We start from the raw sequence: 45,914 nt of genomic DNA, 5'->3' as shown, positions 1-45,914 counted from the left end.
GGCGGCGGGCGCGGTCGGGACGGCGAGGGGAGGGGGTGGCACGGAAGCCATATTAGGTTAGCCTTCCCTCATGGCGAAGATCCCGAGGCTGATGCCCGAGAACCCGCGGCTGTTCCGGGCGAGTGTCGTCCGCACCGAACGGCACACCCCGTCGATCCACCGCGTCACCATCGCGAGCGACGAGATCCGCGACTTCCCGTTCCTCGGGTTCGACCACTGGTTCCGCCTGTTCCTGCAGCGCCCCGAGCAGGACGCCTTCGTGATGCCCGAGCTCGACGGTGCCAAGTGGTGGCCGCAGTACCTCCGCATCGCCGAGGACGCCCGACCGCACTGCGCGAACTACACGGTCGCCGGACACCGCCCCGAACTCGGCGAGATGGACATCGACTTCGTGGTGCACACCGGCGCCGACGGCCAGTTCGAGGGCCGGGCTGCGATCTGGGCCTGCGGTGCCCGCCCCGGCGACGAACTCGCGCTCCTCGACCAGGGCTGCATCTTCGACTGCCCGGAGGACGCCAGCGAGGTCGTCATCGCCGCCGAGGAGACCGGGCTGCCCGCCGTCGTCGGCATCGCCCGCTCCCTGCCGCGGGACACCGTCGGCCGCATCATCCAGGAGGTCCCGTCGGCGCTCGACATCCGCGACCTCGACGCCCCCGTCGGCGTCACCGTCACCTGGCTCGTCCGCGGTGACGTCCACGCGGTCCCCGGACGCGCGGCACTCGCCGAACTGCAGCGGCACGTGCCGTCCGACGACCGCGGCTACGCGTTCGTCGTGGGGGAGTCCCGCCTGGCCACCGAGGGGCGCCGCCACCTGCACCGCGCCGGACTGCCGAAGTCGCGCATCACCTTCTCGGGGTTCTGGAAGCACGAGGCCCGCCAGCCCGCGATGGCCTGACCGCACGGGGTTCGCCTGACTGCTCGGATCACCTGACTGCTCGGATCACCTGACTGCTCGGATCGCCTGGCCGCGCGGCGTCCGCCTGTGGCACGCTGTCCGCATGGGGGCACGACGGACGACCGACCCGCGCCGGGGGCGCACCCGACGAGTGAGCCTGGTGGGGGTGGTCCTCACCGCCGTCCTGCTGGTGACCGGCTGCTCCCTGATCCCCGGTGGTGGCTCGGGCAGCGCCGACACGGCGTCGAGCGGTCGTTCCTCCGCCCCCGCGACGACGACCCCGCGTGCGACGCCCACACCGACCCCCACCCCCACGCCGACGACACCGCCGGTCGCCGAGCTCACCGGTGTCACCCTCGACGCGGGGGACGTCGCCGAGGGTGCTCCCGCGACCGTCTCCGGCACCGGCCCCTCGGACATCGCGTTCCGGGTCCGCGGGGACTTCGGCGTCATCGCCGCCCTGGACTGTTCGGGGTGCACCGGTACCGCGACCATCACGGCACCCGGGCGGATGTCGCCGTTCGGCTCCGCTCGGGCACCCCTCAAGGCGTCGTTCGTGACCAGCGTCCTGAAGAACGATCCGGAGCAGCAGATGCTCATCATCGAGGCCGACGGCCCCTGGTCGCTCACGCTGCGCAGCTGGAACGACCTGGCCACCGTGTCCGGGCCGCAGTCCGGCACCGGGCCGGCCGTGCTGTTCTTCTCGGACGACGTCGGGCACGTGAAGGTCGACTACACGCCGGCCAGCGCGGACGACCGCTTCGGCCTCCGGGTGTTCACGACCTCGGACGCCACCCGGATCTACGGCAACACCGAGGCGTTCTCCGAGACCTTCGAGGCTGATCTGCCGGGCATCCTCGCGATCGCCACGAACGGCAAGTGGACCGTCACACCGACACCCTGACCGGTCGGCGGCTCCCCAGGACCCGGTCGGGTGCCCCGCGCGTAGCCTCGCGCCATGAGCTGCCGACTGAGTGAACTGGTCCTCAACTGCGACGACCCCGAGGCCCTGTCCCGCTTCTGGTGCGCCGTCCTCGACTACGTCGAACTCGGCAAGGACGAGGACGGCATCGAGATCGGCCCGGCCTCCGGCTTCGGCGGCGCGACCCCGACGATCATCCTGTCCCGGGTGCCGCACGCGAAGACGCAGCCGCTCCGCCTGCACCTCGACGTCAACCCGGTCGGCCGCGACCAGGACGCCGAGCTGGAGCGACTCCTCGCGCTCGGGGCGCGGCCGGCGGACGTCGGCCAGACCGGTGACGAGTCCTGGCACGTGCTCCAGGACCCGGAGGGCAACGAGTTCTGCCTCCTCCGGTCGCGGCTCGAGCCGCTCGCCGGCTGACGGGCGCTCCATGGGTGCGGACCGCACCCATGACGGACGGGAGGCTCCCCACCAGCTGGTGGGGAGCCTCCCGTCCGTCACGTGGTCCGGATGCGACGTCCGGACCGGGCGTCAGCCCTTGAGGCCGGAGCCGGTGACACCCTCGACGATCTGCCGCTGGAAGATCAGGTAGAGGATGATCAGCGGCAACGCCGCCAGGATCGCACCCGCCTGGATGTCCGCGTAGCGCTGACCGAAGCTGCCCTGGACCGTGGCGAGCCCGACCGGGATCGTCATGAGGTCCGGGTTCGACAGCACGAACAGCGGCAGCAGCAGGTTGTTCCAGACCCCGACGAACGTCAGGATCGTCACCGCGGCGATCACCGGACGCGACAGCGGCAGGATGACCGACCAGTAGATCTTCCAGATGCCGGCGCCGTCGATGCGCGCGGCCTCTTCCAGCTCCTTCGGGATGCCGTCGAAGAACTGCTTGAAGATGAAGACCGCGATCACGGCCGGCACCTGCGGGAAGATCACCGACCAGTAGGTGTTGAGCAGGTTGACCGCGTTGAGCTCCTGGAAGATCGGGATGATCAGGACCTGCGTCGGGATCATGATGCCCAGGATGATGAGCAGGAACGCGATGTTCCGGCCACGGAACACCAGCCGCGACAGTGCGAAGGCCGCCATCGACGCGAAGATCACCGTGAGCACCGCGGTGACGACGCTCGTGACACCGCTGGCCAGGTACCAGTTCCAGATGTCGCCGGACTGGAACAGCGACGCGTAGGAGTGCAGCGTCGGGTTCCAGTTCGACAGGATCGACTTCGCGCCGAGTGCGGCCACGCCGTTGTCGGACAGCGAGGTCTTCAGCGCGAACAGGCTCGGGATGAGCCAGATGATCGCGAACACCGTCAGGACGACGGCCGACGCGATCGTGAAGCCGCGGCCGCTGACGCCGATCTTCGCGGCACTCGTGGGAGCGGCCGACGAGACGCCGGTGCGGAGCTTGGTGCGGCCGGTGGTGATGCTCTCGGTGGCGGTCATGATCAGGCTCCGATCTCACGCTTGGCGGCAGCGCGCTCGACGAGCTGCCGGATGATCGCGATGGCGACGATCACGATGAACAGCAGGACGGACGCGGCCGAGGCGGCGCCGAGTCGGTTGTCGGTGAAGCCGACGCCGGTGATCAGCTGCAGCGAGACCTGGGTCGAGATGCCCGGGCCGCCGTTCGTCATCAGGTACACCTGGTCGAAGATCTTCAGGCTGGCGATGATCTGCAGCAGGATGACGAGCGTCGTCGTTCGGCCGAGCAGCGGCAGGGTGATCGACTTGATCTGCTGCCAGTTCGAGGCCCCGTCGACCGCGGCTGCTTCGTACAGCTCGCGGGGGATCTCCTGCAGGCCGGCCAGGTACAGCACGAAGTTGAAGCCGAGCGTCCACCAGACGGTGGCGATGGCGACACCGATCATCGCCGTGTTCGGGCTGGACAGCATGCCGGAGCCGGGGGTAAGGCCGATCGCCGACTGGATCGTGGCGAACAGGCCGGTGGCCGGCGTGAAGATGAACACCCAGATCAGCGAGATCGTCGCCGACGGCAGGATGAACGGCAGGAAGAACGCCAGGCGGAAGAACCACTGGCCCTTGTTCATGCGGTTCGTCAGCACGGCGAACACGAACGCCAGGACCACCAGCGGCGGGGTCGTGTAGAGCGTGAACTGCAGGGTGTGCCAGAGCGACGACCAGAAGTCGGAGCGCCCGAGCATCTCGGCGTAGTTCGCGAACCCGGCGAAGCTGCCGAGGCCGGTGCGGACGGTCGAGGTGTTGAAGAAGCTCGTGACGATCATCCAGACCGTCGGGCCGAGCAGGAAGGCCACGTAGAACAGGCCGAAGGGGGCGAGGAACAGCCACCCGCTGCGGCCCTGGCCGCGGGTGAGGCTGCTCTTGTAGGTGCGGAGTCGTCGGGGCGCGGTGGCTGCGTCCGTGGGGCGGTCGAGGACAGGTGCTGTGGTCACGTCATCGTGCCTTTCGCGCGGTGTTCACGGTGTTCACGGTGGTCGCGTGCCTGGTCGTGTGCCCGGTCTTCTGCCCGGTCGTGTGCCCGTTCACAGGGGGCTCGGGGTGTTGAGGTAGGTCGCCAGCTGGCTCTTGATCGCGCTGAGCGCCTGCGCGGGACTCGAACTGCCCTGCTGCACGAGCGCCAGCTGCGCGCCGACCGTGCCCTCGAAGGTCGAACCCGATCCGCCGTACCAGGCGGCGTCGTCGAAGACCGCGGTCTCGGCGGCGGCGGCGTAGTTCGACTGCGGCTTGAGCTCCTTGTACTTCGTGCTGTCGAACGTCGGCATGTAGGCCGGGACGTGCCCGCCCTCGGCCCAGGTCAGGCTCTGCTCGAGCATCTGCTTGATGAAGAGCATCGCCGCCTTCTTCTGCTCCGGCGTGCGGTCCTTCTTCGGCAGGATGAAGGTGTGCGAGTCGGCCTGGGTAGCGGGCTTGTCGTAGAGCGTCGGGATCGGCGCCATGCCGAACTTCAGCCCCTTGATGGACTGGGCGGTGCTGATCTCCCATTCGCCCTGCATGAAGAAGCCGGCCTTGCCGTCGAACATCAGCGACTGTGCGGTGGCGTAGTCCAGGGCCTTGTTCATCCAGCCCTGCTTCACCCACTTCTGGGTGCGGTTGGTGACCTCGTTGTAGGCGTCCTCGTTGACGGTGAGCTTCGCGCCGCCGTCGCTGATGAACGGCGTCGCACCGTTGATCTGGTTGTACATCGTCCAGAAGAAGCGCCACGGGGTCGCGGTCTCCGGCACGACGTTCGCGACGTTGAGTGCGGTCCCGCCGGTGACCTTCGACACGGCGGCCAGGGCACTCTCGAACGCGTCCATGCCGTCCAGGTTCTTGAGTTCGCCGTTGCTGTCGAGCAGCCCCGCCTTCCCACACACGTCGACGTTGTAGAACAGCACGAACGGGTGGGTGTCGAGCGGGATCGCGATGTTGGCGCCGTCGGTCTTCTGCGCAGCCCACGCCTTCTGGTTGAAGTCGCTGGCCTTGAGTCCGACGCCGGCCAGGTCGTCCGCCGTGATCGGGTCCAGCAGGTCGCCGTCCCAGAGCGGCTTCGCCCGGGTCAGGTGGGCGATCGCGACGTCCGGCGGCTTGTTCCCGACGGTCGCCAGTGTCAGCTTGGAGTAGTACGGGTTGCCCCAGGCGAAGGTCGTCGCCTGCAGGGACGACGAGCCGCCGTGCTGCTTGGCGTAGCCGTCCTCCATCGTCTGCATGCGGACACCGTCGCCGCCGCCGAAGAGGTTCCAGAAGACGAGCGTCTCGGGGTTGAGGGCACTGCCGGCGAGCCCGGCGGAGAGCGGGCTGGAGCAGGCGGCGAGTGGCAGGACCGTGGCGGCCGCGGCTCCGGCGGCGAGCAGGCTCCTCCGGGTGAAGGTGGACCCGCGGAGGGGTGGGACGGATCGGTTCGGCATGGCATCACTCCATCGGGACGGGCCGAAGCGGGACGGTCATCCGGGGAGGAACGACGTCCCGATCGCGGGGCGTCGGTGCCCCGTGAGCGCTCACATTAGCGCCGCGCCGACGTGCGCACCAGCCCTTCCGTCCCGTGTCGACACCCGATAGCGTTTCCTGCAGGTGAGCGCTCACTTCCGTGACCCTGCGGAACACTCGTGCTCGACGCACAGCCTGATCGAAGGAGATCCATGCCCCGCACACACCTCGTCCTCGACTCCGCGTTCACGGTGGGCCCGGTGCGGCGCCGACTGTTCGGCGGTTTCGTCGAGCACCTCGGCCGCCACGTCTACGACGGCATCCACGAACCCGCCCACGAGTCGGCCGACGAGCACGGCTTCCGCAAGGACGTCATCGAACTCGTCAAGGAGCTCGGCGTCACGACCATCCGCTACCCCGGCGGCAACTTCGTCTCCGGCTACAAGTGGGAGGACGGCGTCGGCCCGGTCGAGCAGCGTCCCCGCCGGCTCGACCTGGCGTGGCACTCGACCGAGACCAACGAGGTCGGCCTGCACGAGTTCCAGCAGTGGCTCGACTCCGTCGGCTCGGAGCTCATGCTCGCCGTGAACCTCGGCACACGTGGGGCCGCCGAGGCCATCGAGCTGCTCGAGTACGCCAACATCCCGGGTGGCACCGCCCGCTCCGAGGAACGCAAGGCGAACGGCCGCGAGGAGCCCTTCGGCATCACCATGTGGTGCCTCGGCAACGAGATGGACGGCCCGTGGCAGCTCGGCCACAAGAACGCCGAGGACTACGGCAAGCTCGCCGCCATGACCGCGAAGGCCATGCGGCAGATCCAGCCCGACCTCGAACTGGTCGCGTGCGGTTCGTCAGGTGCGTCGATGCCGACCTTCGGCGAGTGGGAGCGCACCGTCCTCGAGCACGCCTACGAGGACGTCGACTACATCTCGGCGCACGCCTACTACGAGGAGGACCAGGACCTCACCTCGTTCCTGGCCTCCGGCGCCAACATGGACCACTTCATCAAGACGGTGACGACCGCCGCGGACCACGTGCAGGCGCACAAGGGCTCGGACAAGCGGATCGACATCTCGTTCGACGAGTGGAACGTCTGGTCGATCACGAAGTGGGAAGCCCAGCAGAAGACGTTCACGCTCGACGAGTGGCCGGTCGCCCCGCGCCTCCTGGAGGACGTCTACACCGTCGCCGACGCCGTCGTCCTGGGCGGTCTGCTCATCTCGCTCCTGCGCCACGCGGACCGCGTCGCGTCGGCGTCGATCGCGCAGCTCGTCAACGTGATCGGCCCGATCATGACCGAGCCCGGTGGCGAGGCCTGGCGCCAGACCACGTTCTTCCCGTTCTCGGTCACCTCGCGCCTGGCGCACGGCACGTCGCTCAACGTCGTCGCCTCGGGTGACACGATCGACGGCGGGAAGCACGGCACCGTGCCGGTCGTCGACTCGGCGGCCACGGTCGAGGACGGCCGCGCCGCGGTGTTCCTCGTCAACCGCCACCAGTCCGAGAGCACGACGGTCACGATCGACCTGTCCGGGCTCGACGTCGACGGGGAAGTACACGCGGAGGGCATCTGGGACGATGACCTGCACGCCGTGAACGACCTGTCGAACACCTCCCGCGTCGGCCTGCGGACCAACGAGTCCGTGCGCCGCGAGGGTGACACGATCACGATCGAGCTGCCGCCCGTCTCCTGGACGGCGCTCTCGATCGGGTAGTCGCCTCGGCGCACGCTGCTTGCGGCGAGCGTCGAGTGAGCAGAGGACGCCGGGTCCCTTCGGGGGCTCGGCGTCCTTCTCGTGGTGGCGGGCTGGCCGGCCGCGGGCCGAGCCTCGGCGCGTTTCGCGCTGGGCGACACGGCTCGTGCTGGCTGCCCCGCGGCCTGTCGCTCAGCGCGAGTCTCGTGCGGCCGGGAGGCGCGTGGCGGGCCGGCACCGTGCCTCCCGTCTGCCGAGTCTCGGCTGGGCGGGCACGTTGCGGCCTGCGTGCGGCGCGTTCTGTCCGCGGGGCCGAGCCTCGGCGCGGTTCGCGCTGGGCGACACCGCTCGCGGCCGCTGCCGCGCGGGCTGTCGCCGGGCGCGAGTCTCGTGCGGCCGGGAGGCGCGTGGCGGGCCGGCACCGTGTCTCCCGGGGCCGAGCCTCGGCTGGGCGGGCATGTTGCGGTGTGCGTGCGGCGCGTTCTGTCCGCGGGGCCGAGCCTCGGCGCGGTTCGCGCTGGGCGACACCGCTCGGGGCGGCCGCCCCGCGGCCTGTCGCCGGGGGCGAGTCTCGTGCGGCCGGGAGGCGCGTGGCGGGCCGGCACCGTGCCTCCCGGGGCCGAGCCTCGGCTGGGCGGACATGGTGCGGCGTGCGCGCGGCGAGTTCTGTCCGCGGGGCCGAGCCTCGGCACGGTTCGCGCTGGGCGACACCGCTCGCGGCCGCTGCCGCGCGGCCTGTCGCCGGGGGCGAGTCTCGTGCGGCCGGGAGGCGCGTGGCGTGTTGGCACCGTGCCTCCCGTCTGCCGAGCCTCGGCTGGCGTGCGTGCGGCGCGTCGGGCCGAGCCTCGGCGCGTTTCGCGCTGGGCGGCACCGCTCGTGGCACCCGCCCCGCGGCCTGTCGCTCAGCGCGAATCTCGCGCAGCGCAGCGCAGCCGCGCCGCCCCCGCCCGCCGCTACCGCGCCGGCGGCGCCGCCGTGCTCGCGCGCACGACGAGCCGCACCGGCACGAGGTCCGTCGCCGCCGTGGCGGCACCGCCCTCGATCTGCGTCAGGAGAGTGGCGACCGCGCGGCGCCCGACCTCGTCGAAGGACTGGTGCACCGTGGTCAGCGGCGGCCAGAACGAGTCGGACTCGGGGGAGTCGTCGAAGCCCACGACACTGAGCGAGGACGGCACGGCGCGACCGAGTTCGTGGCAGGCGCGGAGGACACCGAGCGCGGTCTGGTCGTTCGCGGCGAACACCGCGGTGATCTCGGGGCGCCGGGCGATCTCGAGGCCGGCCTGGTAGCCGGACTCGGTGCTCCACTCGCCGCCGAGCACCGGCGGGACCGGGCGTCCGGCGGCGGTGAGGGTCGCGCTCCAGGCTGCCTGCCGCCGGGCCGCCGAGTACGAGGACGCCGGTCCGGCCACGTGCCAGACGGTGTCGTGACCGAGGTCGAGCAGGTGCTGGGTCGCCAGGCGGGCGCCGTCGGCCTGGTCGGTGTCGATCGCCGGGTGCTCGGTGGTGCCGGTGGAGTCGACGACGACCATCGGGACGCCGTCGGGCAGTTCGACCTCGGCGGTGTCGATGACGTGCGACTCGATGATGATGACGACACCGTCGACGGCCTGTTCGTGCAGGCGGGAGAACGCGGACCGGACGCCCTCCTCGGTGCGGGAGGCCATCGGCAGCAGCGTGATGGTGAAGTCGGCGACCCCCGCTGCGTCGGCGATCGCCTCGAGCGTGCGCATGTTGCCGTACGAGGCGAGCGTGAACATGATCACGCCGATGGTGCGGAAGCGTCCGGAGCGCAGCGCCCGGGCGGCGCGGTTCGGCCGGTAGCCGAGGTCGGCCATCGCCTGCTGGACGCGGGTGCGGGTCTCGGGGCTGACGTTGTCGAACCCGCGGGCCACGCGGGAGACGGTCTGCATCGAGACCCCGGCGGCGTCGGCCACGGCAGCGAGCGACGGCGCGCGGCGGGGGACTGCGGTGGCGTCGGTGGTCGTCGAGATGGTCACACGCCCCCTTCCATGCGGACGATGTGGGGCCGGGACGGGTGCGCAGCCGGGGCAGGGCACCGGTTCGCGGCCGGTGGACCGGCGTCGGTGCGCGGCCACTCCTGCTGACGCTAGCGCATGTTGACGTTGCCATGCTATGGTCACCACCGTTCGATGTTGACGTCAACATCAGCGCCGGTCGCAGCACGACCACCAGCGCTGAGAGTCCCGTCGACGTCAGCCCGGAACACGACGAAGGAGTCACATGAGCACGCTCACCGCGCGGAGCCCCGAGGCCGCGCCGCGACGCACGGGCACCACGCCCGCACCGCGTCGCCGTGGGAAGCCGCGGGGTCGCATGACCGGCTGGCTGTTCGTCGGCCCGTTCGTCGCCGTCCTCGTGCTGATGCTCATCGTGCCGATCGGGTACGCGCTCTGGCTCAGCCTGTTCCGCGACCAGCTCATCGGTGGCAACCAGTTCGTCTGGTTCGCCAACTACGTGCAGCTCTTCCAGGACGCCAAGTTCTGGTCCGGCTTCGGCCGCGTCGCGATCTTCCTGGTCGTCCAGGTGCCGATCATGCTCGGCCTGGCCCTCGTCGCCGCCCTGGCCCTCGACAGCGCCCGCCTCTGGGGCACCGGGTTCTTCCGCATCGCGGTGTTCCTGCCCTACGCGGTCCCCGGTGTCGTCGCCGCCCTGATCTGGGGCTTCATCTACGGCAACCAGTTCGGCCTGACCGGAGCCGCGAACGACGCCATGGGCATCGACCTGCTCCAGCCGTTCAGCCCGAGCTGGGTCCTGACGAGCATCGGCAACGTGGTCACGTGGGAGTTCCTCGGCTACAACATGCTGATCTTCTACGCCGCCCTCCGCACCGTGCCGGGTGACCTGTACGAAGCAGCCGAGCTCGACGGCGCCGGCCCGATGCGCACCGTCTTCTCGATCAAGCTCCCGGCCCTCCGCGGCCCGATGGTCATCGCCACGATCTTCTCGATCATCGGCAGCTTCCAGCTCTTCAACGAGCCGAACCTGCTGAAGACCCTCGCCCCGAACGTCATCGGCAGTGCCTTCACGCCGAACATGTACGCCTACTCGCTGTCCTTCAGCGGCCAGCAGTTCAACTACTCCGCCACCGTCGCGATCGTGATGGGCGTCATCACCGCCGTCATCGCCTACGTCGTGCAGGTCCGCGGCACCCGACAGGAGAACCGATGAGCACCCTGCAGGGTCCCGCCCCCCTCACCGTCACCGAGGCGACCACGACGCAGGGTGACCCGCGCGACCGCCGCACCCGCGCCTCCCGGAAGGCGGCCAAGCCCGTCGACGGACGCAAGGTGAAGCGCTCCGGTCTCCTGACCGCGGTCATGGTCGTCTTCGTCGTCTACTCGTTCGCACCGCTCTTCTACCTGCTGGTCAACAGCACGAAGACGCAGTCGTCGCTGCTGTCGACGTTCGGCCTCTGGTTCGGCGGGAAGTTCAACCTCTGGCAGAACATCGTCGACACGCTGACCTACAACGACGGCATCTTCGTCCAGTGGCTCGGCAACACGCTGCTCTACGTCGTCGTCGGTGCGGGTGGCGCGACGCTGCTCGCGACCGTCGCCGGCTACGGCATGGCGAAGTTCCAGTTCCCCGGCCGCCGCGCCGTGTTCGCCATCGTCCTCGGTGCGATCGCCGTTCCCGGCACCGCTCTGGCGGTCCCGACGTTCCTGCTCTTCTCGCAGGTCGGCCTGACGAACACCCCGTGGTCGATCATCCTGCCGTCCCTGATCAGCCCGTTCGGCATGTACCTCATCTGGACCTACGCGGTCGAGGCGATCCCCACCGAACTCATCGAGGCCGCCCGCATGGACGGCGCCGGCGAGTTCCGGATCTTCTTCACCATCGCGCTGAAGCTCCTGGCGCCCGGTGTCGTCACGGTCCTGCTGTTCGCGGTCGTCGCCACCTGGAACAACTACTTCCTGCCGCTCATCATGCTGAGCGACCCGAAGTGGTACCCGCTGACCGTCGGCCTGAACCAGTGGAACGCGCAGGCCACCGGCTCCGGTGCGCAGCCGATCTACAACCTCGTCGTCACCGGCTCGCTCCTCACGATCATCCCGATCGTGGTCGCGTTCCTCTTCCTCCAGCGCTTCTGGCAGTCCGGCCTCGCGGCCGGCTCCGTCAAGGCCTGATCCCGCCCTCCGGCCCCGGTCAGCAGCACCGGACCCCGGCCGGGAGGCACGGAGCGGCCCCGCAACGGACCGCACCGACCAGTCCCACCACCAGCAACCAGCAGTCCCTCCACGAAGAAGCACCTTCTTCACGATGAAGTGAAAGGCACCACCATGCAGAAGCGTCTCCGGCGCGGGCTCAGCGCCCTCGCCATCGGCGTCACCGCCGCGATGGCCCTCGCCGCCTGCGCGTCCGGCGGCTCCGGCTCCGGCGGCTCGGCCTCCGACATCGACAAGGCCCTCGACCAGGGCGGCACGCTGACCTACTGGTCGTGGACCCCCTCCGCGAAGGACCAGGTCGCCGCGTTCGAGAAGGCCTACCCCAAGGTGAAGGTCAAGCTCGTCAACGCCGGCACCGGCGCCGACCAGTACACCAAGCTGCAGAACACCGTGAAGGCCGGCTCGGGCGCTCCCGACGTCGCCCAGGTCGAGTACTACGCGCTGCCGCAGTTCGCCCTGTCCGAGTCGCTGCTCAACCTGTCCGACTACGGCTTCGGCGACCTGAAGAGCAAGTTCGCCGCGAGCACCTGGAAGTCGGTCTCGATGGACGGCAAGGTCTACGGCCTGCCGCAGGACTCCGGCCCCATGGCCATGTTCTACAACGAGAAGGTCTTCAACCAGTACGACATCGCCGTGCCGAAGACCTGGGACGAGTACGTCGCAGCCGCCAAGAAGCTGCACGAAGCGGACCCCGAGAAGTACCTGGCCGCCGACTCCGGCGACGCGGGCTTCACCACCAGCATGATCGCCCAGGCCGGCGGCACCCCGTTCACCACCGACGGTGACAAGGTGACCATCAACCTGCAGGACGCCGGCACGAAGAAGTGGACCAAGACCTGGAACGAGCTCGTCGAGCAGGGTCTGCTGGCGAAGACCGTCGGCTGGACCGACGACTGGTACAAGCAGCTCGGCAACGGCCAGATCGCCACGCTGATCACCGGCGCCTGGATGCCCGGCAACCTCGAGGCCAGCGTCGCCGACGCCAAGGGTGACTGGCGCGTCGCCCCGATGCCGACCTACGACGGCCAGACCGCGGCCACCGCGAACAACGGCGGCAGCGCCGAGGTCGTCATGAAGCAGTCGAAGAACCCGGCCCTCGCCGCTGGCTTCCTCAAGTGGCTGAACTCGTCGAAGGCCTCCACCAAGGTCTTCATGGAGTCCGGCGGGTTCCCGTCGACCACCGCCGACCTCGAGTCGTCCGCGTTCCTCGACGAGAAGCCGGACTACTTCGGTGGCCAGCAGATCAACAAGGTGCTCGTCGACGCGTCCAAGGCGTCGGACAACGACTTCACCTACCTGCCGTACCAGGTGTACGCCAACAGCGTCTACGCCGACACCGTCGGGCAGTCGTACGAGAAGGGCACGTCGCTCGAGTCGGGTCTGTCGGCCTGGCAGGACGCCCTGGCGAAGTACGGCAAGCAGCAGGGCTTCACGGTCTCGACCAAGTAGTCCCACCACATCGACGCGGCCGTGCGGGTTCTCCGCACGGCCGCGTTCCCACGAGACGCGTCGGCACCGACGTGCTCCCACAGAAAGCAACGACATGCGCTTCGCCATCGGCGACACCGACTTCCTGCTCGACGGGCAGCCGCACCGGGTGCTCTCCGGTGCGATCCACTACTTCCGCGTCCACCCCGACCTGTGGGCCGACCGGATCCGCAAGGCCAAGCTCATGGGCCTGAACACCGTCGAGACCTACGTCGCCTGGAACGCACACGAGGCCACCCCCGGCACCTTCGACTTCACCGGCGGGCTGGACCTCGGCCGGTTCCTGGACCTGGTCGCCGCCGAGGGGATGCACGCCATCGTCCGCCCCGGCCCCTACATCTGCGCCGAGTGGACCAACGGCGGGTTGCCGTTCTGGCTGTTCACCGACGGCACGGTCGGCATCCGCCGCGACGAACCGCAGTTCCTCGCCGCCGTCGGCCGCTACCTCGACGCCCTCGCCCCGATCCTGGTGCCCCGGCAGATCGACGCCGGTGGCCCGATCGTGCTCGTGCAGGTCGAGAACGAGTACGGCGCCTACGGCTCCGACCCGGTGTACCTCGAGAAGCTCGAGCGGATGCACCGCGACATCGGGCTCACCGTCCCCTTCACGAGCGTCGACCAGCCGATGGACTCGATGCTCGAGGACGGCTCGCTGCCGTCGCTGCACAAGACCGGTTCGTTCGGGTCCCGCTCCACGGAGCGCCTCGCACGGCTGCGGCAGGCGCAGCCGACCGGGCCGCTGATGTGCTCGGAGTTCTGGGACGGCTGGTTCGACAGCTGGGGCGAGCACCACCACACCACCTCCGCCGCGGCCTCGGCCTCGGACCTGGACGACCTGCTCGCCGCCGGCGGCTCGGTCAACGTCTACATGTTCCACGGCGGCACGAACTTCGGCTTCACGAACGGCGCGAACGACAAGGGCGTCTACCGGCCGATCGCGACGTCGTACGACTACGACGCCCCGCTCGACGAGGCCGGCCGCCCCACCGAGAAGTTCCACGCCTTCCGAGACGTCATCGCCCGGTACGCGCCCGTCCCGGAGCTGCCGGCGTCGATGCAGCCCGGCGGGTCCGGTCGGCTCGCGTCCGGTGCCGGGCTCGCGTCCTCGTCGGCTGACGGCCTGGAGGCACGTCCCACCCCCGCCGCGGACGTCGCCGTCCGCCTCGACCACGTCCTGCCGCTCGTCGACCTGCTGCCGACGATGACCAGCTGGACCACCCACGAGACGCCACCGACCTTCGACCAGTTGGGCGCGGCCTCCGGGTTCGTCCTGTACCGGACGGAGGTCGACCTGCCCACCGGTGGCGTGCTGACCGTCGCCGAGGAGGTCCGCGACCGCGTGCTCGTCCGCGTCGACGGACAGACCGTCGGTGTCCTGGAGCGGGAGCACCACGACCGTGCGATCGCGCTGCCACCGGTGACGGGCCTCCTGGAACTGCTCGTCGAGGACCAGGGCCGCGTCGACTACGGTCCCCGGATCGGTGAGCCGAAGGGGCTGATCGGCGCCGTCCGGATCGGCGGCGACGTGCTGTCGCGCTGGACCGTGTCGCCCCTGGCGCTCGACCCGGTGCCGGCGGCGGCGCTCGACATGCTGCGGACCGCACCGGTGTCGAGTGTGGCGAGTGTGTCGGCTGTGTCGGCTGTGTCGGCTGTGTCGACTGGGTCGACGGGGGAGACCCTCGCCGGTCCGGTGTTCGCGATGGGCTCGTTCGAGCTGCCGGAGCGCGGCGCGGACCTCGACCGCTACCTGGCGCTCGACGGGTTCCGGAAGGGCGTCGCCTGGGTCAACGGCTTCTGCCTGGGCCGGTACTGGTCGCGTGGGCCACAGCACACGCTGGCCGTGCCGGGGCCGGTGCTCCGGGCGGGTCGGAACGAGGTCGTCGTGTTCGAGGTGCACGCCTCGGCGGCACGCACCGTGTGCCTGTGCGTCGAACCGTCACTCGGGCACACCGAGGGCTGAGCGGTCTGAACCGCTCGCACGACGAACGGCCCCGGGATGTCCGGGGCCGTTCGTCGTGTGGTGGTCGCTCGCTCGTCGTCAGCAGGTCGGCTCCGGCACGAGCACCGCGATCCGGCGGACCCGCACCACCGGGACACCGCCGCGGTCGCCGAGACGCTCACCGGCGAAGCGGACGAGCACCCCGGGCTCGGTCCGCTCGGCTTCGACGAGTGCGGCGGCCTGGGCCGGCGTCACCAGGAGCTCCCACGGTCGGCGGACGCCCGCGGCGTCCTCGGAGCAGAGTTCGAGCAGCACGCCGACCCGGGCGCCGGCCGGTCCCTCGGCCGTCGTCGTGCCGGTGCGCAGCCCCACCAGTGCGCCCGTGTGCGTGATGTCGTTCATGGTCCCCCTCGGTCCTCGGCGTCCTCGCCGCGACGAGCCTACGGCGGCGAGGATCGCTCGCACCTCATCCGGAAGGTGGGGAATCGCCGGAGCCGCGTCCATCGGACGGGTGAGCGGCGGGCGCGGTGCGCTGTCGGCTGCCGCCCGGGGCGCCGAGGTCGCACGACGCGCCGTCGCCCGGTCGCCGACGTTGCACGACGCGCCGTCGCCTGGTCGCCGAAGTCGCACGACCTGCCGGCTCGTCGGGCACCGGGCGGCAGAACGTGCGACTTCGGCTGACGGGTACTGCGTCAGAACGCCCGGGCACCGGCCCATTCCCGGACGCGGAGGAGGCCCTCCCGGCGCCAGATCCAGTACGGCGCGAACTTCGTGCCGTCGTCCTCGTAGGCCTTCGTCAGGAGCCCGATCTGTCGGCGGCGCTGGTGCCCGGTCTCGTCCACCCATTCGACGCACCCGTCGTCGAGCACGGTCGTGATCTGCGCGCGCGGCACCGACCAGCTCAGGACGTACCCGTCGTAGCGCAGCTCCTGGTCGCCCAAGCGGACCGCGACCCGCCGAGCACGAGCGGTCGTCCACGCGCCGAAGCCCACCATGAAAACGCCGATGGCCACGATGAACACGCGAGCCGACGTTTCCTGGACGAAGGCGACCGCGATGAGGACAGCGCCGACCACGATCTGCAGGGGACCGAGTGCGGCGGTGTTCGCACCCCGCTCCCACGCGGGGGCACGGATGACCTCGTCGTCGGTCACGGCGACTCGTCGAGCCGGTCGAGCTCCGCGAGGGCCTGTTCTGCCTGGGTCAGCCGCTCGGGCTCGGGCCGGGTCCACCACTCGGGCCCCCGCTCGCCGAGCCCGTGCTTGGCGAGGCCGTTCCGGTGTCGGGCCCGCGCGACGGCGTCCTCGTCCCCGGCCCGGTTCGCCAGCTTCACCCCGTTCCGCCCGCGGCCGAGGTGGGACCGGAGCCGAGCAGCGACGTCTTCGGGGAGTGTCGGGTCCGTCCGCCGCCACCGTCGTCCGTTCACGACGAAGAAGTGGTCGTCCTCCACGCCAGCGGTCATGCCCCGAGTCTGCCCGAGCGACGTCCGAGCTGTCGGTGGTGGCGGGTACAACGGACTGCGATGACCGACTCCCGCGCGCGCCCGCTGCTCGACGTCACACGCATCTACGCCGAGGACGCCGCCCTCGAACTCCCGCGGGGCCAGGAGATCGTCGGGCGGTGGCCGGAGGCCGAGATCGTCCCGGTCGCGTCGCACTGGCAGATCCCCGAGGTGCACGGCGACGAGCGCAACGTCGCGCGGTGGGTCCGGATCAAGACCGAGGCGCTCGTGCTCGGCGTGAAGAAGTCGATCGTCACCCGGCCCAACGGTCGGTCCGCCGACTTCATCGCGCCCTCGACCGCGAACGGCTGCGCGATGGCGTGCGCGTACTGCTACGTCCCCCGACGCAAGGGCTACAGCAACCCGATCACCGTCTTCGCGAACATCGAGCAGATCACGAAGCACCTGGCCCGGAACATCCACAAGCAGGGTCCGAAGACCGAACCGAACCAGTGCGATCCCGACGCGTGGGTGTTCGACATCGGCGAGAACAGCGACTGCTCGGTCGACGCGATGCTCAGCGACAACGTCCGCGACCTCTGCGACCTGTTCCGGATGACCCCGACCGCGAAGGCCTCGTTCGCGACGAAGTACGTCAACCGGGACCTGCTCGACTGGGACCCGATGGGACGCACCCGGATCCGGTTCTCGCTCATGCCCCACGAGACCGCGAAGGTGACGGACATCCGCACCTCGCCGATCGCCGAACGGATCGCTGCCGTCAACGACTTCGTCGATGCCGGGTACGAGGTCCACCTGAACTTCTCGCCCGTGATCCTCACCCCGACGTGGGAAGCCGACTGGGCCGCGATGCTGCGGGAGGTCGACGACGTCCTGTCGCCCGCAGCGAAGGCCCAGCTGGCGGCCGAGGTGATCTTCCTCACCCACAACGAGCAGCTGCACGAGGTGAACCTGGGCTGGCACCCGAAGGCCGAGGACCTGCTCTGGCGTCCGGAGTTGCAGGAGCAGAAGCTGTCCCAGAACGGTGCGGTCAACATCCGGTACCGCGCGGCGATGAAGGCGCGGCACATCGAACGCTTCCGGCAGCTCGTCGCCGAGAACCTGCCGTCCTGCCGGATCCGGTACGCCTTCTGACGGTGTACACAATCCGTGTACACATGTACCGATCAGCGGTACACTCGCGGGATGCAACGCGCCGCTCCACTCGCCACCCTCGTCGGCCCCACGCAGGCCGACGCCCTCCGCGTCCTCGCCCGGACCGACACCGCCATGACCGGGCGGCAGGTGGCTCGCGTCGCCGGCGCCGCCCAGCACACGGGGATCAAGCGGGCTCTCGACAAACTCGAGCACTCCGGCTTGGTGCACGTCGAGCGTGGTCTGCAGCACTCCGCCTACCAGGTCAACCGGGAGCACCTGCTGTGGCCGGCGGTCGAGCTCGTGCTCGGGGCTCGTGCGGAGCTCGAGCGGCGCATCCACGACTTCATCGCTGCTGCCGAAGCCGACGTGCTGTCGGTCTCGCTCTTCGGATCGCTCGCCCGGGGCACGGCCACCGACGAGTCTGACGTCGACCTGCTCGTGGTGTTCGCGGCGGAGACGGACGTCGACGTGGTCGTTCGCCTCGGTGATCTCGTGCAGCGCTGGACGGGCAACGAGTGTCAGGTCTTCGACGTGACGCGTGCTGACCTGGAGCGGTTCGCCGCCGAGGGTGACCCGCTCGTGGGCTCGTGGCGAGCCGACGCGCACACCGTCTACGGCTCCGACATCCGTTCACTCGTCTGATGCCGCCTCGGACACGCGCGATGGACGCGTGTGCAGTCCGGATGCGGCGCGACGAGGAGCGCCTGGTCGTCACGATGCGGCAGAAGACCGACACGACTCGCTGACCAAGTCGGTGGACAAGCCCGGGAACGACGAACGCCCGCACCGCGAGCGGTACGGGCGTCACGTGGTGGTGCCGGCGGTCACTTGCCGTCGACGGCGTCCTTGGCCTTCTCGGTCTCCATACGAGCCTCGCCCATGCCCTGGTCCTTGTGACCCTGGGCGGTGAGCTCGGCGTCGTCGGTGTGCTTGCCGACGGCCTCTTCGGCCTTGCCGACGATCTTCTGGGTGGCGTCCTTGGCCTTGTCTGCGAGCGACATGGTGTTCCTTCCTGCGGGGATCCGCCGAGGGTCCCCGGCGCGTGCTGCTGACGGTAATCCGTCCGATCCCGCCGCTCACGGCCGGGGCCGAGGGTGGTGTACCCCGACGGCGCTGACGCTGTGCGCAGGATGGTCGTTCAGCGCGGACGGCGGATGCGGATCGGCCCCTTGGCGGTGGACGGGTCGATGACGTTCCCGCCCTGGGTGATCTCGACCTCGCCGCGGGCGACCATGCGTCGGGCGGCGCGGCGGGCGGGTTCCATCAGGTCCCGCCAGTCGTCACCGCCGATCGCACGGGCGGCGTCGGAGGGGCAGATGCTCGAGGTCGCGGCACGGGCGTCGAGCAGCTCGTCGATGGTGCGCTCGAGGGTCCGGTCGGTGTCGTCGAGCTTGTGCCGACGGCAGGCGTCGGAGCACCACTTCGCGTCCGGGCTCGCCGAGTCCGGCATCCGGCGGCCGCACGAGGCGCAGGTGCGCTCGGCATGTGCCGCGTCGAGTCGGCGTGCGTCGTCCTCGGTGCGGATGGCTCGTCCCATGCGCCCATGATCGTCCTCGCCACCGACGCGCTTCCAGGCTGGTGGTACCCCGATCCGCGGTTCCGGCCAGGCCCGGCTGGCAGCATGCAGGGATGGACCACGACGTCGACCGCACTCCCGAGCCCGCCTGGGTCGAGCACGTGATGTGGTGGCACGTCTACCCGCTCGGCTTCGTCGGAGCGGAGATCCGCCCGAGCAGCAGCACCGACAGCAGCACCGACAGCGGCGCGGACAGCGGCACCGACCGCCCCGTGGAGCACCGCCTCGGACATCTGGAGGGGTGGCTCGACCACGTCGTCGACCTCGGCCTCAACGGCCTGCTGCTCGGTCCGGTCTTCGCCAGCTCGACGCACGGCTACGACACGGTCGACCACTTCCGGATCGACCCGCGGCTGGGCGACGACGACGACTTCGACCGACTCGTCACCGCCGCGCACGACCGGGGCATCCGGGTCCTGCTCGACGGCGTCTTCAACCACGTCGGCCGCGAGCACCCTGGCTTCCGGGCCCTCGCCGAGCACGGACCCGATGCCGAGACCGCACCGCTCTTCGCCGTCGACTGGTCCGGGTGGCAGGCCGGGCAGCCGGTCCCCGTCGGTTCGTTCGAGGGGCACGACATCCTGGTGGCGCTCGACCACGCCTCGCCCGCAACGGAGGACCTGGTTGTCCAGATCATGACGCACTGGCTCGAACGCGGCATCGACGGCTGGCGGCTGGACGCGGCCTACGCGGTGCCGCCGGCGTTCTGGGCGACGGTGCTGCCCCGCGTCCGCGAACGGTTCCCGGACGCCTGGTTCTCGGGCGAGGTCATCCACGGCGACACCGCGAGCATCGTCCGCGAGTCGACGATGGACTCCACCACCCAGTACGAACTGTGGCAGGGCATCTGGCACGGCATCGCGGACCGCAACTGCTACGAGCTCGCGCACGCGATCGAGCGCCACGACGAACTGCTCGCCACCTTCGCCCCGACCACCTTCGTCGGCAACCACGACGTCACGCGGATCGCCTCGGCGGTGGGGGAGGGCTTCGTCGGCCACGCCATCGCGGTGCTGTTCACGGTCGCCGGCACCCCGTCGGTCTACGCCGGCGACGAGTTCGCCTGGACCGGTGTGAAGGAGGACCGCGAGGGCGGCGACGACGCGGTCCGCCCGACCTTCCCGCCCGGCCCGCCGCAGGTCAGCGGCACGGCCGCTGCGGTCCTGCACGCCCACCAGGCGCTCGTCGCGCTCCGCCGCCGGCACCCGTGGCTGCACCGCGCCCACACCGACGTGGTGCACCTGGACAACACGGCCCTCGTCCTCCGCACCGCCACCGACCGGGAGGCCGTGGTCACCGCCCTGAACCTCTCGCCTGATCCGGTGGTGCTGCCCGCCGCCGACGCGACGCGGGTGGAGGCGGGCGCGGGCGACCTGCGCGACGGGACCGTGCGCCTCCCGGCCGCCGGCTGGGCCGTCCTGACCCGCTGACTGGAGACGCAAACGAGACTCGGGCTGAGCGACGTTCCGCGCATCAGATGATGCGCGTCCTGTCGCTCAGCCCGAGTCTCGGCTGCGGTACTGCTACTTGCGGCTGCTGGCCGCGCGACGCTTGTTGAAGACGTCGAACGCGACGGCGGCGAGGAGCACCAGGCCCTTGATGAGCTGCTGGTACTCGGTGCCGACACCGAGGATCGACATGCCGTTGTTCAGGATGCCGATGATCAGACCACCGACGATCGCGCCCGGCACGGTACCGATGCCACCGGTGACGGCAGCGCCACCGATGAAGACGGCCGCGATGGCGTCGAGCTCGAACCCGTTGCCTGCGCTCGGCGAGGCGAGGTTGAGCTGACCGGTGAAGACCACGCCGGCGATGGCTGCGATGACGCCCATGTTCACGAAGAGCAGGAACGTGACGCGCTTGGTCTTGACGCCGGACAGCTGCGCGGCGAGCGCATTGCCGCCGATCGCGTAGATGTGCCGACCGAACACCGAGCTGCGCATGACCATCGAGTAGACGATCACCAGCACACCCAGGATGACCAGGACGATCGGGGTGCCGTTGTAGCTGGCGAGCAGCACCGCGACGAACATGACGAGCGCGACGGTGAAGACGAGCTTGGTGATGAACCAGGCGAACGGCTCGTCCTCGAGCTGGTACTTGCGACGGATGGCACGACCGCGGAACGCCGTGATGACCAGGATCGCCGAGGCGACCACGCCGAGGACCATCGTGAGCGGCTCGTAGCCCGACGTGCCGAAGGCCGGCAGGAAGCCCGAGCCCAGCGAGCGGAAGCCGTCCGGGAACGGCGAGATCTGCTGGGTGTGCAGGGCGATCTGCGCGGCACCGCGGAACGCGAGCATGCCCGCGAGCGTCACGATGAACGCCGGGATCCCGAAGTAGGCGATCCAGAAGCCCTGCCAGGCGCCGACCAGGCCGCCGATCACCAGGCAGAGGACGACCGCGATCGGCCACGGGATGTGCCACTGGGTGATCATGACGCCGGCCATCGCACCGGTGAAGGCGACGACGGACCCGACGGACAGGTCGATGTGGCCGGCGATGATGACCATCACCATGCCGATGGCGAGGATGAGGATGTAGCTGTTCTGCACCACCAGGTTCGAGACGTTGATCGGCGCGAGGGTGATCCCGCCGGTCGTCGCCTGGAAGAAGATCACGATGACGATCAGCGCGATGAACAGGCCGATCTGACGGAGCTGCCCGGTGAGGTAGCTGGCGGCGGACTTAAGCGCGTTCATTGACTGGGGTCTCCCGTTCCTGGGTCATGTACTGCATGAGGGTCTCGGGCGTCGCCTCGGAGCGGGGGACGTCCGCCGTGATGCGACCCTCGGAGAGCGTGTAGATGCGGTCACAGATGCCGAGCAGTTCGGGGAGTTCGGAGGAGATCACGATGATCCCCTTCCCCTGGTCGGCGAGCGCGTTGATGATCGTGTAGATCTCGTACTTCGCGCCGACGTCGATGCCGCGGGTGGGCTCGTCGAGGATCAGCACGTCCGGGTCGGCGTACATCCACTTCGACAGGACGACCTTCTGCTGGTTGCCGCCCGAGAGCTTGCCCGTGACGGCGTTCACCGTCGGGGCCTTGATGTTCATGTTCTTGAGGAAGCCACGTGCGACGGTGGTCTCCTCGGAGCTGTTGACGAAGCCCCAGTTGGCGAGCTTGCCGAGGGCTGAACCCGACACGTTGCGCTTGATGTCGTCGATCAGGTTGAGGCCGTAGCGCTTGCGGTCCTCGGTGGCGTAGGCGATGCCGTTGTCGATCGCCGCCGACACGGTGTTCGTCTTGATCGGGACGCCGCGCTTGTAGACGGTGCCGCTGATGCCGGTGCCGTACGAGTGCCCGAAGACGCTCATCGCGAGTTCGGTGCGTCCGGCGCCCATCAGCCCGGCGATGCCGACGATCTCACCGGCGCGGACCATGAGGTTCGCGTCGTGGATGATCTGGCGCGAGGCGTCGAGCGGGTGGTGGACGTTCCAGTCCTCGATGCGGAGGAGCTCTTCGCCCACGTTCGACTCGTGCTCCGGGTAGCGGCTGGACAGGTCGCGACCCACCATGCCGCGGATGATGCGGTCCTCGGAGATCTCGTCGGCGTGCATGTCGAGCGTCTCGATCGTCTGCCCGTCGCGGATGATCGTGACCTTGTCCGCGATCGCCTTGATCTCGTTCAGCTTGTGGCTGATGATGATCGCCGTCATGCCCTCGGCCTGCAGCGACTTGATCAGCTCGAGCAGGTGCGCGGAGTCGTCGTCGTTGAGAGCGGCGGTCGGCTCGTCGAGGATGAGGAGCTTCACCTTCTTCGACAGCGCCTTCGCGATCTCGACGAGCTGCTGCTTGCCGACACCGATGTCCACGATCTTGGTGATCGGGTTGTCCTTGAGACCGACCCGCTTGAGCAGTTCGGCCGCGGCGAGGTTCGTCTTGTTCCAGTCGATGAAGCCGCCCTTGGACCGCTCGTTGCCGAGGAAGATGTTCTCGGCGATCGACAGGAACGGGCTCAGGGCGAGCTCCTGGTGGATGATGACGACGCCGGCTTCCTCGGAGTCGTTGATGTTCGAGAACCGGACCTGCTGGCCCTCGAAGAGGATCTCGCCGTCGAACGTGCCGGCCGGGTAGACGCCCGACAGCACCTTCATCAGCGTCGACTTGCCGGCGCCGTTCTCGCCGCAGATCGCGTGGACCTGGCCGCGTTCGACCTCGATGGAGACGCCCTGCAGCGCCTTCACACCGGGGAACGTCTTGGTGATGTCGCGCATCTCGAGGATGGTGTCCGCCACGTCGACCGCCTTCCGTTCCGCGCGCTGGTGCGCGCTCGAAGAAATAGGGGGAGGACAGACCGGAGGCGCGGTGCGGGACCGCGCCGCGCCTCCGGTCCGTCAGAGGGGTGCGACCTACTGGAGGTCGGATTCCTTGTAGTAACCGGAGTCGACGAGGACCTTCTTGTAGTTGTCCTTCGTGACGACCGTCGGCTGGAACAGGTAGGTCGGGACGACCTTGACCTTGTTGTCGTAGCTCTTGGTGTCGTTGACCTCGGGCTTCTTGCCCGTCAGCAGGTCGTCAGCCATCGTCACGGACTGGGTCGCCAGCTTGCGCGTGTCCTTGTAGATGGTCGAGTACTGCTGGTCGTTGATGATCGACTTGACCGACGCGGCTTCGGCGTCCTGACCCGTGATGGTCGGGAGTGGACGGCTGCTGGTGCCGTAGCCGGCGCCCTGCAGTGCCGAGATGATGCCGATCGACATGCCGTCGTAGGGGGAGAGCACGCCGTTCAGCACGGTGCCGCCCGAGTAGGACTTGGCGATCAGGTTCTGCATGCGGGCCTTGGCGGTCGCCGGGTCCCACTGCTGCGTGGCGGCCTGCGTGAAGCCGTCCTGGCCGGAGCCGATCTTGATCGTGCCGTCCTCGATGTACGGCTTGAGGGTCTTCATCGCGCCGTTGAAGAAGAACGTGGCGTTGTTGTCGTCGGGCGAGCCGGCGAACACCTCGATGTTGAACGGACCCTTCTTGCCGGTCTTCTTGCCGTCCGCGTCGAGCACACCCAGCCCGGTGAGGAGCGAGGTGGCCTGGTCGACGCCGACCTTCTCGTTGTCGAACGAGACGTAGTAGTCGACGTTCTTCGAGCCGGTGAGCAGGCGGTCGTAGGAGATCACCTTGATGCCGGCCTTGGCGGCGTCGTCGAGCTGGTCGGACAGCGAACCACCGTCGATGGACGCGACGATGAGGACCTTCGCGCCCTTCGTGATCATGTTGCTGACCTGCTGGACCTGCTGCGGGATCTTGTTGTCTGCGTACTCGAGGTCGACCTTGTAGCCCTTCTTCTCGAGGTCGCTCTTGACGGCGTTGCCGTCCTTGATCCAGCGCTCCGACACCTTCGTGGGCATCGCGACGCCGACGAGGGCGCCCTTGTTGTCGGTGCTGCTGCCACCGTCGCCGGTCGCGGAACGACCACCGCCGGCGGAGCAAGCGGCCAGGGAGAGAGCGAGGCCGAGGGCTGCGACGCCCGCGACGATCCTGCGCTTCTTCATCGAAGTACCTCTGTTCCTCTCGCGTCGACATCGACGCGTTCAGGTGCGGGGCTGCTGTGTCCCGCTGGGGATGTGATGCTCCAAGTGAGCGCTCACATCATGTGGTCTCCGCCGAGCGGTGTCAACTCGTCGAGACCGGATCGGGATGTCGTGTCCCCGAACTGGTGTCGCGGTACGGTGACCGGATGACGACGACCGCGACGCCGAACGGCAGGGGACGCAAGGCCCCGACGATCTTCGACGTCGCCGAACGGGCCGGCGTCTCCCACCAGACCGTCTCCCGCGTGATCAACGGGGACCCGACCGTCCGGGAGCAGTTCCGGACCAAGGTCACCGACGCCGTCACCGCCCTCGGCTACCGACCCCGGGCAGCGGCCCGGGCCCTCGCCGGCGGCCGCAGCCGGGCTCTCGGACTGGTCAGCGCGGGCGATGCGCTCTACGGACCGTCGAGCACCGCGATCGGCTTCGAACGCGCCGCCCGGACAGCCGGGTACCACGTGCTCCTCTCGACCCTGCCGGACGACCCGAAGCCCGCTGACCTCTCCGAAGCGCTGTCGACCCTGCTGGCGCAGGACGTCGCCGCGGTCGTCCTCGTCGCCGCCGACAACCGGGTGCTCGACGCCCTCGCGTCGCTGACGCTGCCGGTGACGGTGCCCGTCGTCGTCGCGAACGCCGTCCAGCGCGACGCCCTGCCGACCGACCTGGTCGTGCCGGGCAGCGGTGGAGCGACGATCTCCGCGGTCGCCATCGACCAGGCCGCGGGTGCGACCCTGGCGCTGGAGCACCTGTTCGCCCTGGGGCACCGCCGGATCGTGCACATCGCCGGACCGACCGTCTCGCAGGAGGCCGAGGTGCGTCGTGCGACCTACGACCGGACCATGCGTGCCCGTGGCCTGACCCCGGTCGTGTTCGAGGGCGACTGGACCCCGGCGAGTGGCTTCGCGGCCGGCCGGGCGATGGACGTCGCCGCGGTCGACGCGGTGTTCGCCGGGAACGACCAGATGGCGCTCGGCGTCCTGCACGCCTTCGCCGAAGAAGGACTGCGGGTGCCGGACGACGTCGCGGTGATCGGCTTCGACGACGTGCCGGAGGCGGCGCACTTCACCCCGCCGCTGACGACCGTCCGCCAGGACTTCCAGGCGATGGGGGAGCGGGTGCTCGCCTCGGCGCGGGCGCTGCTCGAGGGCGGTCAGCACGACGACGCCCTGTTGCAGCCCGAGCTGGTGGTCCGGCGCAGCACGTGAGCGCACGCAGCGGGGGCGGACACCGACCGGTGCCCGCCCCTGCTGCTCGTCCGACCGGTCTCGCCGGCCCGGTCGTCAGCCCTTCAACGCGCCCGACGACAACCCGGCGACGTAGAACCGCTGCAGTCCGACGTAGAGCGCGATGCACGGGATCATCGCCACGACCGACCCGGCGACGAGGTTGCCGTAGGACACCTGCCCGTACGCCCCGGTCTGCAGGTTGAGCAGCGCCACCGGCAGCGTGTACAGCGAGTCCTTCGTCAGGAACGTCAGGGCTCCGAGGAACTCCGTCCACGACGCCAGGAACGCGTAGAGCGCCGCGGTCGCCGCCCCAGGCAGGAGCAGCGGACGGAGCACGGAGACGACCACCCGGAAGCGCGAGGCCCCGTCGACGAAGGCCGAGTCCTCGAGCTCGGTCGGGATCGACTGGAAGGCGTTCCGCATCACGAACACCCCGAACGGCAGGTTCACCGTCGTGTAGAAGAGCACGAGCCCGAGCAGCGAGTTCGTGAGCTTCATCGCGTTCAGCTCGAGGTACAGCGGCGTCAGGATGGCCTGGAACGGCACCATCATCGTCAGCAGTACCAGCCCGAACACGACACCGGACCCGCGGAACCGGAAGCGCGCGAACCCGTACCCGGCCATCGTCGCGATCACCGCGGTGAGCACCGCCGTGGCGATCGACACGACGAGCGAGTTGACGACACCGGTCAGCAGGTGTGACGACGACGAGAACACGGCGGCGAAGTTCTGCCACCCGAGCTGGAAGAACGTCGCCGGGTCGGGTGCCTGGGTGATGACGGCCTCGGACTGGAACGCCCGCAGGATCGACCAGAGCAGCGGGACGCCGAACACCAGCGCGGACCCGACGCCGGCGATCGCGTAGAGGGTGCGCTTGACCGCGGTGTCGCGCGGGTGCTGGACGCTGCCCTGCTGGTGGCGGCGACGACGCCCGTCGCCGGTGGTGGTCAGGGTGCGCGTGGACAGGTCCGGCGCCCCGAGGGCGGCACGGGAGGTCGTGGTGCTCATGGCGTCAGTCCTTCTCTCGCAGTGCCCAGAACTGGACCACCGTGACGGCGGCGATCACCACGACCAGAGCGATCGACTGGGCGGTCGCGGCCCCGAGCTGCAGGTTCACGAACCCGCGGTTGTAGATCGCGTTGACGATGGTCGTGGTCTCGGTCCCCGGCCCGCCCTGGGTCAGGATGTAGAACTGGTTGAAGGCCAGCAGCGACCCGATGACCGAGATGATGACGCTCAGCGCGATGGTCGAGCGGATCATCGGGATGGTGATGAGCCGCTCGGTCTGCCACCACGACGCGCCCTCGAGCTGCGCGGACTCGTAGACCTCGTCGGGGACGCCCTGCATCGCCGACATGAGCAGCACCATCGTCAGCCCGGACACCGCCCAGACCACGAGCACGCAGATGAGCACCGTCGCCAGCGGGCCGTTCACGAGCCACGCGGTGCTGCCGTCGGTGATCCCGAGCCAGCGGAGCACCAGGTTCACGGCGCCCGAGTTCGGCTGCGCCTCGAGCACGAGCATGAACGACAGCGTCGTCAGCCCGACCACGTAGGGCAGGAAGAACACCGTCCGCAGCACGGTGCTGCCACGGCGGCGGGCCCGGACGAGCACGGCGAGGAAGTACCCGAGCGCCAGGATCGGCAGGGTCACGATCGCCGTGTAGAGCAGCGTGTACAGGATCGCGTGCACGAACGTCGGGTCCTGGAACAGCGTCAGGTAGTTCTGCAACCCGATGAACCGGTACGACCCGATCAGCGGCCAGTTCGTGAACGAGATGTACAGCGCGAACACGAGCGGCGCGAGCACGAATACGGCGACGAACAGGATCGCCGGCGCGACGAGCACCGCGCCGGTCCGGGGCGGGTGGGTGAGTGAGTTGCGGGGCCGAGCCGGGCCGCCGCCGGGGCCGCGGCCCACGGTGGGACGGCCGACACCGGTCCGGCCGGCGGGGCGCCGGGTGGAGATGGTCGACATGCGTGCACCTCTCTGTGCATCAACGAGAGCGAGACGAGCGAGACGAGCGGGAGCGGGACGAGGAGGCTCAGGCCTGGACCTGGTCGAGGATCCGCTGGTAGTCGGACTGCGCCGTCCGCATGGCGGCAGCGCTCCCCGAGCCGAACACGGCCTCGCGGAACATCGCGAAGTACGGCGACGACGGCTGGTTGTTGAGCAGGTTGTACGCCAGCGTCCGCGGCGCGTAGCCCTTCTCGAAGGAGTCCAGCGGCCCGGAGGCCAGCGGGAACCGCTTCCGGTACTCCGGCGTGGCGGCGTCGGACCGGGTCGGGAAGTACCCGCCGTCCGGCAGCGCCTGCTGCTGCCGGAGCCCGTTCGCGTACTGCATGAACGCCCAACCCCCGGACGGGTTCGCCGCCCCGTTCGGGATGCACATGTTGTCGCCGCCGTCGAAGAACGACCGCTTGCCGTCCCACGACGGGATGAGCACGGTCTGCATCTTCGCCCGCATCGCCTTCGTCGCCGCGGGCACGGTGGCCCCGTACGAGGTCGGGAAGATGCCGACCTTGCCGGCCCGGAAGTCCGCTCCCCACGTGGTGCCGGCGTCGGAGTACGTCGCCTTCGACAGCACCCCGTCCCTCCAGAGCTGCCGGTAGAACTCGAGCATCCGTTCCAGGGCCTCGTTGCCGACGATGTTCGCCCGCTGCGAGCCGACCTCGCCGGACATCATGTCGACGCCGGTCGCCCACACGTGCGGCTGGGTGACGAAGCCGATGATGCCGGCGGCGTTGCCGGAGATCGACCAGCCGTACACGTCGTCGCCGGTCTTCCGGATCGCCTTCGCCGCGTCGAGCAGCGTGGACAGGTCCTTCGTCGACTCCTGGACGTCGAGGCCCGCACGCTCGAACAGCTCGGTGTTCACGAACAGCTGCGAGTTGTCCGCCAGGTACGGCAGCCCGTAGTACCGGCCGCGGTACTCGAGCAGGCGCAGGTGGCCGGGGGAGATCGCATCGACGTAGTCGAGGTCCTGCACCACGTCGGTCAGGTCGGCGAACGCGTCGCGGAAGATGAACAGCTGCGAGTTGATGTCGTCGATGTCGACGACGTCCGGCGGCGTCCCGCCACGGATCGCGGTCGCGAGCTTCGTCACGTACTGCGCGTCCGGCACCGGGGTGAGCTGGACCTGCAACTCCGGATTCGCGCGGTTGAAGCCGGCGACGGCCGAGGTCAAACCGGCCTGGGTCGCGGACCGGCACCAGACCTGCACGGTGCCGGTCGCGCCCTTGCCGAAGACGGCCGGCTTCGCGACGACCTTCGGCAGGCTGCCGGAGCACCCGGCCAGGGTGAGGGCTGCCGCACCGGCGACCCCGCCGACGAGGAACGACCTGCGGTCCACGACGTCACCGTGCCAGCGGGAGCCAGACGCGCATCGGCGCGGCCCCTCGGTTCGCCCACGCGTAGTACGGGACGGCGGTCGCGGTGACCTCGCGAGCTGCCGGGAGGCCCGTGGTCGCGTCCGCGGACCCGGCCACGTCGTCGACGCTGGTCGCCTCGCCCGCGCGATCCGTCCCTCCCGGCCCGTCCAGCCGCCGGTACGGCCACGCCGGCTGCACGTGCTCGGCCGGTGCGTGCCCCGGGACCCGCAGCGTGACGACCCCGTCGAGCAGCTCGTCCCGGTGCTCTTCGGTGATCGGCGCCGCCGCGTCCACCGTCAGGTCGTCGACCGTGAAGCCCTGCTGGTCCGCCTGCTCGACCGCGTAGACGAGCGGGCCGCGCTCGATGGCGACCTGCCCGCGGGCGGCGTCGATGCGCGCGTCGGCGACGTACCGGTGCGGCGTCGTGTCGAAGGTGAGCTCGACGGTGTCGCCGGCCGACCACTCGCGGTCGATGACGTGCAGGGTGCCGGCCGACGGACTCGCCTGACTCGCCGAGCCGTCCGGGCCGGTGACGGTCGTGGTGTCCGACCAGGCGGGGATCCGGAGTCCGAGGGCGAGGGGTCCGTCCTCGGTGACGGTGATGCGCACCCGGCCGTCGTGCGGGTACCCGGTCTCGACCTCGACGACGCCGAGCGAGGCGGTCGCGTACTGGTGGACCTGCAGCCCGCCGTCGGTCGCTGTCGCCAGGTAGCCGTCGAGGCTGGCGAAGGTGCGCATGATGTTCGGCGGGCAGCAGGCGCAGTCGAACCAGCCCCGACGGCCGTGGGCGGGGGAGCGGTTCTCGTCCTGGTGTGCGTGGTCGCGCTGCTGCAGCGGGTTGACGTAGAAGTACTCGGTGCCGCCGAGGCTGACGCCCGCCAGGAACGCGTTGTACAGCAGGCGCTCGATCGCGTCGGCGTAGACCGGCTTGCCGGTCGCGAGCAGCAGGCGCCAGGCCCACTGCACCCCGCCGATGGCCGCGCAGGTCTCGGCGTAGCCGCGGTCGGTCGGCAGCTCGTACGGATCGCCGAACGCCTCCCAGTCCCACCGGGCACCGAGGCCGCCGGTGATGAACGCCTTCGTCGCCATCATGTCCGCGAACTGCCGCTCGCTCGCCGCGAGGAGCTCGGTGTCCCCGGTCTCGATCGCGACGTCGACCGCGCCGGCCGCCAGGTACACGGCACGGACCGCGTGGCCCTCCACCGTCGTGGCCTCGCGGCTGGGCACCCGGTCGGAGAAGTACGTCGGCTCGCCGCCGGCCCGCTCGATGATGCCGTGCCCGCGGGCGTCGACGAACCAGTGCGCCAGGTCGAGGTAGGCGCGGGTGCCGGTCTCGCGGTACAGCTCGACCAGGCCCATCTCGACGACGGGGTGACCGTCGACGTCCACGGTCTGGCCGGGGCCGTCGCCGAACGTGCGGACCAGGTGGTCGGCGTTCCGGATCGCGACCTGGAGCAGCGCGTCGTCCCCGGTGGCACGGTGCTGGGCCACGGCCGCCTGGTACAGGTGCCCGGCGCAGTACATCTCGTGGCTCCACTTGAGGTCCGTGTACCGCTCGCCCTTCCCCCGGATCTGCTGCACGGAGTCGAGGTAGCCGTCGTCGGCCTGTGCCTGCGCGTACAGGCTGGTGACCTCGCGCTGCAGCTCCAGCAGGTCGTCCGACGGGGCGCGGCCGTACTCCCACGCCACTGCCTCGAGCCACTTCGTCACGTCGGAGTCCATGAAGACCGGGCCGACCGCCTCGCCCTCCTCGAGCCCGGCGGCGATCCGGAGGTTCCGGAAGTTCCCGGCGGCCTCGAGCAGGGCGTGGGCGCCGCGGATCGCGTCGCGGCCGTTGCGCTGCTGCCGGAGCGCCCAGAAGCCCCTGGTGATCCGGGCGTCACCGGTGGGCAGCGGCCGGAGCGTCAGGCGCGCCTGGGCGGTCGGGAGGACCGGGGTCGCGGTGTGCGCGCCGCGGTCGGTCGCGAGCGTGGTGGTCATGTCGCCTCCTTGCGATGTGACTGGTGCCGTCCGGACTGCATCGTCGCGGGACGGAAAACGCTTTCTGCGGTGGACGTTACGACACGGACGGGAGGCGCGCAAGGGCTTCTTGCATCGGCTTGCGTATGATCATGCGAACGTCCAGAACCTCGGAAAGGTGGTTGCCGTGACGCTCGAACGCACCGGTCAGCCGATCCGGATCACCGACGTCGCCGCGCTCGCCGGGGTGTCGATCGGCACCGCGTCGAAGGCGCTCAACGGCACCGGGCAGCTCCGTGACACCACCCGGCAGCGCGTGAAGGACGCCGCCGAGAAGCTCGGGTTCGTCGGCGACGCCCGGGCCCGCGCGCTGTCCTCGGGGCGGACCTACACGGTCGGCATGATCACCACCGACTCGTTCGGTCGGTTCTCGATCCCGGTGCTGCTCGGTGCCGAGGACGCCCTGTCCGCCGGGCGGATGGCCGTGCTGCTCTGCGACACCCGCGACGACCACGTGCGCGAGGCCCACTACCTGCGCTCCCTGGCGGCCCGCGGCGTCGACGGCGTCATCGTGACCGGCCGCTCCGCCGACGCCCGGCCCCCGATCGACGTGTCGATGCCGGTCGTCTACGCCTTCACCCCCTCCACCGACGACGCCGACGTCTCGATCACCCTCGACGACGCGGCCGGTTCGGCGCTCGTCGCCGCACACGTCCGCTCGCTCGGCCGCCAGCGGGTCGCCGTCGTCACCGGACCCGGACGGCACCGGTCCGCGGTGCGCCGGACGGACGGCGCGTCGACGGAGCTCGGGGCGCACCTGGTGACACCGCCGCTGTTCGGCGAGTGGTCCGAGCGCTGGGGGCGACAGGCCGTGGACGTGCTCGCGCGCCAGGCGCCCGACGTCGACGCGATCGTCTGCGGCAGCGACCAGATCGCCCGTGGCGTGTGCGACCGACTGCGGGAGACCGGACGGTCCGTACCCGGCGACGTCGCGGTGACCGGCTTCGACGACTGGGACGTGATGGCCCTGGCGAGTCGTCCGCCGCTGACCACGGTGGACCTGCGGCTGGAGGAGCTCGGCCGGGTCGCCGGGCAGGCGCTCCTGGCGCTGATCGACGGCGGGACGGCCGCCTCGGCATCGGTCACGCCCTCGCTCGTGATCCGCGAGAGCACCGTCGGCGCCTGACGCCGGCACCCTCCGGTGCACTCGGCGGCGACACGGCCGGGCGAGTTGTCCACGTGAGCGCTCACGCGCTACGGTGTGAGCGCTCACTCGACGGCGAGAGCAGGAGGCCCACCATGAGCGACGACCGGACCCGCGAGATCGCGGACGGCCGCACGACCCTCGGCATCGAACTCGGGTCGACCCGCATCAAGGCGTGTCTGGTGGGCGAGGACCTGACCGTCATCGCCTCCGGCAGCCACGAGTGGGAGAACGAGTTCGTCGACGGTCGCTGGACCTATCCGCTGGCAGCGGTCGAGACCGGTGTCCGCGCCGCGTACGCCGCACTGGTCGCCGACCTGCAGGCGCAGCACGGCACGGTGCCGACGACGTTCCGCGCCGTCGGGGTCTCGGCGATGATGCACGGCTACCTGCCCTTCGACGCTGACGGCGAGCTGCTCGTGCCCTTCCGCACCTGGCGCAACACCTCGACCGGCCCGGCAGCCGCGGCCCTGAGCGATGCGCTCGGCTTCAACATCCCGCTCCGCTGGTCGATCGCGCACCTGTACCAGGCCGTCCTCGACGACGAGCAGCACGTCGCGCAGACCACGGGCATCACGACGCTCGCCGGGTACGTGCACCGGGAGCTCACCGGGCAGGACGTCCTCGGTGTGGGGGACGCCTCGGGTGTGTTCCCGATCGACCCGGCCACCGGCGACTACGACGCCCGGATGCTCGACACCGCACAGGACCTCATCGGGGTCCCCGACCTCCGCGCACTCCTGCCCGAGGTCCGCGTCGCCGGCCAGGACGCCGGCCACCTGACCCCCGCGGGCGCCGCCTGGCTCGACCCCACCGGCACCCTGCAGCCCGGCGCCCCGCTCTGCCCGCCCGAGGGTGACGCCGGCACCGGCATGGTCGCCACGAACGCGGTCGCGCAGCGCACCGGCAACGTCAGCGTCGGCACGAGCATCTTCGCGATGGTCGTCCTCGAGCGCGCGCTGTCCACCCCGCACGAGGAACTCGACGTCGTCACCACCCCCGCCGGTGACGCCGTCGCGATGGTGCACTGCAACAACGGCGCCAGCGAGATCGGCAGCTGGGCGCGGGTCTTCGGCCGCTTCGCCGAGGCCGCCGGCACCCCGACCGACGCCGACACCGTGTTCCGCACCCTGCTCGACGAGGCCGCCACCGCCGACCCCGACGCCGGCGGACTGCTCGCCGTCAACTACCTGGCCGGCGAACCCGTCACCGGCGTCGAGGACGGCCGACCGCTGCTCCTCCGCGCCCCCGACGCCCGGTTCACGCTCGGCAACCTGGTCCGCGCCGAACTCATGGGCGCGTTCGCGACGCTCGCCATCGGCATGGAGGTCCTGCACGCCGAGGGCGTCGCCGTCGACCGGATGACCGCACACGGCGGACTCTTCCGGACGCCCGGCCTGCCGCAGCGCCAGCTCGCCGCCGCACTCCGCGTGCCCGTCGCGCTCGAGGCCACCGCCAGCGAGGGCGGGGCGTGGGGCATCGCCGTCCTCGCCGCCTACCTGGAGCACGCGGCCGACACCTCGCTCGCCGAGTACCTCGGCACGACCGTGTTCGGTTCGGCGGCGTCCGACGTCGTCGACCCGGACCAGCGCGACGTCGACGGCTTCACGACGTACCTCGACCGGTTCCGGGCAGCGCTGCCGATCCAGGCGATCGCGGCGGGCGCGACCACGACGCCGGGCGCGACCATGACGCCGGGCGCGACCTCGGCGGCCGGCGAGCCGACGACGGCAGCCGAGCCGGGCCTCCAGGCCGAACACGACAGCAGCGCCGACGCGCACCAGCAGGAACAGGACGTGAACTGATGACCGACGACACCACCAAGGCGGCCGTCGCCGCAGCGCGGGAGCGCGTGGCCCGACTGCACGGCGAACTCGTCCGCTACGGGCTGGTCATCTGGACCGGCGGCAACGTCTCTGAGCGCGTGCCCGGCACCGACCTGTTCGTCATCAAGCCGAGCGGTGTCGTCAGCGAGGACCTGACCCCCGAGAACCAGGTCGTCTGCACCCTCGACGGTGTGCCGGCCGAGGGCTGGGGCAACGCGCACGGTCCGTCCTCCGACACCGCCGCACACGCCTTCGTGTACCGGAACATGCCCGAGGTGAACGGTGTCGTGCACACCCACTCGACCTACGCCACCGCCTGGGCCGCCCGCGCCGAGGAGATCCCCTGCGTGATCACCGCGATGGCCGACGAGTTCGGCGGCCCGATCCCGGTCGGCCCGTTCGCGATCATCGGCGACGACTCGATCGGCCAGGGCATCGTCGCGACGCTCAAGGACCACCGGTCCCGCGCCGTGCTCATGCAGAACCACGGCGTCTTCACCATCGGCAAGGACGCGAAGGACGCCGTCAAGGCCGCCGTGATGTGCGAAGACGTCGCCCGCACGGTCCACATCGCGAAGCAGGGCGGTGACCTCGTGCCGATCGCGCCCGAGGACGTCGACCGCCTCTTCGACCGTTACCAGAACGTCTACGGACAGAACCCCGAAGGAGCCATGCGATGACGCAGGACACCCCCACCACGACGGACGCCGTCGACCCCCAGGCCACGCTCGAGCGCTACGAGGTCTGGTTCCTCACCGGCTCACAGGGCCTCTACGGCGAGGAGACCCTCCGCCAGGTCGAGGAGCAGAGCCGCGCGGTGCACGAGTCGCTCGCCGGAGCACTGCCGGTCAAGCTCGTGTGGAAGCCCGTGCTCAAGGACGCAGACGGCATCCGCCGCGCCCTCATCGAGGCCAGCGCGGACGACAACGTCATCGGTGTCACGACGTGGATGCACACGTTCAGCCCCGCCAAGATGTGGATCGGCGGTCTCAACGCGCTGACCAAGCCGCTGCTGCACCTGCACACGCAGGCGAACGTCACGCTGCCCTGGGCGGACATCGACTTCGACTTCATGAACCTCAACCAGGCCGCGCACGGCGACCGCGAGTTCGGCTACGCCCTCGCCCGCATGGGCGTCCGGCACGCCACCGCCGTCGGCCACGTGAGCGACCCGCGCGTGCAGCAGCGCGTCGCCGACTGGACCCGCGCCGCCGCCGGTGCCGCCGCGATCCGCGAGCTCAAGCTCACCCGCTTCGGCGACAACATGCGCTACGTCGCCGTCACCGAGGGCGACAAGACCGAGGCCGAGATCGAGCTCGGCGTGCAGGTCAACACCTGGGCCGTCAACGAGCTCGCCGCCGCCGTGGACGCCGCGACGGCCGACACTGCCGCCGTCGACGAGCTCGTCGCCGCGTACGAAGCGGAGTACGACGTCGACCCGTCGCTCCGTCGCGACGGTGACCGGCACGGCGCGCTCCGCGACGGTGCCGCGATCGAACTCGGACTCCGCGCCCTGCTCGCCGAGAACGGGTCCGCCGCGTTCACCACGAACTTCGAGGACCTCGGCACGCTCAAGCAGCTGCCCGGCCTGGCCGTCCAGCGACTGATGGCCGACGGGTACGGCTTCGGCGCCGAGGGCGACTGGAAGACGGCCGTCCTGGTCCGCGCGATGAACGTCGCCGGCGCCGGACTGCCCGGTGGCGCCTCCCTGATGGAGGACTACACGTACGACCTCACCCCGGGTGCCGAGAAGATCCTCGGCGCGCACATGCTCGAGGTGTCGCCGACCCTGACCTCGTCGACCCCGACGCTCGAGATCCACCCGCTCGGCATCGGCGGCAAGGACGACCCGGTGCGCCTGGTCTTCACCGCCGACGCCGGCCCCGCGGTCGTCGCCGCCCTGAGCGACACCCGCGACGGCTTCCGCCTCACCGCGAACGTCGTCGAGGTCGTCCCGCCGACCGAGGCACTGCCCAACCTGCCCGTCGGCCGTGCCGTCTGGGAGCCGCAGCCGTCGTTCCCCGTCTCGGCCGAGGCCTGGCTCAGCGCCGGCGCCGCCCACCACACCGTGATGACGACCGCCGTCGGCATCCAGGTGCTCGAGGACCTCGCCACCATGATCGGCACCGAGTTCCTGGTCATCGACGAGCACACCACGCTGCGCGGCTTCCGCGACGAGGTCCGCACGCAGCAGACCTGGCACCGGCTCGACCGGGGCTTCTGAGTCGGTCGGGAGGCCTACGATGAGCGACGTGATCGACGACGACACCACCACCGCAGCCCACACCCGCACCAACTGGGCGGGGAACGTCACCTACTCGGCGAGCCGCCTGGCGGAACCGACGAGTGTGGACGACCTCCAGCGGCTGGTCGCCTCGACCCCGCGCCTGACGGCGCTCGGGTCACGGCACTCGTTCAACACCATCGCCGACACCGACGCGGTGCAGGTGACGCTCACGGGCCTCCCGCCCGAACTCGACGTGGACTCAGACCGGCGCGTGGCACGTGTCGCCGCCGGCCTCACGCACGCCCAGGTCGCCGTCGGCCTGGAGGCCCGTGGCTGGGCCCTCGCGAACCTCGCGTCCCTGCCGCACATCTCCGTCGCCGGCGCCGTTGCGACCGGCACCCACGGTTCCGGTGTCGGCAACGCGTCGCTCGCCCAGTCGGTCGTCGGACTCGAGATCGTCCGGGCCTCCGGCGACGTCGAGGTCGTCGGCGTGGACGACCCCCGGCTCGACGCGCACCGGGTCGCCCTCGGCGCGCTCGGGGTCGTCGTCGCGGTGCACCTGGCGGTCGAACCGACCTACCGGGTCGCGCAGACCGTGCACACCGGGCTCGGCTGGGACGTCGTCGACGCGCAGTTCGAGTCGATCATGTCCGCCGGCTACAGCGTCAGCATGTTCACCGGCTACACCGACGACGGCATCCGGCAGATCTGGACCAAGCGGCGCGAGGACCGCGACGACGCCGTGATCGAACTCGCCGCCCTCGGTGCCGTGGCCGGTGCCGAACCGATCCACCCGGTGCCCGGAAGCGAGACCGCCGGTGTCACCGAACAGGGCGGCGTGCCCGGCCCCTGGCACGAGCGACTGCCGCACTTCCGGTCGTCGTTCACGCCCTCGGCGGGCGAGGAGATCCAGGCCGAGTACATGATCGACGCGAGCAACGCCGTGTCCGCGATCCAGGCGCTCCGGGGGATCGGGGACGCCATCGCCCCGGTGCTCTTCGTGTCCGAGATCCGTCGCATCGCCGCCGACGACGCCTGGCTCGCGCCGAGCTCCGGCCGTGACTCGGTCGCGTTCCACTTCACGTTCCGCCGTCAGACCGAGGACGTGGCGGTCGCGCTGCCCCTCATCGAGAACGCCCTCGCGCCGTTCGGTCCCCGCCCGCACTGGGGCAAGGTCGCGGCGGCGAGCCCGGAGCGGCTACACCAGGTCTACCCGCAGCTCGGGGCGTTCTCGGCGCTGGCGCGGGACCTCGACCCGGAGGGGCGCTTCCGCAACCCGTTCCTGGACCGCGTGCTCGGCTGAACCCGCAGTAAGCAGCCGAAGGGGGGTCCTCGGTAACCGTCACCGGCACGCTGAGGACCCCCTTTTTCGTGCCGTCAGTAGGTGTTCCAGAAGGCGGTGTTCCCGCCACCGAGATTACGCGGGAGTGAGGCGCTCGCCCACTTGTTCTTCGCTGCCACCGACTTCGCACACTGGTTGAGGAGCCCACCGTTGCACGCAGTGGCGGAGTGGTACTTCGAGGCGTGATGGTACTTGGAGTACACCTTGCTGTTGACGCCGTGATCCCACAGGCCACCCCCGACAGCAGAGGTCGCTGCTGACGCCGCGGTCGCGGGGATACCAACGATGAGAACGGCGCTCGCGGCCGCGATCGTCGCGAGTTTTGTGAATCGCACGTGATGTCCTTTCTCCAGATGTTTTCGAGGCAGTCGCCCACTGGCACTTTGACTGATTCCGCAGAGACGCGCAAGTTCGTTCTTCCGAGCTGTAACGCAAGCACCCGCGATGGTGAGAAACTATTCGCGGCATCCGCGCGTCGATTTCGTTAGAGTGCTCGTCTACGGGCTCGTGGAAGAGAGCCTGGAAGACGGGAGATCGACTGGTGCGAGGCCTTTGTGTAGGAGCGGTGCTCGTCGCGTTGCTGTCGTGCGTCGGCTGCTCAGCGACGAAAGACAGCAACAAGGTGCCGGCGGTGGTTCGCGTCGACGACGTGACTTTCAAGGGGCCCTGGGCGGCGGATTTCGCGGAGCTGTACCAGCATGCGGAGGGTGATGAAGTCCGACGCGCTCTTCAAGACGGAGTCATCTCCGCAGGTGAGTATAGGCACTTCGAGCACTCCATCGAAGAGTGCTTAGACGGTCGCGGTGTCCGCGCTCGTTTCACGCAAGGCCAGTGGCTTTACGAACGTCCTGCCGATGTACCGGACGATGATGTTGACCGGTGTCTCGAAGCCAACGGGGCAACCGTTATGACCTTACGTGATTCCATGCTGCAGAACCCTGAACACATCGATGAGAGTGAATCAATGGCGCGCTGTCTTGTTCGAGAGGGAGCGGTTGTTCCCATGTACGACGCACAAGATTACGCGAGAGAGCTGGAGAGCGGCAAATACTCATTCGACGTTGAATCAGAGGCTTTCTCAAAGTGTCTTGAGGCTCCCGTCGGCGGGTGGCAGAAGTAGTGTGTTCGTAATGGATTTCATCTTCACGTACTTGGTGCCGTTCTTGGGGATCGTCCTGATCTGCATTCTGCTCTTCGCGGGAGCGCTCGTCTGGCAGCTCCTTCTAACAGCACGGTTGCTCCGTGATCACTCGACGATCAGACTCCCGGCTAGTGACGGGTGCCCCGTCGAGCCCGAGCCTGAGCCCAGGCTCGGGTCGGGACCAGATGGGCCAGCAAGGTGACGACTTTCCGGGCTGCTCGGTGTCTGAATCTGCGGAACGACTCCGTACGGCTGCTCGGCTGAGGAGGGTCCACCGGGCTCCCGGATCGCACTTCATCACCATCCACGTCGAAGTCCATTTGTAGGACACGAGGAGCGTCAGGCCAGGGGTGTGTCGCCGAGCGGGCTCGGCTACACTGCTTCCCGAGTGCTGAACTCGGGGAACGGTGTCTTCCCCTGGCCCTCCACTCGGAGAGCGAACCGAAGCCCGGGACTGTTCGTGCAGTCCCGGGCTTCACTCGTTCGCTCCGAGCGCGGTCCGGCGGTTCCGCGCTCGACGGCCAGCCTACCGGCGTGATACACGTATTCCAGAAGGTCACCGGGGGCCCGCGGGCTGCACTTCACAGGGGATGTCAGGGCACTGCACCGCCGTTCCACCGGGTCGTCGCCGGGGCTGTCCATGTGTGGACGCAAAGGTGAAGCATGGCGAACCTGAACCGCATCCTCGACATGGCCTCGAAGGTCATCGACAAGCAACTGCAGAAGCGCTCCGGCCGGCAGCCCGTCAGTGGGCAGTGGTCCGCGCCGGCGCCGGATCGACGCCAGCAGCAGCCCCCGGTCGGTAACCACCAGGCCCGTCCCGGCGCACCGAGCGAGGCCGACCGCGTCGCGATCGCGAAGTACGACTACCTGCTGAAGACCGCCGATCCCGAGCGGCTCGAGCAGGCCCACCACGACGCGTTCGCCCGACTCACGCCGGAGCAGCGCCAGCAGGTCCTGCAGCGGCTCAACGCGGAACTTCCGCAGCACGACCGGGGGACCGATGCCTCCGCGGCAGGTCTCGCCCGGACCTCGACACGGGGCGAGACGAGCCGTCCCGGGACCATGCGCAAGGTGCTCGGCGGTGCCGCGCTCGGTGGCGGTGCCCTGGCGGTCGGCGGCCTCGCGGTCGCGGTCGCCGGCGGTGCGGTCCTGAGCGCGGCCGCGGGACCGGTGCTCGCGCAGGCGGCGGACCTCGGCGTGGACTTCGAGGGTGTCGCGGCCGGCCTCGGCGACACGGTGGGCGGCGGTCTCGGTGACCTCGGCGGCAGTGTCGAGGGCGTGGCAGCGCAGGGGGAGCAGGCGCTCGGCGGACTCGGCGAACAGGTCGGGAACCTCGGCGAGGGCTTCCAGTGGCCGGGGATCAGCGACTTCTTCGACCGCTAGGCCGTGTCCGCAAGACCCGACGGTCTCCAGATCGCGACCGCCGTTCGGGAATGGCGGGCGACGCCGACGACTTGGAGTGTTTCGTTGTGCGTCGTCCCGCACGCGCGGGATTCGGAACGGATCCGGGCGCGGTGTCAGGATGGACGCCGCCCACCCGGCACCCCCGAACAAGGAGACCCGTCGTCATGAGACGTCCGAAGCGCCTGACCATCACCGCGGCCGTCGCCGCCGCAGCGGCCCTGGTCCTCGCGGGCTGCTCGGGCGGCAACGCCTCCGACGACGCCAGTGGCGGGACGGACAAGGGCGGCACGCTCAACATCCTCACGTCGCAGACCACGTTCCACCTCGACCCCGCGACGAGCCAGAGCCTCGGCATCACCTCGATGGGCCTCGTCGCCCGTCGCCTCACCACGTGGGACGTCGAGCCGGGCAAGACCGCGAAGGTCGTCCCGGACCTCGCCACGAACACCGGTGTCGCGAGCGACGACGGCAAGACCTGGACCTACACGCTGAAGGACGGCGTCGAGTTCCAGGACGGCACGCCGATCACCACGAAGGACATCAAGTGGGGGATCGAGCGCTCGTTCGCGCCGACCCTCTCCGGTGGTCTCAGCTACCACAAGTCCCTCCTGGTGGGCGGCAGCGACTACAAGGGGCCGTTCGAGGGCAAGAGCCTCGACAGCATCGAGACCCCGAACGACAAGACCATCGTCTTCAAGCTCAACGACGCGTACGGCGACTGGCCGTGGCTCGCGTCGATGCCGGCGTTCACCCCGGTCCCCGAGGGCCAGGGCACCGACACCGGTGCGTACGACCTCAAGCCGGTGGCGTCCGGCCCGTACCAGGTGCAGTCGAACCAGCAGGGCTCGCAGGTCACCCTGGTCCGCAACAAGGCCTGGTCCGCGAAGACGGACGAGGTACGCACCGCCGGCCCCTCGAAGATCGTCTTCAAGGAGAGCCAGGACCCGTCCACGGTGACGCAGACGCTGATCGCGGACAACGGTGACGCGAAGAGCTCCTTCGGCGCGATCTACCTCGGCGCCGCCGAGCTCAACCAGGTCCGGAGCAACCCGTCCGCGCAGGACCGCCTCGCCACGTCGAAGGCCGGCCCGATCAGCTACATGGCGATCAACACGCAGCGTGGCGAACTGAAGGACCTCAAGGTCCGCCAGGCCCTGCAGTACGCGGTCGACCGCAAGTCGTTCCGCATCGCCGCGGGTGGAGCCCTCGCCGGCACCTACGCCTCGACGCTCATCACGCCGGGCATCGCCGGTCGGCAGGACTACGACCTGTACAAGACGAGCGCTACGGGTGACGTCGACAAGGCGAAGTCGCTGCTGAAGCAGGCCGGGGTCTCGAACCTCAAGCTGACGCTCGTCACGCAGAACGACCCGACGTACCTCGCGCAGGCGCAGGCACTGCAGGCCGGTCTCAAGCGCGCCGGCATCACGGTCACGCTGAAGCCCCTCGACTACGACTCGTTCACGCAGGCCACCACGAACGGCACCGACTTCGACCTGTCGCTGTCGAGCTGGCAGCCGGACTTCCCGAGCGCGAACGCCAACCTGCAGCCGCTCTACGACTCGTCGCAGATCGGTGGCGGTGGCTACAACGTCTCGAAGTACAGCAACCCGGAGGTGGACGCCCTCATCGCGAAGGCCAGCGCCACGGTCGACCAGTCCGAGGCGCAGAAGACCTGGGCGCAGGCGGACAAGACGATCATGGCCGACGCTCCGGTCGTCCCGCTGATGTACGCCAAGCAGTCGTTCCTGGCCGGGTCCGACGTCGACAACTTCCAGATCGCCGACTTCCCGGCGTACCCGAACTACCTCAAGGTCTCGCTCAAGCAGTGACCGATCCCATCCTGCAGGTCCGGGGGCTCCGCGTCGCGTTCGGCGACGCGGAGCCCGTCGTCCGTGACGTCTCCTTCGAGCTGACGCCCGGTCGTGTCCTGGCGCTCGTCGGCGAGTCCGGCTCCGGCAAGTCCGTCAGCGCGATGAGCGTGCTCGGACTCCTGCCGCCGCAGGCGCGCGTCGAGGGCAGCGCCCGGTTCCGCGGCGAGGAGCTCGTCGGCGCACCCGTCGAGGAACTGCGCCAGGTGCGCGGCGCCGGCATCGGTGTGGTGTTCCAGGAGCCGATGAACTCGTTCACGCCGGTGCTGTCGATCGGGACGCAGATCGCCGAGGCGGTCCGCGCGCACCCGACCACGCTCGACCGCGCCGGGGTGTCCGCCCGGGTCGACGAGCTGCTCCGGTCCGCCGGCATCGCCGAGCCGGCGCGGATCCGGAAGGCCTTCCCGCACGAGCTCTCGGGCGGACAGCTGCAGCGCGCGATGATCGCGATGGCCCTGGCCGGTGACCCGGTCGCGCTCATCGCGGACGAGCCGACGACGGCGCTCGACGTCACCGTGCAGGCGGGGATCCTCGACCTGCTCCGGAACCTGTGCCGCGACCGAGGGCTCGCGGTGCTGCTCATCACGCACGACATGGGCGTGGTGGCGGACGTCGCCGACGAGGTGCTCGTGATGCGTCGCGGTGACCCCGTCGAGCACGGCCAGGTCGTCGACCTGTTCGCGCGCCCGCAGACCGAGTACACGCGAGCGCTCCTCGCCGCCGTGCCCGCTCTGGAGGCGCGGCCCGCCTCCGCCTCGGACGGCGCCTCTGCCGAGACTCGCGCTGAGCGACCGGACTCGCGTCCGACGGTCCGAGCCACGTCGCCCAGCGCGAGCGGTGCGGACGACGCGGGGCGCGCCTCCCGGCCGGTGGTCGCGCGCCTGCGCGACGTCGGCGTGCGGTACTCGCGCCGCGGCGAACCGACCGTGTCGGGCATCGACCTCGAGCTGCACGCCGGCGAGACCCTGGGCCTCGTGGGGGAGTCCGGTTCGGGCAAGACCACGATCGGCCGCGCCCTGGCCGGCCTCGTCCCGGTGGTCGAGGGCACCGTGGACGTCGACGGGCAGGACCTCCGCACCGCCCGAGGCCGGCGTCTCCGTGACATCCGCAAGCGTGTCGGGATCGTGTTCCAGGACCCGGCCTCGTCGCTGAACCCGCGGCAGAGCATCGGCTGGAGCATCGCCGAGCCGCTGCTGGTGCACGAACCGAGCGCCGACCGACCGGCACGCGTCCGCGAGCTGCTCGAGGCCGTGCAGCTCGACCCGTCGTGGGCCGAGCGGTTCCCGCACCAGCTCTCTGGCGGCCAGCGGCAGCGTGTCGCCGTGGCCCGGGCGCTGGCGCTCCGGCCGGCACTGCTCATCGCCGACGAACCGACCTCGGCGCTCGACGTCACCGTGCAGGCCGCGGTGCTCGACCTGCTCCGTGACCTGCAGGACGAGTTCGGGTTCGGGTGTCTGCTCGTCAGCCACGACCTGGCCGTCGTCCGGCAGCTCGCCGACCGGGTCGCCGTGCTGCACCACGGCCGGATCGTCGAACACGGCACGACGCAGGCCGTCCTCGACGACCCGCAGGAGGACTACACACGCATGCTGCTCGCCGCCGCACCGGTCGCCGACCCGGCCCGACAGGCCGAACGCCGCCGTGCCTGGCGCGAGTGGGAAGGGGTGGTCGCATGACCGCGAACGTCGTCGACCGTCCGGTCCGTCCGACTCCGGGCTCCGGCACCGGCTTCCGCGCCGTCGTCGGACGCATCCGACGTGACCGGTGGGCCGTGACCGCCGCGGTGGTCATCGCCGTGTTCGTCGTGGTCGCCCTCGCGGCGCCGCTCATCGCGCGGATCAGCGGGCAGGACCCCTACGGGTACAACGTGGGGGCGCTCAACGACTTCGGCGCACCCCGCGGTCCCCTGGGCGGGATGAGCGCCGAGCACTGGTTCGGTGTGGAGCCCCTGACCGGGCGCGACCTCTTCGCGATCGTCACCTACGGAGCACGGACCTCGCTCGGCATCGGGCTCGCCGCGACCGTGTTCTCGCTGGTCATCGGCGTGCTCGTCGGCGTCACGACCGGCTTCTTCGGTGGCTGGTACGACCGCGTGCTCAGCCGGGTCGTCGACGTCATGTTCGGGTTCCCGTCGCTGGTGTTCATGATCGCCCTGACCGCGATCGTGCCGACGTCGTTCCCGAAGCCCGTCCTGGTCGTCCTGGTCATCGGGTTCTTCGGGTGGCCGGCGGTCGCGCGTGTGATCCGCGGCCAGACGCTGTCGCTGCGCGAGCGGAACTACGTCGTGGCCTCGACCGCGATGGGTGCCGGACGCTGGCACGTCATCCGGACCCAGCTCCTGCCGAACCTCGCCGCGACGATCACCGTCTACGCCACCATCTCGATCCCGTCGATGATCGGCGCCGAGGCCGCGCTGTCCTTCCTGGCCGTCGGCGTCACCCCGCCGACCCCCTCGTGGGGCCGCAGCATCGGCGACGCCGTCGGCTGGGTGCAGACCGACCCGATGTACCTCGTCTTCCCGGGAGCCGCCCTGTTCCTCGTCACCCTGGCGTTCAACGTGCTCGGCGACGCCCTCCGCGACGCCCTCGACCCGAGAGGAGGCAGCCGATGACCGCGCTCCGCTTCGTGCTGTTCCGGGTGCTCGGCGCCGTCGTCGTGCTGCTCGTCGTCGCCGCGATCACCTACGCCCTGTTCATGCTCCTGCCGACGAACCCGGCGCGGGCGATCTGCGACAAGCCCTGCACCCCGGACCGACTGGCGCAGGTGCAGGCGTTCCTCGGTACCGACAAGCCGTGGATCCTGCAGTTCACGGCGTACCTGGGCGGGATCTTCACCGGCCGCTCGTTCGGCAGCGGTGTCTCGGCCGTGCAGTGCGCCGCACCCTGCTTCGGCTACTCGTTCCAGCTGCACGAGAGCGTCACCACGCTCATCGTCGACCGCCTGCCCGTCACGGCGTCGATCGCGATCGGTGCGGCGCTCCTCTGGCTCGTCGCCGGTGTGCTGGGCGGGACCGCCTCGGCGCTCCGCCCGGGTTCGGCGCTCGACCGCACCGTGATGACCGTCGCGGTGGCGGGGGTGTCCTCACCCGCGTACCTGATCGGGCTGCTGTCGATCCTGCTGTTCGGCTTCGTGCTCGGGATCCTGCCCACCAGTGGGTACGTGCCGCTGACCGAGGACCCGGTCGGCTGGCTGACGCACCTGGTGCTGCCGTGGTGCGTGCTCGCGTTCATCAGCGCGGCGATCTACGCCCGACTGACCCGTGGCGAGATGCTCGAGGCGATGGGGCAGGACTTCGTCCGGACCGCCCGCGCGAAGGGCCTCCGCGAGCGCCAGGTCGTCGTGCGGCACGGGCTGCGGACGGCGATCCTGCCCGTGGTGACGCTGTTCGGGCTCGACCTCGGCACGCTGCTCGGCGGTGCGGTCATCACCGAGAAGGTGTTCTCGATGCAGGGGCTCGGCGCGCTGCTCATCGACGCGGTGCACACGCTGGACCTGCAGGTCGTCGTCGGGTTCACGGTGTTCTCGGCGTTCCTGGTCGTCACGGCGAACGTCGTCGTCGACCTGGTCTACGCCGTGGTCGACCCGCGGGTGCGCCGCCGGGCGTAGGGCGGGCCTCCCGTCCTTC

40 protein-coding genes are annotated in these 45,914 nt (G+C 70.0%); 23 read left to right on the top strand and 17 right to left on the bottom strand.

The annotated features are described in order from the left end of the window. Window positions 1-70: 70 nt before the first annotated feature. The 3 genes from QL987_RS09330 (at window position 71) to QL987_RS09320 (ending at window position 2,237) form a co-directional block, all read left to right on the top strand. The gene (locus QL987_RS09330) at window positions 71-895 is read left to right on the top strand and encodes a siderophore-interacting protein (RefSeq protein ID WP_290157350.1); all 825 of its coding nucleotides are present in this window, start codon (window positions 71-73) and stop codon (window positions 893-895) included. 103 nt (window positions 896-998) lie between these two features. Further along, on the top strand, window positions 999-1,799 hold the full coding sequence (locus QL987_RS09325) for a hypothetical protein (RefSeq protein ID WP_290157349.1): 801 nt from the start codon (window positions 999-1,001) through the stop codon (window positions 1,797-1,799). A gap of 54 nt (window positions 1,800-1,853) precedes the next feature. Further along, the gene (locus QL987_RS09320; protein ID WP_290157348.1) at window positions 1,854-2,237 is read left to right on the top strand and encodes a VOC family protein; all 384 of its coding nucleotides are present in this window, start codon (window positions 1,854-1,856) and stop codon (window positions 2,235-2,237) included. 111 nt (window positions 2,238-2,348) lie between these two features. Here QL987_RS09320 and QL987_RS09315 read toward each other — a convergent pair whose 3' ends face one another. From QL987_RS09315 to QL987_RS09305, 3 genes are all read right to left on the bottom strand, one after another. Next, on the bottom strand, window positions 2,349-3,263 hold the full coding sequence (locus QL987_RS09315; protein ID WP_111074787.1) for a carbohydrate ABC transporter permease: 915 nt from the start codon (window positions 3,261-3,263) through the stop codon (window positions 2,349-2,351). 2 nt (window positions 3,264-3,265) lie between these two features. After that, window positions 3,266-4,231 (bottom strand): sugar ABC transporter permease, encoded by a 966-nt coding sequence (locus QL987_RS09310; protein ID WP_253464116.1) that lies wholly within the window; start codon window positions 4,229-4,231, stop codon window positions 3,266-3,268. Window positions 4,232-4,321: 90 nt separating this feature from the next. Continuing rightward, window positions 4,322-5,683, bottom strand: a complete 1,362-nt coding sequence (locus tag QL987_RS09305) for an extracellular solute-binding protein (protein WP_290157345.1) — start codon at window positions 5,681-5,683, stop codon at window positions 4,322-4,324. Window positions 5,684-5,914: 231 nt separating this feature from the next. On the opposite strand from QL987_RS09305, the gene QL987_RS09300 reads away from it, so the two are divergent. Next, the gene (locus QL987_RS09300; protein WP_290157344.1) at window positions 5,915-7,417 is read left to right on the top strand and encodes an alpha-L-arabinofuranosidase C-terminal domain-containing protein; all 1,503 of its coding nucleotides are present in this window, start codon (window positions 5,915-5,917) and stop codon (window positions 7,415-7,417) included. A gap of 932 nt (window positions 7,418-8,349) precedes the next feature. Here QL987_RS09300 and QL987_RS09295 read toward each other — a convergent pair. Next, window positions 8,350-9,393 carry a LacI family DNA-binding transcriptional regulator gene (locus QL987_RS09295; protein ID WP_290157343.1) on the bottom strand — a complete coding sequence of 348 codons (1,044 nt, stop codon included), beginning with the start codon at window positions 9,391-9,393 and terminating at the stop codon, window positions 8,350-8,352. 244 nt (window positions 9,394-9,637) lie between these two features. Between QL987_RS09295 and QL987_RS09290 the strand changes: the two genes are divergently transcribed. The 4 genes from QL987_RS09290 to QL987_RS09275 all read left to right on the top strand — a co-directional run bounded on the left by QL987_RS09290 (window position 9,638) and on the right by QL987_RS09275 (window position 15,031). Further along, the gene (locus tag QL987_RS09290) at window positions 9,638-10,585 is read left to right on the top strand and encodes a sugar ABC transporter permease (RefSeq protein ID WP_111074782.1); all 948 of its coding nucleotides are present in this window, start codon (window positions 9,638-9,640) and stop codon (window positions 10,583-10,585) included. Further along, a complete protein-coding gene (locus QL987_RS09285; RefSeq protein ID WP_111074781.1) occupies window positions 10,582-11,544 on the top strand; it encodes a carbohydrate ABC transporter permease in 963 nt (320 codons plus the stop codon). Before QL987_RS09290 ends, QL987_RS09285 begins: the two co-directional genes overlap by 4 nt. A 153-nt stretch (window positions 11,545-11,697) precedes the next feature. Next, window positions 11,698-13,032 (top strand): sugar ABC transporter substrate-binding protein, encoded by a 1,335-nt coding sequence (locus tag QL987_RS09280; RefSeq protein WP_221852282.1) that lies wholly within the window; start codon window positions 11,698-11,700, stop codon window positions 13,030-13,032. Between the two features lie 94 nt (window positions 13,033-13,126). Further along, window positions 13,127-15,031: a beta-galactosidase family protein gene (locus QL987_RS09275; protein WP_290157342.1), complete on the top strand. Its 1,905-nt coding sequence runs from the start codon at window positions 13,127-13,129 to the stop codon at window positions 15,029-15,031. 78 nt (window positions 15,032-15,109) lie between these two features. Here QL987_RS09275 and QL987_RS09270 read toward each other — a convergent pair whose 3' ends face one another. The 3 genes from QL987_RS09270 to QL987_RS09260 all read right to left on the bottom strand — a co-directional run bounded on the left by QL987_RS09270 (window position 15,110) and on the right by QL987_RS09260 (window position 16,472). Further along, complete coding sequence (locus tag QL987_RS09270; RefSeq protein ID WP_111074778.1) at window positions 15,110-15,412, bottom strand: hypothetical protein; 303 nt, start codon at window positions 15,410-15,412, stop codon at window positions 15,110-15,112. 290 nt (window positions 15,413-15,702) lie between these two features. Continuing rightward, window positions 15,703-16,164 (bottom strand): hypothetical protein, encoded by a 462-nt coding sequence (locus QL987_RS09265; protein WP_290157341.1) that lies wholly within the window; start codon window positions 16,162-16,164, stop codon window positions 15,703-15,705. Further along, window positions 16,161-16,472, bottom strand: coding sequence for a biopolymer transporter Tol (locus tag QL987_RS09260; protein WP_290157340.1), 312 nt, complete (start codon window positions 16,470-16,472; stop codon window positions 16,161-16,163). The genes QL987_RS09265 and QL987_RS09260 overlap by 4 nt, the downstream gene beginning before the upstream one ends. Window positions 16,473-16,532: 60 nt before the next feature. On the opposite strand from QL987_RS09260, the gene QL987_RS09255 reads away from it, so the two are divergent. Both QL987_RS09255 and QL987_RS09250 read left to right on the top strand, forming a co-directional pair. Continuing rightward, the gene (locus QL987_RS09255; protein ID WP_290157339.1) at window positions 16,533-17,606 is read left to right on the top strand and encodes a spore photoproduct lyase family protein; all 1,074 of its coding nucleotides are present in this window, start codon (window positions 16,533-16,535) and stop codon (window positions 17,604-17,606) included. 51 nt (window positions 17,607-17,657) lie between these two features. Then, window positions 17,658-18,251 (top strand): nucleotidyltransferase domain-containing protein, encoded by a 594-nt coding sequence (locus QL987_RS09250; RefSeq protein ID WP_290157338.1) that lies wholly within the window; start codon window positions 17,658-17,660, stop codon window positions 18,249-18,251. 182 nt (window positions 18,252-18,433) lie between these two features. Here QL987_RS09250 and QL987_RS09245 read toward each other — a convergent pair whose 3' ends face one another. Next, complete coding sequence (locus tag QL987_RS09245) at window positions 18,434-18,610, bottom strand: CsbD family protein (protein ID WP_221852292.1); 177 nt, start codon at window positions 18,608-18,610, stop codon at window positions 18,434-18,436. A gap of 137 nt (window positions 18,611-18,747) precedes the next feature. Continuing rightward, complete coding sequence (locus tag QL987_RS09240) at window positions 18,748-19,146, bottom strand: DUF3253 domain-containing protein (protein WP_221852294.1); 399 nt, start codon at window positions 19,144-19,146, stop codon at window positions 18,748-18,750. Between the two features lie 92 nt (window positions 19,147-19,238). Between QL987_RS09240 and QL987_RS09235 the strand changes: the two genes are divergently transcribed. Next, a complete protein-coding gene (locus QL987_RS09235; protein ID WP_290157337.1) occupies window positions 19,239-20,615 on the top strand; it encodes an alpha-amylase family glycosyl hydrolase in 1,377 nt (458 codons plus the stop codon). 93 nt (window positions 20,616-20,708) lie between these two features. Here QL987_RS09235 and mmsB read toward each other — a convergent pair whose 3' ends face one another. The 3 genes from mmsB to chvE form a co-directional block, all read right to left on the bottom strand. Beyond that, complete coding sequence (gene mmsB / locus QL987_RS09230; RefSeq protein ID WP_290157336.1) at window positions 20,709-21,890, bottom strand: multiple monosaccharide ABC transporter permease; 1,182 nt, start codon at window positions 21,888-21,890, stop codon at window positions 20,709-20,711. Beyond that, window positions 21,877-23,427 (bottom strand): multiple monosaccharide ABC transporter ATP-binding protein, encoded by a 1,551-nt coding sequence (gene mmsA, locus QL987_RS09225; protein ID WP_290157335.1) that lies wholly within the window; start codon window positions 23,425-23,427, stop codon window positions 21,877-21,879. The genes mmsB and mmsA overlap by 14 nt, the downstream gene beginning before the upstream one ends. A 114-nt stretch (window positions 23,428-23,541) precedes the next feature. Then, window positions 23,542-24,675, bottom strand: coding sequence for a multiple monosaccharide ABC transporter substrate-binding protein (gene chvE / locus QL987_RS09220; RefSeq protein WP_290157334.1), 1,134 nt, complete (start codon window positions 24,673-24,675; stop codon window positions 23,542-23,544). A 185-nt stretch (window positions 24,676-24,860) separates the two neighbouring features. On the opposite strand from chvE, the gene QL987_RS09215 reads away from it, so the two are divergent. Then, window positions 24,861-25,919: a substrate-binding domain-containing protein gene (locus tag QL987_RS09215; protein WP_290157333.1), complete on the top strand. Its 1,059-nt coding sequence runs from the start codon at window positions 24,861-24,863 to the stop codon at window positions 25,917-25,919. Window positions 25,920-25,994: 75 nt separating this feature from the next. Here the strand turns inward: QL987_RS09215 and QL987_RS09210 are convergent, their stop codons facing one another. The 4 genes from QL987_RS09210 to QL987_RS09195 form a co-directional block, all read right to left on the bottom strand. Then, the gene (locus QL987_RS09210; protein WP_290157332.1) at window positions 25,995-26,948 is read right to left on the bottom strand and encodes a carbohydrate ABC transporter permease; all 954 of its coding nucleotides are present in this window, start codon (window positions 26,946-26,948) and stop codon (window positions 25,995-25,997) included. A 4-nt stretch (window positions 26,949-26,952) separates the two neighbouring features. Continuing rightward, a complete protein-coding gene (locus QL987_RS09205; protein ID WP_221852307.1) occupies window positions 26,953-27,918 on the bottom strand; it encodes a sugar ABC transporter permease in 966 nt (321 codons plus the stop codon). Between the two features lie 67 nt (window positions 27,919-27,985). Next, the gene (locus tag QL987_RS09200; RefSeq protein WP_290157331.1) at window positions 27,986-29,293 is read right to left on the bottom strand and encodes a sugar ABC transporter substrate-binding protein; all 1,308 of its coding nucleotides are present in this window, start codon (window positions 29,291-29,293) and stop codon (window positions 27,986-27,988) included. 4 nt (window positions 29,294-29,297) lie between these two features. Beyond that, on the bottom strand, window positions 29,298-31,292 hold the full coding sequence (locus tag QL987_RS09195) for a beta-L-arabinofuranosidase domain-containing protein (protein WP_290157330.1): 1,995 nt from the start codon (window positions 31,290-31,292) through the stop codon (window positions 29,298-29,300). 166 nt (window positions 31,293-31,458) lie between these two features. Between QL987_RS09195 and QL987_RS09190 the strand changes: the two genes are divergently transcribed. From QL987_RS09190 to QL987_RS09170, 5 genes are all read left to right on the top strand, one after another. Continuing rightward, window positions 31,459-32,457 carry a LacI family DNA-binding transcriptional regulator gene (locus tag QL987_RS09190; RefSeq protein WP_290157329.1) on the top strand — a complete coding sequence of 333 codons (999 nt, stop codon included), beginning with the start codon at window positions 31,459-31,461 and terminating at the stop codon, window positions 32,455-32,457. Between the two features lie 113 nt (window positions 32,458-32,570). Continuing rightward, window positions 32,571-34,280, top strand: coding sequence for an FGGY-family carbohydrate kinase (locus tag QL987_RS09185; protein WP_290157328.1), 1,710 nt, complete (start codon window positions 32,571-32,573; stop codon window positions 34,278-34,280). Further along, window positions 34,280-34,981 carry an L-ribulose-5-phosphate 4-epimerase gene (locus QL987_RS09180; RefSeq protein WP_111074761.1) on the top strand — a complete coding sequence of 234 codons (702 nt, stop codon included), beginning with the start codon at window positions 34,280-34,282 and terminating at the stop codon, window positions 34,979-34,981. Before QL987_RS09185 ends, QL987_RS09180 begins: the two co-directional genes overlap by 1 nt. Further along, the gene (gene araA / locus QL987_RS09175; RefSeq protein WP_290157327.1) at window positions 34,978-36,525 is read left to right on the top strand and encodes an L-arabinose isomerase; all 1,548 of its coding nucleotides are present in this window, start codon (window positions 34,978-34,980) and stop codon (window positions 36,523-36,525) included. The genes QL987_RS09180 and araA overlap by 4 nt, the downstream gene beginning before the upstream one ends. Before the next feature lie 28 nt (window positions 36,526-36,553). Then, complete coding sequence (locus tag QL987_RS09170; protein ID WP_290157326.1) at window positions 36,554-37,831, top strand: D-arabinono-1,4-lactone oxidase; 1,278 nt, start codon at window positions 36,554-36,556, stop codon at window positions 37,829-37,831. A gap of 74 nt (window positions 37,832-37,905) precedes the next feature. Here the strand turns inward: QL987_RS09170 and QL987_RS09165 are convergent, their stop codons facing one another. Continuing rightward, complete coding sequence (locus QL987_RS09165) at window positions 37,906-38,205, bottom strand: lactococcin 972 family bacteriocin (protein WP_290157325.1); 300 nt, start codon at window positions 38,203-38,205, stop codon at window positions 37,906-37,908. A gap of 230 nt (window positions 38,206-38,435) precedes the next feature. Here QL987_RS09165 and QL987_RS09160 point away from each other — a divergent pair, with 230 nt between their 5' ends. The 6 genes from QL987_RS09160 (at window position 38,436) to QL987_RS09135 (ending at window position 45,895) form a co-directional block, all read left to right on the top strand. After that, window positions 38,436-38,990, top strand: a complete 555-nt coding sequence (locus QL987_RS09160; RefSeq protein ID WP_290157324.1) for a hypothetical protein — start codon at window positions 38,436-38,438, stop codon at window positions 38,988-38,990. A gap of 684 nt (window positions 38,991-39,674) precedes the next feature. Beyond that, a complete protein-coding gene (locus QL987_RS09155; RefSeq protein ID WP_290157323.1) occupies window positions 39,675-40,397 on the top strand; it encodes a hypothetical protein in 723 nt (240 codons plus the stop codon). Window positions 40,398-40,582: 185 nt separating this feature from the next. After that, the gene (locus QL987_RS09150; RefSeq protein ID WP_290157322.1) at window positions 40,583-42,250 is read left to right on the top strand and encodes an ABC transporter substrate-binding protein; all 1,668 of its coding nucleotides are present in this window, start codon (window positions 40,583-40,585) and stop codon (window positions 42,248-42,250) included. After that, window positions 42,247-43,965 carry an ABC transporter ATP-binding protein gene (locus tag QL987_RS09145; protein WP_290157321.1) on the top strand — a complete coding sequence of 573 codons (1,719 nt, stop codon included), beginning with the start codon at window positions 42,247-42,249 and terminating at the stop codon, window positions 43,963-43,965. Before QL987_RS09150 ends, QL987_RS09145 begins: the two co-directional genes overlap by 4 nt. Next, entirely contained in the window at window positions 43,962-44,900 is a 939-nt protein-coding gene (locus QL987_RS09140) for an ABC transporter permease (protein ID WP_290157320.1), read from the top strand. Before QL987_RS09145 ends, QL987_RS09140 begins: the two co-directional genes overlap by 4 nt. After that, on the top strand, window positions 44,897-45,895 hold the full coding sequence (locus QL987_RS09135) for an ABC transporter permease (protein ID WP_111074753.1): 999 nt from the start codon (window positions 44,897-44,899) through the stop codon (window positions 45,893-45,895). Before QL987_RS09140 ends, QL987_RS09135 begins: the two co-directional genes overlap by 4 nt. Window positions 45,896-45,914 lie beyond the last annotated feature (19 nt).

Origin of the sequence: Curtobacterium sp. APC 4022 (assembly GCF_030407555.1) — a bacterium.
Lineage (GTDB): Bacteria > Actinomycetota > Actinomycetes > Actinomycetales > Microbacteriaceae > Curtobacterium.
This window is presented reverse-complemented; position numbering and strand designations above follow the sequence as displayed.

What these genes read in the sequence shown, in the direction of transcription:
- QL987_RS09330 (WP_290157350.1), top strand. Translation starts at nt 71, where the DNA reads ATGGCGAAGATCCCGAGGCTGATGCCCGAGAACCCGCGGCTGTTCCGG.
- QL987_RS09325 (WP_290157349.1), top strand. Translation starts at nt 999, where the DNA reads ATGGGGGCACGACGGACGACCGACCCGCGCCGGGGGCGCACCCGACGA.
- QL987_RS09320 (WP_290157348.1), top strand. Translation starts at nt 1,854, where the DNA reads ATGAGCTGCCGACTGAGTGAACTGGTCCTCAACTGCGACGACCCCGAG.
- QL987_RS09315 (WP_111074787.1), bottom strand. Translation starts at nt 3,263, where the DNA reads ATGACCGCCACCGAGAGCATCACCACCGGCCGCACCAAGCTCCGCACC.
- QL987_RS09305 (WP_290157345.1), bottom strand. Translation starts at nt 5,683, where the DNA reads ATGCCGAACCGATCCGTCCCACCCCTCCGCGGGTCCACCTTCACCCGG.
- QL987_RS09300 (WP_290157344.1), top strand. Translation starts at nt 5,915, where the DNA reads ATGCCCCGCACACACCTCGTCCTCGACTCCGCGTTCACGGTGGGCCCG.
- QL987_RS09290 (WP_111074782.1), top strand. Translation starts at nt 9,638, where the DNA reads ATGAGCACGCTCACCGCGCGGAGCCCCGAGGCCGCGCCGCGACGCACG.
- QL987_RS09285 (WP_111074781.1), top strand. Translation starts at nt 10,582, where the DNA reads ATGAGCACCCTGCAGGGTCCCGCCCCCCTCACCGTCACCGAGGCGACC.
- QL987_RS09280 (WP_221852282.1), top strand. Translation starts at nt 11,698, where the DNA reads ATGCAGAAGCGTCTCCGGCGCGGGCTCAGCGCCCTCGCCATCGGCGTC.
- QL987_RS09275 (WP_290157342.1), top strand. Translation starts at nt 13,127, where the DNA reads ATGCGCTTCGCCATCGGCGACACCGACTTCCTGCTCGACGGGCAGCCG.
- QL987_RS09270 (WP_111074778.1), bottom strand. Translation starts at nt 15,412, where the DNA reads ATGAACGACATCACGCACACGGGCGCACTGGTGGGGCTGCGCACCGGC.
- QL987_RS09260 (WP_290157340.1), bottom strand. Translation starts at nt 16,472, where the DNA reads ATGACCGCTGGCGTGGAGGACGACCACTTCTTCGTCGTGAACGGACGA.
- QL987_RS09255 (WP_290157339.1), top strand. Translation starts at nt 16,533, where the DNA reads ATGACCGACTCCCGCGCGCGCCCGCTGCTCGACGTCACACGCATCTAC.
- QL987_RS09250 (WP_290157338.1), top strand. Translation starts at nt 17,658, where the DNA reads ATGCAACGCGCCGCTCCACTCGCCACCCTCGTCGGCCCCACGCAGGCC.
- QL987_RS09245 (WP_221852292.1), bottom strand. Translation starts at nt 18,610, where the DNA reads ATGTCGCTCGCAGACAAGGCCAAGGACGCCACCCAGAAGATCGTCGGC.
- QL987_RS09240 (WP_221852294.1), bottom strand. Translation starts at nt 19,146, where the DNA reads ATGGGACGAGCCATCCGCACCGAGGACGACGCACGCCGACTCGACGCG.
- QL987_RS09235 (WP_290157337.1), top strand. Translation starts at nt 19,239, where the DNA reads ATGGACCACGACGTCGACCGCACTCCCGAGCCCGCCTGGGTCGAGCAC.
- mmsB (WP_290157336.1), bottom strand. Translation starts at nt 21,890, where the DNA reads ATGAACGCGCTTAAGTCCGCCGCCAGCTACCTCACCGGGCAGCTCCGT.
- chvE (WP_290157334.1), bottom strand. Translation starts at nt 24,675, where the DNA reads ATGAAGAAGCGCAGGATCGTCGCGGGCGTCGCAGCCCTCGGCCTCGCT.
- QL987_RS09215 (WP_290157333.1), top strand. Translation starts at nt 24,861, where the DNA reads ATGACGACGACCGCGACGCCGAACGGCAGGGGACGCAAGGCCCCGACG.
- QL987_RS09210 (WP_290157332.1), bottom strand. Translation starts at nt 26,948, where the DNA reads ATGAGCACCACGACCTCCCGTGCCGCCCTCGGGGCGCCGGACCTGTCC.
- QL987_RS09205 (WP_221852307.1), bottom strand. Translation starts at nt 27,918, where the DNA reads ATGTCGACCATCTCCACCCGGCGCCCCGCCGGCCGGACCGGTGTCGGC.
- QL987_RS09195 (WP_290157330.1), bottom strand. Translation starts at nt 31,292, where the DNA reads ATGACCACCACGCTCGCGACCGACCGCGGCGCGCACACCGCGACCCCG.
- QL987_RS09185 (WP_290157328.1), top strand. Translation starts at nt 32,571, where the DNA reads ATGAGCGACGACCGGACCCGCGAGATCGCGGACGGCCGCACGACCCTC.
- QL987_RS09180 (WP_111074761.1), top strand. Translation starts at nt 34,280, where the DNA reads ATGACCGACGACACCACCAAGGCGGCCGTCGCCGCAGCGCGGGAGCGC.
- araA (WP_290157327.1), top strand. Translation starts at nt 34,978, where the DNA reads ATGACGCAGGACACCCCCACCACGACGGACGCCGTCGACCCCCAGGCC.
- QL987_RS09155 (WP_290157323.1), top strand. Translation starts at nt 39,675, where the DNA reads ATGGCGAACCTGAACCGCATCCTCGACATGGCCTCGAAGGTCATCGAC.
- QL987_RS09150 (WP_290157322.1), top strand. Translation starts at nt 40,583, where the DNA reads ATGAGACGTCCGAAGCGCCTGACCATCACCGCGGCCGTCGCCGCCGCA.
- QL987_RS09140 (WP_290157320.1), top strand. Translation starts at nt 43,962, where the DNA reads ATGACCGCGAACGTCGTCGACCGTCCGGTCCGTCCGACTCCGGGCTCC.
- QL987_RS09135 (WP_111074753.1), top strand. Translation starts at nt 44,897, where the DNA reads ATGACCGCGCTCCGCTTCGTGCTGTTCCGGGTGCTCGGCGCCGTCGTC.